This is a genomic window from Saccharibacillus sacchari (genome assembly GCF_037722395.1).
GTDB lineage: Bacteria > Bacillota > Bacilli > Paenibacillales > Paenibacillaceae > Saccharibacillus > Saccharibacillus sacchari_A.
The window spans coordinates 57,672-105,420 of sequence record NZ_JBBKAR010000018.1; the positions used below are offsets into that span (position 1 = coordinate 57,672).

The window sequence follows — 47,749 nt, forward strand, 5'->3', positions numbered from 1 at the left end:
GCCGCGGGTCGATTGAGCGGTTACTGGGAAGCGGGCCTGAATGCGTGGGATATCGCGGCGGGCGCTTTGCTGGTTGCCGAATCCGGCGGCCGCGTCAGCGATACGGTCGGAGAGACTTACCATCTTGGCGTACGCAATATCGTGGCGACGAACGGCACCCTGCATGCCGAATTGTTGACCGTGCTGAAGGAAGCCGACGCTACAGGAGTCTAAAAGGAGGAATCGCCATGAGCGATACGCAAGACCGTAGACCCGGAATGGAAAAGTTGGAAGAAGAGCTGAGCGAGTTGTTGACGGAAGGCGAACTGAAAGACGAAGATCGCGAGCGCAAGCAGCGTGAGCAGATTTCGCCGAGGTACGAGATCCGGATTCAGACGTCGCTTGATCCGATCGTGGAAGAAACTCGTCTTTACCGTCAGATGGCCGAAGAGATCGATGACCGTTATGACGATTATTTGAAAAAAACACGTCTGGACTCGCAGGAAATCGAGCCGGACGAAGCGAAGTAAACGACGAAGATAGACAAGCTGGCCGCCGTATTCGGAAGTGCGTTCCGATGCGACGGCAGTTTTTTGATTATACGGCTGCACGCTCGCAGACCGGATGTCGCCCCTATTCGAAGCGGTCCGGGAGGACCAGAAGGAGACAACAATGACAACGACGACATGGAAAAAAAGCTGGAAGGTGCTCGCTTCCGCGGCACTGATTCTTCCGGCATTCGGGCTGGCGGACATTCGCGACACGTTCGCGGCGGGAGAGACTTACAAGATCGTCACGTTCGGCGATTCGTTGACAGCGGGTTACGAGCCGGAAAAAGCGGCAGCCGATTATTACGGTTTCGTGCCGCGCCTGGCGGAACAAGGACGTTTTCACGGACGTACCGAAGTGGATAACTACGGAATTTCCGGCTTGAACTCTTTCGGGCTGGAACATTATATCGAGGCGGTCCGCGCCGGAGCCAATACGACGGCCGACGGCATTCAAGCCGGACTGCGCGATCCGAACGCCGCCGTATTCGCTTCCAGCGTCGCAGCCGTGCGCGCCGACGTGGCGGAAGCCGACGTCATCACGATCACGATCGGCGGCAACGATCTGCTGCCGTTGATTACCGGCAGTCTGCCTACGGCAGAAGAACTGACGCCGCAGGTCGAAGCGCTGCTTCAAACGTACGCGGCCAATCTGGGCGAAGTACTGACCGATTTGCGCGAAATCAATCCGAACGCGCGGATCGTGGTCGCTGACCAATACCAGCCCGTACCGGCGATCGCAGCCAAAACGCTATACGCGACGCTTAACCAGGCGGCAACGGCGTACACGACGACTTTGAACGGCGTGGTAACGGCACAAAACGCCGCAGGTGGCCATGTCGAAGCGGTCAATGTCGCTCCGCTGTTCGTCGGGCGCGAGATGCAAATGACCCATATCGCCCGTCAGGATATCCACCCGAACCAGGTCGGTTACGAAGCACTGGCCAAAGTCTTTTCCGAAAAGATTTGGGGAGAATACCGTACGTTGAGCAAAACCCCGGCCTCGACCACGGTAGCCGTCGTCGTCTCGGGCAAAGAACTGAACACCAATTTCAAGCCGATCCTGAAAAACGGAACGACCTTCGTCGTGCTGCGGGATATTACCGACGCTTTGGGCGCCAACCTCAAATGGGATAACAAAACGTCTACGGCCAGCATCGACTTCGGCGGCCGCAATGTCGCGATTCCGGTCGGCAAAAAATCGATTACCGTAAACGGAACCGGCACGGCGATCAAAATCCCGGCGTTCACCGAGAAAGTGAACGGCGTCTCGAAAACTTACGTTCCGCTGGCCGTTTTGGCGGACGGACTCGGCTTCGATGTGCAATACACGTCCCGCCTGCGTACGGTTTTCGTGAATCCTTGATTTGAAGTGAGACTTTCTTTTCGCAAACCAACCCGAACAGAAACGGATTTTTCCGTTTCTGTTTTTTTATGCTTTCCCAAAACGGATAAGCCGAAGCAGAATCACAACCCGGCAAAAATTCGTCAACCTTCCTTGTTGTCGAATCGTTTTTTTCCTTTGTCGAAAGGGTAATGAACAGGTAGTTATGAATGTGTTGCAAGACAGTGTTCATCATCTTTCGATTAATTTCGATTAAGGGGAAATTTAGCGTGGAACAAAAGCGGAGAAAAAAACTCAACGATTTGGTGTCGCAAACCGGCATCTACCATTCTCTGCTTGCCAACCATCCGGACGGAATCGTTGTACTGGATGAAGTTGGGGCAATCGTCGATTCAAATCCGGCTGTTCAGGCCATTACCGGATATACGCCGTATGAGCTGGCCGATATGGCTCGCGTCGCGAACGGTGTTCCGGACGGAGCGTTCGGGGAGCTTCGGGCTTTGTTTATCGAGGCGTCCGAAGGACGGACGACCACGATCGAGTTCGGAATGCGGCACAAACAGGGAGCGGAACTGCAACTTCATTTGGAGTTCGTTCCGTTGATCCACGAAGCGGAGCAGTTGGGCCTTTACGTGGTATGTCGCGACAAAACGGAACGCAAGCTGGCCGAACGTCGTCTCCAGGAAAGCGAAGAGCGCTATAAATCTTTGTTCGATTACAATCCTTCCGGCGTATACTCGCTCAGTTTGGAAGGCGTCTATATGTCCTGCAACGATAGTATGGCTACGCTGCTGGGCTGCCGCAGAGAAGACTTGATCGGCATCTCTTACCGCAGCGCGATCGAAGACGAGAATCTGGAGCGCACCAATCGGCATTTCGCAGAGGCTTGCCGGGGGATTCCCCAAAATTACGAAGCTTCGATTATCCGCAAAGACGGACAGCCGGCGGATTTGAATATTATCAACGTACCGATCGTCGTAGAGAACCAGGTGGTCGGTGTTTACGGCATTGCCAGCGATATTACCGAGCTTAAGCGGTACGTTCGCCGAATCGAGCAGCTCGGGTACGAGTATACGTTGATTCTGAACGCCGTTTCGGAAGGTATTTTCGGCATCGGCAAAGACGGTCGTACCATGTTCGCCAACCCGCCTGCTTTGCGTCTGCTCGGTTATGAGCAAAACGAATTTATCGGCAGCGATAACCACGGATTGTTGTCCCATTCGCGCAGCGCAGGAATCCCGTATTCGGTAGACGAGTGCCCGATCTGCGCGACCGTTCGAGACGGCGTATCCCGATCGGTGAGCGAAGGCGTGTTATGGAGAAAAGACGGATCGAGCTTTTTGGTCGAGTATACGGTCAATCCGATCATCGACAAAGGCGAGGTGCAGGGAACCGTCGTCGTTTTCCGCGATATCACGAACGAACGGGAAATCTTGCGTCAAAAAGAGCTGGCGGAACAAGCGGCTTCGGCAAAATCCGAGTTTCTCGCGATGATGAGCCACGAAATCCGCACCCCGATGAACGGCGTGCTCGGCATGACCGATCTGTTGCTTGATACCGATCTGAACGAACAGCAGCGCGAATTCGTCGAGATCGTCAGCAATAGCGGCCATTCGTTGATGCGCATTCTGAACGACGTGCTCGACTTCAGCAAGATCGATGCCGGAAGCCTCGTGCTGGAGCCGGAAAGTTTCCTGCTTGCTCCGCTGGTCAGCGGTACGACCGATTTATTTTCGTCCCATGCGGCGGAACAGGGAATCGACCTGCGTTGGAATATCGAATCCGATGTGCCGGAGCAGATCGTAACCGATCCGGTACGATTGCGGCAGGTGCTTACGAATCTGATCGGAAATGCGATCAAATTCACGGAAAAAGGAACAGTTACCGTCTCGGTAAAAGTCATTCCGGAGTCCGGCGAATACGATCCGGTACTGGAATTCCGCGTCGAAGATACGGGTGTCGGCATCGCGGCGGAAAAGCTGGACCGGTTATTTTTGTCTTTCTCTCAGCTTCATCCGGAATTGAACCGCAAATACGGCGGAACCGGTCTGGGACTGTCCATTTGCAAAAGGCTGGTCGAGCTGATGGGCGGCACTATACGGGTAGACAGCCGCGAAAACGAAGGTTCCATTTTCCGATTCACGCTGCCGTGCACCGATTTCTCCAAGTCTTTGCAAACTTACGAGATTCGCTCGGATGCCGATCTGATCGCGAGCGATTCCAAACTTCCTGTCACCGAACAATTGGGCTCGCTTCGTATCCTGATCGCCGAAGACCATCCCGTTAATCGCCGTCTGCTGCAAGAACTGTTACTGAAGCTCGGATATACCGCCGACACGGCGGAGAACGGAATCGAAGCTTACGAACTGATCTCCAAAAACCGATACGATCTCGTCTTTATGGACGTGCAAATGCCCGAGATGGACGGCTTGACCGCGGCCCGCTTGATCCGTCAGATGCTGCCCGCAGAACAGGTTCCGTACCTGGTCGCGGTCACCGCGTTCGTCAAGCCGGGCTTCGAACAGGAATGCCGCAGCAGCGGCATGCAGGAATATATCGCCAAACCGATCTCTGAAGCCGATATCCGCCGCGTTCTGCTCGACCCCGACAGTCGGTTGCGCGATTTTTTGGAAGGTCGAAAAACAGCGATCTGAACAGGTTCGTATGTACCGCGACTGCGTATAAACGAACGTAATCTCGCAGTCTTAGAAGAGAAGCACGACCCTTGTCATTATCCCCGAAAGGCAGCACGCAGAAAAAGGCGGAAGATTATTTCTTCCGCCTTTTCGGCGCGCGCCGCCAGCCGTACACTTGCACGTGCACGAACGCTTTGCTGATCATAAAGCTGAACATATACAAAAAGACCAGCAGTATCACCAGCGGCCGCAGCACGATCGAAGCGACCACCCAAAACGTGATCAACTGCCAGCGCTTGAACCGACGCAAAAACACCGGGAGCGTAAAAATGCGGTAAAACCAGTAGTTTTTTTGCAGCGCCTCCATGTATTCGGTCCGCGTCTGCTCGTCGTCCGGATCGAGCCGGATCGCCTGTTCCATCATCGTTTTCGCTTGCTTCGCGTCGCCACGCCGATCCGCCGCCCAACCGAGGTACAGAAACGTTTGCGGATTTTCGACGTCTTTGCGCAGCGCGATTTCCCCGTTTTCGATCGATGCTTCAAACTGACGCAGATTCGCCAAAACATAGCTGTACAACGCATAATAAAGACCGTTTTCCGGATCGATGTTCAGCGCCTGCTCGATGCTTTGCCGGGCCCGATCGAATTTGCCGTTTTTGTTGTGCATATTGGCGAGCAGGTAATGGATATGCGCGCGATAAGGATTCAGACGCAGTCCCGCGTTGGCGGCTTCTTCCATCTGCGCCCATTTTCCGGTGCCGTAGTACACGACCGCGCGCAAAAACCAAGCGTCTCCGTCGTTCGGATCGAGCCGCAGCGCTTGCGCCGTGCATTCCAACGCTTTCTCGCTGTCGTTCAGATTGATATAGGCCAACGCCAACGCCCGGTAAGGCTGCGGCGTCTCCGGTTCTTCGCGCAGCCATTCGCCGGCTTCGGCCAGAGCTTCTTTGTTGCGGTCCCAATCCAACAAGCGTTGGAAGCGTTCGGCCCGAAGGCCGGGAGGAACCGGGCCGTTGCTTTGTTCGTCCATCCCTTGACCTCCCCGACTTTTTGCGTTTACCGGATTTTATGCTTTTTGATATAATCGAGCACTTGCGCGTATTCGCCGTTCGTGTCGCTGAACGTGGCGTAATTGCGCGCGGTCGCGAACCAGTCGAGCGTGGACGCTTGCCGGTTTTTGAGTGCGCGCCGGAAATCGGTATCCGCCAACGGTTGGATCTCGCCCGTTTCCATTGCCCGTTCGAGCGCCATCTCGGTCGCGTCGCGCACGATCTGGTCGAGATCGGCACCGGAAAACAGCGGCGTGCTTTCGGCCAGCTTGCGCACGTTGACGCCGTCGATCGGTTTGTCGGCCAGCTTCATGTCGAGGATCGTCTGGCGTTCTTCTTCTTCCGGCGGCGTCACGAACAGCAGATTGTTAAAACGTCCCGGACGTCGCAGCGCGGAATCGAGATACCACGGCGTGTTCGTCGCTCCGATAATAAACACGTTCTCGTTAAAACTCGCCAATCCATCCAGCTCGATCAGCAGTTGGTTGACCAACATGCGGTCATGGTGCTGACGCATGCCGTGGCGGCTGCCACCCAGCGCGTCCAACTCGTCGATAAACAGCACGCAAGGCGCTTCGGCTCGGGCCGTCTCGAAAATGCTATGCAAATTGTTTTCGCTGCCCCCGATGTACATCGACAAAATCGCCTGAAGCTCCAGATGCAAAAACGTCGCGTCAATCTCCCCGGCCACGGCGCGCGCGAGAAACGTTTTGCCGCATCCCGGCGGACCGTAGAGCAGCAGCGAACCGCCCGCCTGACGGCCGTAAGCCGCGAACAGCTCGGGTTGTTTGAGCGGCAAAATAAAGTTCATGCGGATTTTCTTTTTGATCTCTTCCAGACCGCCCACGTCCGCGAAAGTAATCGTCGGTTTTTCGCTTTCGATCAGATCCTCGGCGTTTTTATCGAATTGAATGACTTTGAGATTTTTCCGGCGAAGCTCTTTGTCGTCGTCCATAGGATCTCCTTTCCGCGTGCCGTTTTCTTTTATCATAACCGATCCGGAGGGACTTCCACCAGAATCGCGCGGTTCCGTAACTTTTGCCCCGCCGACGCGTTTAAGGAGAAACGAATCTGCTACCCCTTTGGGCAAGCAGATTCGTGACCCCGCGCCAAGCGAATTTTAAGGAGAAACGAATCTGCTACCCTTTTGGGCAAGCAGATTCGTGAAACCGCGTTAAGCGATATTTTCACACAGATCGGAGAGATTGAGAACTTATGCGAAAAAAGAAAACCGCGTTACTGTTGAGTTTGGGGTTTGTTTTGGCATTCGAAGAAACGGTGTTCGGATTCGGATCGTTTGTCCTGTTCCCGCCCCGCGTACAGGCGAGCGCTGCAACCGGCATACCGGAATTTCAAAACGAATCGGGTGATTTCACAGTGATGAAGGTGCTGCAATCCTCGGAATCATCCACGCGACCGAAGCAGCCGACGGAACAAACGGGCACGGAAGATACGCTTGTCACGCTTCCGCTGGAACTGGACATCGACAACCGTAACCCGTTGAAGGCCATGCGAGACGTCGAAGCCAGTGTGCTGCCGGGCGGTATGCCGAACGGCATTTCCTTCGTCGGCGAAGCGGTCTTGGTCGACGTGCCGAGCAGGGAAACCGGCCGATACGGGCTTCAATTCACCATAGAGCGGGAATGTTACGAACAGATTTTGACCGGAGAAACGGAAGCGATCGTGCGCATGAGTTGGGGACATGGCTTGCATCGGGATCTTGATCTGGCGGAGTTGTTGCGGGAAAACGGGTTGGAATAGACGCAGGGAAGTTGATTGCTTGCGCATATAGCGAAGCGCTATAACCATTACCTGCATAAATCCAGTTATTTCGAGCAAGAAGATCGACTCCGAACAAAATAACAACAAATATCCAGTTATTTCGTCCCTATCCGCTATTTTGAGCCTTGTTTGCCTGAAATACCTGTATATTTGCAGGTATTTCAGCAGTTCGCTCAATGGGGCCGAAAATAAGTGGATATTTGCAGGTATAGGCAGACAGGCTGCTTTCCGATCCGCTTTTCATCGCGTTCAAATCGATCCATACGAAAAAGCGACGGACTTTACGCAAAGTCCATCGCTTTTTTCGTTTGCTTTTTCGTTTGTTTATTCGATTCCGCCGATTCGTACTCAGAGAGCACGCGCTCCAGGCGGAGGCCAACCTCTAAGCAAGATACAATCCATTGCGAGTCGTTACGAGCGCATGTCTTTCAAAGCTTCGTCCGCCGCTGTCAGCGTCCGGTCGATATCCGCGTCTGTATGTGCCGTCGTCAGGAACCAAGCCTCGTATTTCGAAGGCGCCAGGCAGACGCCGCGATTCAGCATGCCGCGGAAAAACGCGGCGAATGCTTCGCCGTCGGTATCCTGAGCCTGATCGTAGTTGGTCACCGGATGATCGCAGAAATGCGTCGAGAACGAACCGCGAATGCGATTGATTGTCAGGGGAACGCCGTGACGCTTCGCCGATTCGGCAATGCCGTCGGTGAGAGTGATCGCGAGGCGGTTCATCTCGTCGTAGACGCCTTCGCCCTGAAGCACTTCGAGACAAGCGATGCCCGCGGAGACGGAGATCGGGTTGCCCGCCATCGTGCCCGCTTGATAAGCGGGACCGAGCGGAGCGACCTGCTCCATGATATGTTTGCGGCCGCCGTAAGCGCCGATTGGCAGGCCGCCGCCGAGGATTTTGCCCAGCGCGGTCAAGTCGGGCGTAATGGCGTCGTGATTGTCCAACTCGGCAAAAGTCTGCGCCGAACCGTAATGGAAGCGGAACGCCGTGATGACTTCGTCGTAGATGACGAGCGCGCCGTGTTCGTGCGTCAGCTTGCATAGTCCTTCAAGGAAGCCTTTTTCCGGCATGACCATCCCGAAGTTGCCGACGATCGGCTCGACCATAACCGCCGCGATCTGGCCTTCCCAGTGGTTCAAAGCTTGTTCCAACGCTTCCAGATCGTTAAACGGCACGGTAATGACTTCCTGCGCGATGCTGGCCGGTACGCCTGCGCTATCCGGCGTGCCGAGCGTGGAAGGACCGGAGCCTGCGGCAACCAGTACCAAGTCGGAGTGTCCGTGGTAGCAACCTGCGAACTTGATGATCTTCGAGCGATCCGTATAGGCGCGTGCGACGCGGATCGTCGACATGACCGCCTCGGTGCCGGAGTTAACGAAGCGAACCTTGTCCATCGACGGAATCGCGGTTTTCAGCATTTTGGCAAGCTGGATTTCCAGCTCGGTCGGCGTTCCGTACAGCGTGCCGTTTTGTGCGGCGCGCACGATCGCTTCGGTAATATGCGGATGCGCATGGCCGGTAATGATCGGGCCGTACGCTGCCAGATAATCGATGTATTCATGGCCGTCGACGTCCCAGAAGTGGGAGCCTTGTCCTTTTTTCATGAAGACGGGAGCGCCGCCGCCGACCGCTTTGAACGAGCGGGAAGGGCTGTTGACGCCGCCGACGATATGTTCAAGCGCTTCGGCGTAGAGTTTTTCGGAATTTGGACGATTCATGGTTCACGTTCCTTTCAGGGTGTGTATGGATGCGGCGGGGTGCCGATTCACGTTAAAGAGCGCCCTTTTCGAAAGGCGCTCAGATGTCGAGAAAGTTGCGTAGGCGGGGGAAGCGAGAAGACTGCGAGAGAAATTGCCAGCATACGCTTCCGAAGTGCATTTCTTCGAAATGCTTCAAAAGACGCTGTCTCACTCGGAAAATGGATGGGATTTGAATAAGGAGTTTTCCGAGTTCAAAGGCGTCTTGACCTGAATTTCTCTCTCCGTCTTCTCGCTTCCAGCTACGTTGGACTTTTCGACACCTAAGTGCTTTTTCGAAAGGCGTTCTTTAAGCGTAACGAATTTTGCATCCCGCGTATAGGGAGGATTTGGTTAAGTTTTAGTGACAGCTTGCACAGTCGGATTACTGCGGGTCGCCGGTATCGGTTCCCGAGGCTTCGGTTTTGGTGCCGGAAGGAGCCGGGATGGAAGAGATCGGCGCTTTTTCCAGATCCGAAGGCGCCGTGCCGTCTTCTTGGTCCGTTGCGGGAGTCGTGCCGTCCGCCGGAACTTCGGATTCGTCGTTGGCGCCGCTCAGCGTATCTTGAATAAATTCTTTGAGTTTGTCTTCGCTGCTGACGGTCAATACCGCCGCGCCGCCGATCGTTTCTTCGCGCAGCAGGTTGTTCGGAGGGATTTGCTCGCTGCCGCCCATTTTGCTGTCATACGCTACCGTGGCGAGCTTCCACATATCGCTGACGCTCATGTTGGTGTCGATATAAGGGCTGACCTGCTCCAGAATGTTCGGCAGGTTCATGATCGAGGTGCTTGATTTCAATTTGTCCGCGATCGCTTGCAGGAACTCCCGCTGGCGTCCGGTGCGGCTGAAGTCGGACAATTTATCGTGACGGAAACGGACGTATTGCAGCGCCGTCGTACCGTCCAGATGCTGCTGGCCTTCTTTGAGATCGATATCGTACAGATGCTGATCAGCCGCGCTCAAGTATTTCATATCTTTTTCCACATAAAAATCGACGCCGCCGACGGCATCAACCAGCTTGATAAAGCCTTGGAAGTCCGTATAGACATAATACTGAATCGGAATGCCGAGCAGATCGGAGACGGCCTGCATGGCGGTGTTCGGCCCGTGGGTGATCGCCGTGTTGATACGCTGTCTGCCGTGGTCCGGAATATCCGTGTAGGTGTCGCGCATGATGGAGAAGAGGTGAATCGTTTTTGCAGTCGGGTCGATTGAAGCTACGATCATAGAGTCGGAGCGGGGAATCTCGCCTTCTTCGACGCCGCGCGCATCCACGCCCATCAGCAGGATGTTAACGGCTTCGCTGCCTTCCCATTTCGGAGGTTCCGGAACGGTCGTCGTCTCCGTAACCGGAATATTGCGGAACGGAGAGCTTTCGCCGACCTTTTGCAGACCGGAGACTTGATTGTAAAGGCTGGTAAAATAGAAAACCGCATAGCCGATCGCCGCCGCCAAAATAAGGCACAGCGTCCAGATCAGGGTCTTTTTTTGACTTTTCGTCATTGCTTTTCTTCCTTTCGTTCTGGAGGGAATACGCATCAAACACATTGCCTTCGCGATATCCCTACATTATAATTTTTTTCGGAGCGGCAGGCAATTCACCATTTTTCGTTTGCTTTTCTGGTGTATGGTTAAAGGTGTCGTGGAATGCGTCATGCGCGGTCTGAAGGGGAAAAGATATCTTACACGCAGAATACCCTCTTATTTTCGCTCTGAACCGCAGAACGGCGTCCTCGAAACGAAATATAAGCATCCACCTCAAGTGGACTTAACAGAAAGGAACACACATGAAAGCCATCGAAGTCGAGCGTCTCAGCAAGATTTTTAAAGTACAGAAAAGTCGAGGCGGCCTCAAAGGCGCGTTGCAGGATTTATTTTCCCGTCAGTATAACGAGGTTGCGGCTGTCAACGATATCTCGTTCTCTATCCCCGCAGGCGAAATCTGTGGTTACATCGGCGAGAACGGCGCAGGCAAGTCGACCACGATCAAAATGCTCACCGGCATCCTCGTTCCGACCGCAGGCAAGCTGAACGTCGGAGGTTATGTGCCGCACGAGGAACGCGAAAAGTTCGTCCGCAACATCGGCGTCGTATTCGGTCAGCGGAGCCAGCTCTGGTGGGATATCGGCGTGATCGAGTCGTTCGGCCTGCTGCGCAAAGTGTACGGCGTCTCCGAGCAGGATTATAAAAAGCGGCTCGACGAGCTGGTGCAGCGCCTGGATCTGGGCGATCTGCTCAGCCGTCCCGTACGCAAGCTCAGCCTCGGTCAGCGCATGCGCTGCGAACTGGTCGCCGCGCTGCTGCACAATCCGTCGATCGTGTTTCTGGACGAACCGACGATCGGGCTGGATATTATCGTCAAGACGGAAATTCGCGAGTTTTTAAAAGACATGAACCGGCAGCACGGCACGACCATTCTGCTCACGACGCATGATTTGCAGGATATCGAAGCGCTCTGTTCCCGGGTTATCATGCTGGACGAGGGGCGCATTATTTACGACGGCGGCCTCGATACGCTCAAAACGCGCTGGGGCCAGGGCACGCGCGTGACGTTCCAGTTCGGCGCCGCTTGTCCGCTACCCAGATTGCAGTTGCTAACTTCGGAACTGCATGTGACCTGGACCGCTGACAACGATCTGCATGCCGAGGTGCTGGTTCCGGCAGAGCTGAATGTCTCGGACGTGCTGGCAAAGATCGTCGGGCAGCCGGACATCGCAATCACGGACATCAAAATCACCGAGACGACGACCGACGAGATCGTGCGCCAGATTTACCAGACCGGATCGGCCTCGACGGGGTCTGCGGAGGGTACAGTCAGCCATGCTTAGCGCTTATACCGATTTTATCCGTATCCGTTTCCTGACCATGCTGGCCTACCGGGTCAACTACTACTCGGGCATTCTGATCTATATGTTGAATATCGGCGTCTACTACTTCACGTGGCAAGCGATCTACGGCGACCGGGGCGAGATCGGCGGCTTTACCGCTTCGCAAATGACCACTTACATCGCGGTTTCGTGGATGGCGCGCGCGTTTTATTTCAACAATCTGGACCGCGAGATCGCGACGGATATCCGGGACGGTTCGATCGCGATTCAGTTCATCCGTCCTTACAATTATTTGTTCGTCAAAATGATGCAGGGGTTCGGCGAAGGATTGTTCCGGTTCACGTTATTCATGATTCCCGGCATGATCCTGGCGCTGCTGCTGTTCCCGGTGCGACTGCCGAGCGATCCGATCGCTTGGATTGGCTTCCTGGTCATGCTGTTCTTCAGTTTCCTGATCAACTCGCAACTGAACATTTTGACCGGACTCATGGCCTTTTTCGTGGAAAACAACGAAGGCATCATGCGCATGAAGCGCGTTATCGTGGATCTGTTTTCCGGCCTGGTCATTCCGATCAGCTTGTTCCCCGGTTGGCTGAGCGCGATCATGCAATGGCTTCCGTTCCAGGCGATTACGTATCTGCCGGGCTCCGTATTCACGGGACGCACGCAAGGCACAGGCATTCTCGACGTTTTCGGTATTCAAGTGGCTTGGTTTGTCGCTCTGCTGATTCCGATCTTCTTCATGTGGCGGGCGGCGCGCAAGCGGCTGTTCGTGCAAGGGGGTTAAGCGGATGTATTATATCGGACTCGTCATTGAATATTTGAAAAATTATATGAAAACAAGGCTGACCTACCGCGCGGACTTCTGGGTCGAAGTGATCTCCGATCTGTTGATGCAGGCGAGCAACCTGATCTTTATCTTCGTTGTGTTCGGCCATACCAATTCCCTCGGCGGGTGGAGCGAAGCGGAAGTGGTATTCGTGTACGGATTCTTCATGGTTCCGTTCGGCCTGTTCAGCTGCTTCGTCAATCTATGGAATTTCAGCGACCGTTATATCGTCAAAGGCGAGATGGACCGCATCCTGACCCGTCCCGCGTATAATCTGTTCCAGATCTTTTTGGAAAACATCGATCCGCCGGGGCTTATCGGTTCGCTGATCGGGATTGTCATCATGATCATCAGCGGCGGCCAGCTTGGCCTGGATCTGGTCTGGTGGCATCTGCCCGTCATGATCCTGTTCGCGATTAGCGCGACCTTGATCTATACCGGCATCTATATCGCGCTGACATCGCTGTCGTTCTACTCGGATTCGCCGACCGGCATCATCCCGCTGATGTACAATATCCAGAACTACGGACGCTACCCGGTCACGATCTACAACCGGGCGATCCAGTTCCTGTTGACTTGGATACTGCCCTTCGCGTTTGTCGGCATTTATCCGGCTTCGCTGTTCTTGGGCAGGGAAGAAATGACGCATATGGCGTGGCTGACTCCGGTCATGGCGGCGGTGTTCTTGACGATTGGCTTGACCAGCTGGAATGTGGGCGTGAAAAAGTACCGGGGTGCTGGGTCGTAGGAGACGCTCCGGGAGAAGGGAGAGCCTTCCGCTCGCTGTCTCGGCTAGCCTCAAAGGCGATCTTCAGGCTCTCCCTTCACCCTCCGCTACTCCCTGCTCGGCGTTACTTTTTCTTAGGGGAGTAAAGAAGCGAGTCTTATCTTTTAGACTCGCGGGTAAGGATGAAGGGCAAGGGCGCGCGTTGCGATTCAAACCTTGCTCAACGTTATGAGCAAGATAGGGACGCCGGCGGTTCGATAAATACGAACCTCGGCGTGTAGGGCGTAAGAGCGCAAAAAGCTTGAGAAGCCTGAAAAGAGTGAAAAGACTGGGAAGTCTAGAGCCTAAAGTGGACAAGCGTATCAAAGTTCAAAATGAGAAAACGCTATGTATAATTAAGAACACAGGGCAGCATATGGTAGACGAAAGCAACAAAAAGGGTAATAGAGCACAGCATTTCGCAAACAATGCAACGAGAAATAATACTACACATATCAACAAGCAGTAAACCATGTATAAGCGCGTACTACGCTCAGGAGTCGGCTGGTCCAAGCCGACTCCCCTATACCTAAAACAACTTGTACGCCGAGGTGAGCGGAGGGGGAAGGGAGCTGTAGGAAACTAAAGGCTTTCCGAAGGAAAGGCACATCGGAAGCATACGCTAGCTCGCCTTTGAGGGAACCGAGACAGCGATCCGCAAGCCCCTTCCCCCGCAGCGCCTCCCACCCTACCGAGAAGGAGCAACTAAACAATGGTACAACTCAACGAACAAGTCCAAGATTTCACTCTCCCAGCAGTCGGAGGCGAACAAATCAAGCTCAGCGACTACAAAGGCAAAAAGCTCGTCATCTACTTTTATCCGAAAGACATGACGCCGGGCTGCACGCAGCAGGCTTGTGACTTCCGGGACTCGGAAAGTTACTTCACGACGAAAAATGCGGCCGTGATCGGGATCAGTGCGGATGACGTGAAATCGCATGAGAAGTTCGGAGCCAAATATGAATTGTCGTTCCCGTTGCTGTCGGATACGGAGCATCAGGTCAGCGAGCAATTCGGTGTATGGCAACTGAAGAAAAACTTCGGAAAAGAGTATGAAGGCATCGTGCGTTCGACATTTTTGCTGGATGAAGAAGGCGTGCTGATCCGCGAATGGCGCAAAGTCAAAGTGGAAGGGCATGTGGACGAAGTCTTGCAAGCTATCGACGAGACCGGGAAGTAAATGCTTCGCTTCAAGCGGCCCGAACCATTCGGTGTCGCTTTTTCTTTTTTTATACGTCTTTGAAACTAGTTTTGATTTGAATTTTTATAAAAGAACAGGGTTTTTGTCGCATTTTAAGGCTTTATTACAAAGAATAAGCAAAAACCGTTTGAGAAAAATCGGAAAAACGTTTAAATTTATGTTAGGAAATGAAAATTGCATCAAGTTTTCAAAGTTGAACCGCAGAATAGGGGGGAATTGATACATTCAGGCACGTTTTGCAAACAAACAGTCCGGAGATTGGCGGGGGCCGATTGTCCGGGACTTTAACGATTTTTTGGGGAGAGGGGAATTTGTTATGCAAATCATTCCAGCATGGGTGAAAGTGGATCACAATTCTTACAACGCGAAACTTCGGGGAATCTACAAAAACGTACGAGAGAACGACATCACGGCAGCCTGCGAACAAGCCAAGCGTTTGTACATGGACCTGCTTGAAGACATGGAGATTCGAGGAATCGAAACGCCTGCCGCTCAAGAAGCGGTTGCGGGTGAACAGTCGGAACGCGAACGTCAAACTGCCGGAATCGGCGTTTAAAGTCACGGATTCACTGAACGTATTGTTGCGGAAATGACACAACCACGAAAACAACAAGCTCCCTGGTCATCGCGGCCAGGGAGTTTTTTGCATGCCTAATCTTTTACTGCGCGTGCGTGCCAAACCACATCCCGCGATAAGGCGCAGGCTCCTCCAGCGTCTCGCCAAGCTGCTGCGCCGCGGTTCGTACCCAAAAAGGATCACGTAAAAGGGCACGTCCTACCGCGATTAGATCGGCATTGCCGTTTTGCAAAATATCCTCTGCCTGTTGTCCGTCGGTAATCAGCCCGACTGCGGCGGTCGGAAGCTTCGTTTCCCGCCGAAGAGCCTCGGCATAAGGAACCTGATAGCCGGGGAAAACGGCAGGCGGACGTTCCGCATGCACGCCGCCGCTGCTAACGTCGATAAGATCTATACCCTGCTGCTTCATCCATTGCGCATAACGAATCGTATCCTCGATCCGATTGCCAAGTTCTCCGTACTCATCGGCCGAGACGCGCACGAACAAAGGCCCCGACCAATGGTTGCGTACCGCATGGATCGTTTCGCCCAGCAGCCGATAACGGTTCTGCGGCGAAGCGCCGTACCGATCTGTTCGTCGATTGGCGTATACCGACAGAAAATCGTTCAATAAATAGCCATGCGCTGCATGGAGTTCGATTACGTCGACTCCGGCTTTCTCCGCCCGGGCTGCCGCTGCTCCGAAAGCATGCACGACTTCTTCGATTTCTTCAATATTCAGAGTCCTGCTGCTTTGGCCTGCATGAGGCAAGCCGGAAGCGGAGACTGCGCGCTCAGCATAATCGGTTTTGCGTCCGGCATGCCAGAGCTGAATGCCGACTTTGGAACCTTGTTCGTGCAGCGAGGCGACCAATTTGCGCAAAGCGGGAATCTGATCGTCGTCCCACAAGCCCAAAGAACCACGGTCCGAGCCTGATTCCATAACCGCCGTAACCTCCAGCATAATTAGACCCACCTGGCCCAACGCCCTTGCTCCGTAATGCAGCAGATGCCATTCGTTAACTTTTCCATCCTCAGCGGCAGATACCGTCCCCATGGGAGACATCATAATCCGATTTTTCAACGACAGTTTTCCGATTTGGATCGGACTCAATAATAAGCTCATGGTAGTTGCTCCTTTTATAGTGGTCTGTATGGATTCACTTTATTTTAGAAGGGAACCGTATGGTTTTGAATGGTATTAAGCAGATGTTTGGTGATATTATCTTTACTACATAATGATTTTTCAACAAATAACCTTACTAAATAAAGGAGTGAGCGGATTGGACGGTACAGACAAGGAAATTCTCCGGATTTTGCAGAAACAGGGACGGATTTCGATGAAGGAATTGGGCGGACAGGTCAGCTTGTCGCAGCCTGCGGTCGCCGATCGGGTTCGCAAGCTGGAAGACCGGGGCATCGTGCAGCAGTACGGAGCTATTATTTCCCCAAAAGCAGTCGGCAAGCCTATCGCAGCGTATCTGATGTTTTTGACCAAAGATTGCGAGAAATTCGTGGAGTTCTGCCGGGAATCGCCTGAACTGATGGAGTGTCATCGGATCAGCGGCCAATATAATTTTCTGTTAAAAGTCGTGACAGAGTCCTTGCAGACGCTGGAGACGTTCACTAACGCTTGCGGAAAGTTCGGAGATTCCGTTACGCTTGTCGTCATGTCGTCGCCTGTCGAACATAAGCCGCTGCTGCCTCCTTTTGACTGACCGATAGGCCTGAACGAAAAAAGCCCAACCCCATCAAGGAGTCGAGCTTTCGTAAATACGCGTCTACGAATTTTCAGGATATGTCGTGTATGCTGGGAAATTCGCTGGAGTTCATGCAGGGTCGCTGTACCGCCCTAATGAGATTTTGACCGTGACTTCAGTACAATCCTTGCAGGGAAACGTCCAGGCTGGATGCGTACGATATGACCGTGCTTCAAGCGGCTGCGCATTTGTGCCGTTTGAGCGAGGACTGAACGTTTGATAGGCTGCTCGGTTTTGGAAGGTAGATTCGTTTTCATCGGTTTACGACTTTTGAAAATGTTCGGAAGCGAAGCCAGCACCGAAGCAGCCATCGCCCGATAGCGGAAAATGGTAAAGCCGAGCACGAGCAGCACTAGCACGGACACGATCCAGACGGCATAGTGCTCAGCCAATTTGAACGCGACCGACCACTGCGGCCCAAAGATTTTGCCGAGGCCGAGAAATAACAACGTCCAGAACAGGGCACCCGTGTAGGCGTAAACGGCAAACTTTTTAAAAGAAATATTCATGATCCCTGCCAGATACCCGGTGAAGTGGCGCACGCCCGGAATAAAGTAGCCGAAAAAGATCAGGCTGGAGCCGTATTTATCGAAAAAGGTTTGCGTTTTGAGCAGCTTGCTTTCTTTGAAGAACCAGCCGCCGAAGCGCCGAAGAAAAGGCAGCCCGGCTTTTTTGCCTATAAAGTAGGTGGCGGTCATGCCGATCGTGGTACCGAGAAAAGCAACGATCAGCAATATATCGAACCTCAGCGATCCCATGTAGGAGAGATAGCCGGCGTAGGCCATCGTGGTTTCTCCAGGGAACGGCAGAGCAATGAATTCCAGAAACAATCCGAGGAACATGACCAGATAACCGTACTGCTCGAATAACTGTTGAACCATTTTGAATATTTCCATAGGTCGTCAAACTCCTTTGAACGATGAATGCGGCGAACAATTTTCTCAATTTTACGATATTTGGGACGGGAAAATCCAACTTGCCTTGTTAAAGCCTTTACACTTGCGAAGTTGGCCTGAAACCTTGCCTTTTTGTCTTGCGGTATGTCAGGTCCATCGGTATAATTAGCGACAGTAATTAAGGGAGGCGTGACATGAATAAACCGAACGAACTGATTGTCGTACTCGACTTCGGGGGACAATATAACCAACTGATTGCCAGACGCATTCGCGATCTGGGCGTATTCAGCGAGCTAATGCCGTACAATACTCCGGTCGAGCGTATCCGGGAACTGAATCCGGCGGGTATCGTTTTCTCGGGCGGGCCGCTTAGCGTATACGAAGAAGGCGCTCCGCACGTCGATCCTGCGATCTACGAACTGGGCTTGCCGATCTTCGGCATCTGCTATGGCATGCAACTGATGGCGCAGCAGCTCGGCGGCAAGGTAGAGCGCGCGGGCAAACGCGAATACGGCAAAGCCGACGTCGACTTCCTGCACAACAGCATCCTGACCAAAGGTCTCGATAGCAAGCAAACCGTATGGATGAGCCACGGCGACCATGTCGTGACCTTGCCGGAAGGCTTTGTGCTGGAAGCGGGCACGGAATCGGCGCCGATCGCGGCGATGAGCCACCCGGAACGCAATCTGCATGCGGTGCAGTTCCACCCGGAAGTGCGCCACTCCGTGTACGGTAACGAAATGATCAAAAACTTCCTGTACGAAGTGTGCAAATGCAGCGGCGACTGGACGATGGAATCGTTCGTCGAGCAGTCCGTTCAGGAAATTCGCGAACAAGTCGGGGACAAAAAGGTACTGTGCGCGCTGAGCGGCGGCGTCGATTCGTCCGTCGTGGCGATGCTGATCCACAAAGCGATCGGCGATCAACTCACTTGTATGTTTATCGACCACGGACTGCTGCGCAAAGGCGAAGCCGAGAGCGTTATGGAAACTTTCGTAGGCAAGTTCGATATCAATGTCATCAAGATCGACGCGCAAGAGCGCTTCCTGGGCAAACTTGCAGGCGTAGACGATCCGGAGCAAAAACGTAAAATCATCGGCAACGAGTTTATCTACTGCTTCGACGAAGAATCGGCCAAGCTCGGCGATTTCGCGTTCCTGGCACAAGGTACGCTGTACACGGATATCGTGGAAAGCGGCACGGCAACGGCGCAGACGATCAAGTCTCACCATAACGTCGGCGGACTGCCGGAAGACATGAAGTTCAAACTGATCGAGCCTTTGAACACGTTGTTCAAAGACGAAGTGCGTAAAGTCGGCGAAGAGCTGGGTCTGCCGCACGCGATCGTTTGGCGTCAGCCTTTCCCTGGTCCGGGTCTTGCGATCCGCGTGCTTGGCGAAGTGACAGAAGAGAAGCTGACCATCGTCCGCGACTCCGACCTGATCCTGCGCGAAGAAATCGCCAAAGCCGGTCTGGAAAGCGAAATCTGGCAGTACTTCACAGCGCTTCCGAACATGAAAAGCGTCGGCGTCATGGGTGACGCGCGCACGTATTCGTACACCGTCGGTATCCGCGCCGTTACGTCGATCGACGGCATGACCGCCGACTGGGCACGTATCCCGTGGGACGTCCTGGAAAAAATCTCGGTCCGCATCGTCAACGAAGTGGACAACGTCAACCGCATCGTGTACGACGTGACTTCGAAACCGCCTGCGACGATCGAGTGGGAATAGGGTTTTATAACTAACAAAAACGACCTCGAACGTTACACGTTTCGAGGTCGTTTTTTTACTTTTTTGAAAATTAAACCATGAGTGTACAAAGCAACGGCAACGCGACAAGAAGGCGCCACGCGGTTATTTGTTTTCGCCGGCATATCCGGCAAGGCAGAAATACGACGTAGCGGTAACATGCAAAAAATCAGAGTTATTCTTTTGAAAAAGTAGAATCTTGCGAGGCTTAAGCCTTGATGTACGCCATCAAATCCGTAATAAACTCATACACGAAATAACCGGCAAAGCCGATCAACAGCAGACCTGCCGCGACGGATACCCACTTAATCGCGGTACGGTTCAGCACTCTCCGGCTTACCGCCACGATCGACAACAAGCCGACGTCGTGCAGCAGGATACCGCTCAATACGCCCGCCGCAGCTAGCGCAAAGGCGATCGGGTTCGAATCGTTGTAGGAATCGGAAAGAACGGTGCCAAAGACGGATACCCAGAAGATGAGATTGCCGGGGGAGACCGCGACGAGCAGGCCGTTTCGATAGGTGCGTGCCAACGATTTTTGCGTCTTTTCGTCGGCAGGCGTGATGTCGTGATCCGCATTTCGAATAGAGTCGTACCCGAGGTACGCGAGGAAAGCGGCTCCGACAAGCCAGAGCGGCATTTGTACGTATGGCAGGGAGAGGAAGGTGGCGAACCCTGCGTACATGGCGAGGATCAGCAAGCCGTCGATGGTCATTCCGCCCAACCCGACAGCCCAACCGTGCATAAAGCCGTTTTTCAAGCCTTGTTTCGTCATTTCAACCGTTATTGCGCCGACAGGCAACGCGATCGCGAGCCCGAGCAGGAAGTATTTAAGATAAAGCTCCATGGATGTTCCTTTCTGAAGCGGCGCCTTCTTTTAGCCTACATGTACCTCTCATATCTTCATTTTAAACGATTCGACGAAATAAGGGTTAATCAAAAAATAGAAATTGAAAACAGACGAGGAGGCATTAGCTTGAAAATGGAAGAGATCGAGGAGTTGTTGACGAAGACGTACGAGGCATGGAAAGAAGACGGCGTGCAGCCAGAATCGGAAAAAGAGCTATCGGCATTTGAACAGCGTCATCGCATTCGTTTGCCTGTTGAATACCGTTCACTGTTAGCGAAGTTCGGTGACGGAGATTTGCTGGTGCTACAAACGGACGGCGGCGTCTACCGGTTGTATCATGACGGCTATGACGAGTCACCGCTGGAGCCGATCGCGGAAGACTTGGCGAGTTTATTGGCAAAGTTAGCGGAATTCTCTATGGATACTCACCGCGCCATACATGGAAAATAATAAAGCATAAAATTAAAAATAAATAATGTTCACTTAGTAACCGAGGTCATGTATAATCTGGAATCAGGTTACTACGTGATCCGTGACCTGAACCAAATAGATAGGATCAAGAGGGGCTGGAGAGTTAAGTTATTATGAACAAAAGTACAAGTAGTCGGTGGAGTGTTATCGGTCTCGCTTTATTGTTGGGTGTATTTTCGACGTTAGGACCGTTTACGATTGATATGTATTTGCCTGCGTTCCCCGAGATCGCCAAAGATTTCGGGACGAACGCGTCTTTGGTTCAATTCAGTTTGACGGCTTGTTTGTTGGGACTCGGTATCGGACAGTTGATCGTGGGTCCGCTCAGCGATGCTTACGGCAGACGCAGACCGCTGCTGATCGCGATGATCGGCTACGTGGTTTTCTCGTTGGCCTGCGCGTATTCGCCGAATATCGGCATGTTGATCGCGTTCCGCTTTGCTCAAGGTTTCGCGGCTTCGGCGGGTATCGTCATTTCGCGGGCGATGGCTCGCGACTTGTATAGCGGCCATGAGCTGACCAAGTTTTTCTCCATGTTATTGCTGGTAGGCAACTTGGGCCCGCTAGTGGCTCCGATTGCGGGCAGCGGCGTGCTGACCTTTTCGACTTGGCCGGGCGTGTTCGTTTCGCTCGCGATTCTGGGCGTGTTCCTCTACGTGATGACGCAGTTCCGGTTAAAAGAAACCAATCCTCCCGAACGACGCGTATCGCCGAACTTCAAAGAACAGCTTCGGAACTACGGCATGCTGCTGCGCGACCGGAAATTCGTGGGCTACATGTTGGCGCAAGGCATCATGACGGCAGGCGTATTTGCGTACGTGGCGGGCACGCCGTTCATTTACCAAAATATTTACGGCGTAACGCCCGCGGTGTTCTCGATTCTGTTTGCCTCCAACGGCGTCAGCTTGATCATCGGTTCCCAGATCGTGGGCCGGATGTCGCATCGGATCTCGGAGCAAAAGCTGCTATTGGTCGGGTTATGGCTGGCTCTGATCTCAAGTATCGTGGTTGTGGGCGTGACGATCGTCGAAGGACCGCTGTTCGCTCTGGTCGCTCCGCTATTCGTCTTCGTGTGCTCGATCGGCATCACCTCCACCGCGTCGTTCCCGCTCGCGATGGAAAGCCAAGCCAAAAACGCCGGCAGCGCCGCGGCATTGCTCGGCCTGATTCCGTTCGTTCTCGGCGCACTGGTCGCCCCGGTAGTCGGGATCGCAGGCGAAGACACCGCCGTCCCGCTGGGCATCACTTTGATGGCAACCAGTCTTGTCGCGCTGGGGACTTACTTCTTGCTTGTCAAAAAAGCCGAATAAAGGCGGGGAAAGATCCTGTTCGATTGAGACGCTTGGGGGGCGCTGCGGGAGAAATTCGTTCAATCCGCTGTCTCACCCGGGAATCGAGATTATATTTTTCATAGGAAGATTCCCGGGTTCAAAGGCGTCTTGACCTGAATTTCTCCCTCCGCTTGGTGCTTTATAAATAGAAGCAGATCTTTTTAGGAGCAAAAAAAGTACAGCCGCCTAATGTAGCGACTGTCTTGATGTGTCGATAAAGTCCAACGGAGCTGGAAGCGAGAAGACGGAGAGAGAAATTCAGTGAAAGACGCCTTTGAACTTGGAAAACTTCCACTTAAAATTTTAATCCAGTTTTCCAAGTGAGACAGCGGATTGTGAAGCATTTCGAAGAAATGCACTTCGGAAGCTTATGCTGGCAATTTCTCTCGCAGTCTTCTCGCTTCCCGCCCTCACGTAACTTTACTCGACAACCTAAAGACAGTCGCTATATCGCGCGACTGTCTTTTTTGCATACAAAAAGAGATGGAATTCTATCAAATAAACACTGTATTTTCATTTTTTAAACGCACATTCTCCGCCAAATGAACTTTATCTTCATTATACAGATACAGCCGGTAGATCAGCACGCTGACCTTCTCGCCGGGCAGCAAAGGTTCTTCTTCCGGGGAACGGTGGCCGATCAGGCGCATGCCTTTGACGTTGACGTGCACTTCGATCAGGCTGCCGCGGAAAAAGACGTCTTCCACGATGCCGTCTTCGCTGGCGTGCAGGATCGGCTGTTTGCCGTGCTTGGTGATTTGGATCAGCTCGGGGCGGATCACCGCTTTGTCGTAACCGCTGTACGTCTCGAATCCGTGCAGCGTCTCATGACGGTCCAGCACCAGCGACTCGCCGATAAATCTAGCGGCGAAAGGAGTGGCGGGCGATTTGTAAATATCGGCCGGGTTGCCTTTTTGCTCGATACGGCCGCTGTTTACGATCACGATCTCGTCGGCAACTTCGACCGCTTCATCCTGATCGTGCGTCACGAAGATGCTGGTGATGCCGAGCGAGTTGATCGTTTCGCGCAGCCAGAGCCGCAATTCTTTGCGGATTTTGGCGTCGATCGCGGCGAACGGCTCGTCGAGCAGCAGCAGATGCGGATTCGGCGCAAGCGCCCGGGCGAACGCTACGCGCTGTCTTTGCCCGCCGGACAATTGATGCGGATACCGGTCCTGCAAGCCTTCCAGTCCGACCAGTCCGATCAGTTCGTTAACGCGCTGCTTGATGAACTTCTTGTCCTTTTTTTCTACCGTCAATCCGAATGCCACGTTATCGAATACCGTCATGTAGCGGAACAGCGCATAGTTTTGGAAAACGAAGCCGATCCCGCGTTTGCTGGCCGGCACGTCGTTGACCCTTTTTCCGTCGATAAAAATGTCGCCCGAATCCGGATGCGCAAGTCCCGCCAGCGTGCGCAGGATCGTCGTTTTTCCGCTGCCGGAAGGGCCGAGCAGGCCGACCAGCTTGCCTTTTTCTATTGAAAAGGATACGTCGTTCAGCGCCCGGAATCCTTTGAACTCTTTGTTTACGTCCTTCAGCTCAACGTACATGTTCGCTTTCCTCCTTGCGGCCTTTGAATTCGACGATATTGCGCAAAATCAGGATGATGATCGCGGTCACGACCAGGATGGACGACACGGCGAACGCCGCGGTCAGTTGGAATTCGTTGAACAAGATCTCGATATGCAGCGGAAGGGTGTTCGTTTTGCCGCGCAGATGTCCCGATACGACGGACACGGCTCCGAACTCGCCCAGCGCCCGCGCCGTACATAGGATGACTCCGTACAGCAGTCCCCATTTGATATGCGGCAGCGTCACTTTGCGGTAGATGGTCCACCATTTGGCCCCCATCAGCGCCGCCGCTTCTTCTTCGTCGTTGCCTTGCGCCTGCATGAGCGGAATCAGTTCGCGCGCCACGAACGGGAAGGTGACGAAGATGGTCGCGAGGATGATGCCCGGTACCGCGAACACCACTTTGATATCGTAGGCTTGCAGGAAGTCGTACGCCCAACCGATCCGTCCGAACACGAGAATGAACACCAGACCCGCGATGATCGGAGAGATAGCGAACGGAATATCGATCAGCGTCGTGAGAAACTGTTTGCCGCGAAAATGGAATTTGCTGATCGCCCAGGAAGCGAACAGGCCGAAGACAGTGTTACACACCACGGCGACGGCGGTCGCGAGCAGAGTGAGCTGAAGCGCTTTGATCGCGTACGGATCGGTAATCGCGCCGGAAAAGACTTCCCAACCCTGCTTGAGCGCGTATACGCAAACGGTAATCAGCGGCAGCACCAGCATAATGAGAATAAAAGCGACGCCCAGCCCGATCAGGATATACTTGGCGGCTTTACCCGGACCGCGCGGTTTTTCTTGGACACGGTCGACGGTTTCGGATGCGTTTGCGAAATTCATCGGTCATTCCGCCCCCTTTGCCGCATGATTAAGTCTGGATTGGATAAAGTTGATCGCGAACAGGGTCAGGAACGAGAACACGATCATGATCAGCGCGATCGACGTCGCCGCGCCGTAATTGAACTGTTCGAGTTTGCTCATAATGATCAGCGGCACGATTTGCGTCTCGTACGGAATATTGCCCGCGATAAAAATAACGCTGCCGTATTCGCCCAAGCCCCGCGCAAACGCCAAGCCAAAACCGGTGAGCAGGGCGGGACGGATCTCGGGAAAAACGACCCGGCGGAACGTTTGCCAGCCGCTTGCTCCCAGCATTGTGGCCGCTTCTTCGTATTGGCCGTCGAGCTTTTCCAATACCGGCTGAATCGCACGCACCACGAACGGGATACCGATAAAAATCAATGCGATCGTAATCCCGATCGGCGTGTATGCGACTTTGATGCCGATGCCCGCCAGCAGTTTGCCGATCCAACCGTTGTCCGAATAAAGCGTCGTCAGCGCAATGCCCGCAACGGCGGTCGGCAGCGCGAAAGGCAGTTCGATCAGTCCGTCGAGGATGCGTCTGCCCGGAAACCGGTAACGTACCAGAATCCAGGCCAGGATCGTGCCGAACAATGCGTTGACGAGCGCGGCCGCCAGGGCGCAGATCAAGCTGACCCGGTAAGCGGCGACCGCTTGCGGATCGGAGATCGCTTTCCAGAAATCCGCAGGCCCGACGCCGGACAGCACGACGAAGATGGACAGCAGCGGGATCAGGACGATCAGGCTCAGCATGGAAATGGTGATGCCCATCGATAAACCGAAACCAGGGATAACCCGATTTTTTTTACGCAAACGCTTGCTGCTTACCAGCTTGGCTTGTCCCATACGTCGACCTCCTTTTCCCGCGACTGTGCTTTCTTACTCACGCAAGACGCAGTCCTCATTTTTGATAAATCTGATCGAAGATCGCGCCGTCCGCGAAGAACTTCTCCGTAGCCGCTTCCCAGCCGCCGAAATCGTCGTCGATCGTGACCAGCTTCAGATCCAGATTGAACGTGTCCGAGAACTGCGCCAGGATATCGGGATTGGACGGACGGTAGTAGTTTTCGCCCGCGAGCTTTTGCGCTTCGTCGGAGTAGAGGTATTGCAGATACTCGGTAGAAACTTCTTCGGTGCCGCGCTTTTTGGCGATTTCATCCACGACTGCGACCGAAGGCTGCGCCAGGATACTGATGCTCGGCGTTACGATCTCGAAGTCGTCCGGATGCTCCTTGATCGACAGGAACGCTTCGTTTTCCCAAGCCAGCAGCACGTCGCCTTGATTGTTTTCCACGAAGGTCGTGGTCGCGCCGCGGGCTCCGGTATCGAGTACGGTTACGTTGTTATAAAGACTTTTGATGAATTCGGTCGATTTGGCTTCGTCGGCGCCGTCATGCTCCTGCGCGTAAGCCCAGGCCGCCAGGAAGTTCCAACGCGCGCCGCCGGACGTTTTCGGATTCGGGGTGATGACTTCGACGCCGCTTTTCACTACGTCGCCCCAGTCTTTGATGCCTTTCGGATTGCCTTTGCGTACCAGGAACACGATGGTGGAGGTGTAAGGCGAGCTTTGCTTGTCGAACTCGTCGACCCAGCCCGGATCGATCAGGCCGCCTTTTTCCAATTCCGCCACGTCTTGTTCCAGCGCCAGCGTCACCACGTCGGCTTCGTTGCCTTCGAGCACCGAACGCGCTTGTTTGCCGGAGCCGCCGTGCGATTGGATGATGCTGACGTCCTGCCCGGTTTTTTCTTTCCAATGCGTTTGGAACAGTTTATTGTACGCTTCGTACAATTCGCGCGTCGGGTCGTAGGAGACGTTGGTGATTTCCACGGCGGCCGGAGCCGACGTTTCGCCGGATGCGCCTTGCGCTTCCGCTGTGCTTCCAGTATTCGCCGCGTTCGAACCGCAAGCTGCCAGAGGCGCCACCGCCACCAGAAGAGTCAAACCGAGCACCGTCTTTTTCCGCCAAGCATTCATTTGAGCCAATCGAAATCCCATCATCGTTTCCTCCTTAACAATCTGTGATCGTACTTTGTCAGACTTGGATCTGTGGATTTACTTTTTCTTTTCCGGCTTTGCGGTGCTTTCGCGAACGAGAAGTTTGTGCGGCAAAAAGATTTTCATCGGCAAACGGTGTTCTTTATGGATGCGATCCAGCAGCGTGCGCACGGCCACCTTGCCCATTTCCACTTTCGGAATGCTGACGGTCGTGAGCACGGGAGTGAGGTATTGCGCGATCTCGATATCGTCCATGCCGATAATCGAGAGCTGCTCAGGCACTTTGATGCCGGCTTCGACGAAGCGTTTGATCGCCGCGATCGCCGTGACATCGGTTGCGCAAAAGATCGCGGTCGGCAGCGGTTTCGCGCTTTTGAGCAGCAGCTCCGCGCCTTCGTAACCGCCGGGGCCGTCCTGCGCCACCGAAACAATCAGCGACGGATCGGTATCGAGTCCGTGTTCGCGCACATTATCGGCGAAAGCGCGGTAGCGGATTTCGCTTTGCGTGTCGCCGATATAAGCAATGCGCCGATGTCCCAATTCGATTAGATGCCGTAATGCCGTCCTCGCCGCCTCGTAGCCGTCGCACACGATCTGATCCCATTCGGCGTCGATCACGTTGCGTCCGACATACACGATGTTTTTGTAATGCTTGTCGAGGAGCGCGCGGGTTTTGTCGTTCAGGCGTCCCAATACGATCGCGCCATCCGCCCGCGGAATTTCGGTATGTCTGCCGAACGGGTCTTTTTGCAGATCGAAAATGGAATAATAGGCGGATACGGTACAGCCTTTTTCCAATGCCTGCTGTTCGATCGCTCTGGCGGTCTGGGCAAAAAACGGATTGTCCTCCAGATCCCGGGTGCGTCCCAGAATGCAGGAGATGGTGGTACATCGATGTACCTCCTCTTCCTTTTTCCCCTGCTTCAGCTCGCGCGCGGATTGGTTCGGCACATAGCCGGTCTCGTGGATGATTTTCCATACCCGGTCGCGCACCGTTTTGCGGGCGAAGCTGTCGTCGGGCGAGTTGATGATCCGCGAAACGGTAGACGTCGACACTCCGGCCAGCTCGGCAATCTTTTTCAAAGTCATATTCGCGCCCCTCTCAGCAGCGAGTTATAAATCATACTAATTTCATTGGTTTAATATGCGTTATTATAATCCGGCCTATAGAGAAACTTCAACGGGAAATAAGTATAACGTTTGCGGAAATTTGAAAAAGAGATTGCTTGCTCGCTTTGCTCAGGTATAAGAAAGCAGGTACAATAAGGAAATGAAAAAAAGGAAAAGAGAGTAAGCGAGAGGGGAAGGTGTACGAGGTGTCGGGAACCCATGGCGAAGAAAGCATCATGAAGCAGATCTGTCTTGAAATCGAGCAAAGGCCGTTATTCAAAAAATACGATCGTTTATCCGAACAACCAATTTTACATATCCTGAAGTTGAAAGAAAACATGAACCGCTTCAGCTGGGGAAAATTTTATATTCAAATTCATAAGCTTGGTAACGCTTCAAAACAGCCGCCTTCCATACAAATCGCCGCGGACCTGGAACTGATCGGTTTCGCTTCGCGGATGCTGGATAATCTGGTGGACGAGGATGACCCCCATGTCGAGCGTCATATTGGCCGAGCCAACACGCTGATTTTGTTCACCGAGATTTTGATCGAGTCGTTTGGGCAGTTGCAGCGTCTTTTGCCGGACGAGAGCGAACAGATTCAACATTATTTGATGAGCGCTTTAAGCGGGGAATGGACGGATATCAACCGAACGGCGGCGGACGGTATTTCGGAACGTGAGTATATGCAGCATATTTTGCCGAAGACTTCAAGCGTGTTCAAACTCGTGGCGGTTTGCGGCGATGCAGGCAATATGACGTTCTGGGACGAATTTCTGGATTATGCCGGATTGGCCTTCCAATTGTCCAACGACATGGCCGGGCTTTACGCCGAAACCAAAAGCGATTTGCTTATGCTTCGGCCTACGCTTCCGATTTTGAAAGCGGTCGATGTGCAAGATGAACGCCTTGCTGCGGAAAGAAGCCGGATTATGTGCTCTTACGCATCAGGCGAAGGGACGCTGGAATCGGTTCGTTCCGTTATCGAAGATTCGGGCGCGCTGGAATATTGTTATCTCATTCGGGAATTGCACAAAGAGAAATGCCGGGAAATGTTGAGCCAGCAGTTTCCGGATCGTTTGGCACAAACCGAGATATTGTTCCGGCTTCTTTATCTGGAGGCTTCGTGATCGCCGCCAAGCGTATGGGGTTTATCCCGATCAATGCGCTCCTTATGCTCGTGGTCATCCTGTACTTTTATCCGTCGCAAATCAGATTGGAGTCTTTCTTTACGGATATTTGCTTTGCCGTTTTGCTTACGCTGCTCGGTACGTTCATCTATTTGTGTACGACAAAAGCCACATCCAGTTTATTATTTTTGCTGCTTATGTACCTTTCGGCGTGGATCATGATTTTAATCAATGCCCCTTCGTACTTTTACGTCGGAATCGGACTGGTCCTTATGAGCATTGCGCCTAATCTTTTATTTGTGTTTTTTGTGTACTTCACTGAACTTCCTCGAAAAAAAGAATATTACCGCTGGAATTTTTGGCTATTGAATGTTGCTGCCGCAACGTTGATTGCTTTATTGAGTTTTCAAACGCTACTTAAATACGTATTTTTCTTTCATGTCATATTCGGCATTGTCGCCTGCATCCGTATCTCTATGCATTACCGAACCAGGCAAAGACGAACTTTGAATCGGGAGCGAATGCTTCTGAACGCAGCTATTTTTGTGTCTTTTGTACCGTTCCTTTTAAGTTATTTGTTATTAAGGTTCTGGTTTTTGCCGGAATTCCGATATTATTCCATCTATATGATGATCGCTCTTCCGATCGTGGTCGGTTATATCCTGATTAAGCGAAGCGGGCTTCAGACCCGGCATAATTACATGCTTATTTTGCGACTAGCGTCTATTGCTCTGGCAGGGACGATGTTGTTTGTCGGTTTTTCTTATTATGTCATCGAATTGACTTTGTTCGATTCTTTGCTCCTTCTGCTTGTAGGTTCCGTAACCATGTATGCTTATCTGGCTGCACAAAAAGCGATATCAAAGCGTCAACTGCAAACGATAAGCCGGGCCAAAGAGAATATGGAAAAAGAACGTCTCGATATTTTGCAAAAAGTTACGTACGACCATTATCTGACGGCGCTCAGTGGGTTGATCAAGCAGTTGATCGACAAAACGCTGCCGCTGGACGGAACGCTCATTATTTGGAAGGAAGAAGACCGCAGTTACATTCTGGAACAAAGCGGCATTTTCGAAGACTTTTCGCTTGATCAACTGAATCAGGGACAATTGCACGAACACATCGAAAACGTGACGATCGACGGAGAACTGTATTTTGCTTTTCCGCTACTCTACAGGAAAGCACTTAACGGATGGATGATCGTCGGGCACAAATCGTCCGGCGGCAAGTTTACGGTGCAGGAAGTCGAGACGCTATCGCTACTGGCGGATACGGTTTGCGAGATTTTCAAAACGACCGAAATCTTGCAGGAAAACCAGCGACGTTACGTTTACCTGCCAAGCTTGCGCTATGAGGATTACCAGAACGTTTACGTGACTCGCAGTACGGAGAAAATTCGCAAAGAGATCGCCCTGTACCTGCATGACGATATCCTGCAATCGATTTTGGCCGTGCGCCATATGTGCGAAGCGATCAGCGGCGTCGATCCGGAAATCCGAGCGCTCATCATCGATACGCTTGACGAGTTGAACGGCTCGATTCGCGACAAGATGTTCGACGTGTATCCGACGACGCTCCAAGATCTGGGCTTGTACCAGAGCTTAAGCATTTTATGCCGAAAACTTCAAGAAGAAGCTGTCGGGCAGCCTGATCTTAAAATCAGACTGGATGCCGAGATTGATCTTGAGGTGGAAGAAGAACTGGAGTATACCGTTTTCCGTACCGTCAAAGAATTGCTCCAAAATGCCGTCAAGCACGCCGAAGCCAACCAAATTGTCGTCTCGCTGGAAATATCGGAAGAAGGCGTACTGTTGGGCGACATTATCGATGACGGAAAAGGCTTCGATATCGAACGTCAGTTAAGCGCGCCCGTCGAAGGCAACCATGTGGGGCTTCTTTCCGTAAAGCAGGAAATGAACGCACTGGGCGGAGAGTTGACGATTAGGCACAATGCCGATGCCGGCATGCATATTCATTTCAAAATTCCGCTTGAGAGGATGGGGGAATAACATGCATTTGATTATGGTTGACGATCATAAACTGTTTGCCAAAAGTCTGGAGATTTCTTTAAAAGAACGCGTGGATAAATTCGAGGTATTGACTTCGCCGGAAGGATTGTCGAAGCTATTATCGCAAAAAATGCCGGACGTGTTGATGCTGGATATTCACATGGGTGACCATAACGGACTCGAAGTGGCACAGGAGGTGCTTCAGGAGTACCCGGACCTCAAGATTGTGTTCCTGTCGGGATACGACTTGCTCGAATATCATAACCGGGCGATCGAGATCGGAGCAAAAGGCTTCATTAACAAAAATATCTCGATTCACGATCTGATCGATCAGGTGGAACGCGTCATTCGCGGAGGCATGATCTTCCCTCGCAGCGCTTCCGATTCCGAAGTCGTACCGCTGACATCAAGAGAAAAAGAAGTGCTGCAACTCATGGCCGAAGGACTGCGACAGCAGGACGTAGCCGATAAGCTGTTCATCAGCAGGCGTACGGTCAATAACCATATCCAGATGATCAACGAAAAGTTTCAGGTAAACTCCACCGTATCCGCAATCGTCAAAGGCATCGAGCTAGGCATAATCAGCGTCAATTACCGTACATAGTAGCTTGACCAACCTTAGTCATAGGTTTACGTTCGACTGAAAAGCACACGCTTTAGGTGCTTCTCCGTCGGAGACTTCGTGCACGGTTAAGGTACGAAATCTCAGCCGGGCGTAAACTCACATTTAACTTAGTCCAGCTAATAGTAGCTTGCCTTTAGTGTCGACCAAACTAATATTTTCTTTTTAGATCGAAAGCCGTTCCCCATCCTCCACCTTCGATCATAATCAAGCCCTTCGCCCGAACAGGCTTGAAGCGCCAAGAAACCCCAACGTAGCTGGAAGCGAGAAGACGGAGAGAGAAATTCAGTGAAATACAGGATTTCGAAGAAAACCTGCGGTAACACCCATCAAGTGTTGGACTTTGAACTTGGAAAACCACATCTTAAATTCCAATCCCGTTTTCCAAGTGAGACAGCGAATTGAACTGAATTTCTCTCGCAGTCTTCTCGCTTCCCCCGCCCGCGTAACTTTCCCGGCAATTCAAAGCCCGTTCCCGCAACGGGCTTTTTTATTATTCGATTTTATTCAAATTTGCACAAAATACTCGTTTTCGAATCCGAACCCTGTCGTACACTAGGTTCAACAAAGCACAGGAGGTCATCACACATGAACAACGAAATTTGGAAATACATACAAGAACTGAAGAACGGAAATCTGCAACTGGCCGACTTGAATGGTTGCTTATCAGGGAATACCAACTATTTACTTAAAGAAGTTTTTAACGACAAAAATAAAAAAACAAATATCTGGAACAGCATGGATCAACGCTTAGTAGATTGGTAAAGGATCTTCTGCATATCACAAGGCAAATAAAACACGGCTGATGTCTTATTCCAAACAAGGAGTCCCCTCATGAAAATAAACGAAAATTTCGTCGTAGAGACGATGGGCGATAACCGTTACTTCTTCTCGAATCGGGAAAACGGAAAAGGGTATTACATCACCGGTCGGCTGGAGTTGGACGAAGCGATGCTTCTCAAAAAACAGCCGCCTTCGCTGGTCAAGATCGGTTATCTGGTTCCCGCGGATCACCAGGTCCGCGACAGGAACCGCATCAACGACATCCTGAATTTCAAACAAGAAACCAACGCCGGGAAGCTGCTCGGATGGATGGTTGCCGGCATTATATTATCTTTTTTCAGTATCATATTTCTATCATTAAATCATAAAGAGATATTCGCGACCGAGCTGAATACGATGTCCGGCATTCAAGGCGCAATCCTTTTCTTCATCGGAATCCTGTTCGTCCATGAAGTATTCCATATCATCGCGGCGAGGATGCAGCAGATCGAGGTTATCAAAGTAGGCTTCCGCTTAAAATACTACTTCTTCCCGATTGCTTATGTGCGTATCCTGGCGACGGGACACAACCTGAAACGAGCAAATGTAGCGCTAGCGGGCAATCTGGCGGACGTGCTGCTGGCAAATGCGTACATGCTGCTGTTCCTGAACTTCCAGGAGCCGATCTACGCAATCGCGTTCAGCTTGCAGCTGACGATGCTGTTCTTCAACTACAATCTGCTGCTGCCGACCGATTTCACGATCTTCCTGCTCTCGCTCATCAAAAAGCCGGACTTCCGGGCCAACGCGATCGCTTACACCAAGTTCAAGCTGAAAGTCAGCAAGAAGATCAAGGAAAGCCTTCTGCAAGCAGGCCGGGGCGTTCGCTTCGCTTATCTGGCTTACGGCCTCGTCTTTTACGGATTTCTCGCAACTTTGATGGTCACGTTCGCAATCAATATTTATCACATACTACGTGGATGAGGAGGAACACCCATGCAGGCGGAAATTTTATTCAAAAGAGAGTCGTTGTTTCCGTTCGATAAGATCGAGCTGCTGAAAAGCGAAAAGCTGGGCAGTCTCCGATCGATCATCCATACGGAAAACGAATTGTCGGAGCTGCGAAGGACGATCGAGGAGCAGATCAAATTCGCCAAACAGCGATTGTACGCGGAAGGTCGGCAAGCGGAGCTTAAGCTGCTAATGCGATTGAAAGGCGGCAAGCTGCTGGTCAACGAAAAGAAACGCTCCGATCTCAGGCAGTATCCCGCTTTGCAAGACACGGTTGCGCTATTGGACGAATACGCCTTGAAAGCCGAAGCGCTGGTAAGCCTGCGACGCGAGATCGAAGAAGAATTCAGGCGCCCCGACCCGATGGACACCTTTTTCGAGAACGAGTTTTTCCGGGAAGCGCTCAAGTATACCAATGCCGACTTTTACGAACAGGGATTAGGCAAAAAAAGCAAAAACGGAGGCAGCGAACGCACCAAACGCTCGCGTCTGGAAACCCGGTACAACTACGTGCAACGGGCCACGGTCAAAACGAGTCCGCTTAGCCACTTCGGCGTGACGACTTACCGGGATGCGAAGTCCGCGGAAGTCGCGAAATACGGATTGAACACGCTGATCAAAACGCTGCTGCTGCAAGCCGTGTCCATGGACGAAAACCGGCGTCATCGTTTGACCTATACGTTCTCGCCGATCGTGCGGGATGCCGACGACCGCGTCATAGGCCTGTATTTCGAAAAACAGATGCTGCATCGCGATTTCGGCTGGCTGTTGAAACAAGAAGACATTTTGCATCAAAAAGTGTATGTGGCGCTCAACGAAAACATGCAGGAGGGTTCGGCGCAGTTGAGCTATGCGGAATTGGAGCGGTTGGTCGGCGAGGAAAAGCGGATCGATATCGACAGCTTGATCGCCAACAATATCGCGGTTCCGGCTTACGGCCTGTACCTGAACGACGATGCCTTGTTCTTGGGTCTGGTCGAAGAATTGTTCGGAACGTCCTGGCGCGATCGATTTCAATCGGCCGCATCAGGTACGCTGAAGCGCAATGATCCGGGAAGCGAGCTGATCGGCTATATCGCGGACAAGCTCGCAAGCAAGTATCCGGTCGATCTGCCTGCCATGCTGAACAAGATGCCGCTTTTCTACCATAACGTGATCCGGCGCGAAGATTTCGATTTCCCCGTGATCCCGGCGGATCGACAGAAAAAATTGTTGTCGGAATTCCTTTCGGTCAACGAACAAGGAAGAAGCATCCGCAATTATATTCAAACTCATCATGCGCGGTTCGCGGGCAGCAATCTGCTGGAGATCATTTGCATGGTGAAGCAGGATTTGCTTGACCGATCGTTCGATCATACCGCTTACCAATACCCGTCCGTACCGGATCAGAAAAAAAACATGCTGCTCTTTTTCCAACTCGACCAAGCTTCCAATCTGGTGCTGAACAATATCGCTTCCGGCTCGGGACATCTGATCGCCCGGGATGCCGACGCTTTCTCCCCGGAGCTCGCGGAGCAGTATCGCAACCACTGCCGGCGTATCTTCACCCGACCGTACCCGGTGTACGAAGTGGTGATCGACGAAGAAATCTCGAACAAGATCGACGTCGGCAAAAGCAATCTGCCCCAGGTCAAATGGCCGGCCGATTTCGCCCGAATCCGGACCGCGCTGACCGAAGACGGCGAACTGTGCTTCGAATATCGGGGAGAGCGCGTCAACCTGACGTATCAAGGAACCGTTCCTTTCCACTTGTTCCAAGGAGCCAAGCGCATCCTGATGGACCTGATTCATCCGTGGAAGGTCGAATACGCGAAGATCAAAAGCTACAACGTCCCGTTCCGGCCGGAATACGAACTGAAGCTGGACCAGCTTGAGATCGGCGAAGAACGTCCGAGCGACGCCGCTTTTGCGGAAAAACTGACGCGATTGTTCGAGCAAGGCGGTTATCCGTTCGACTTTTTTATCAAAGAAAAAAAAGAAGGATTCGCGCTGCCGGGCAAACCGGTGTGGATGTCGCTGCATTCGCCGGTATCGATCAAGTTGCTGCGCAAGATGTTGGAAGAAGGCAAGACATTCGGCGTGACGGGCGTTTTCCCCAATGCGCAAGCTTACGGCGAAAACGGCCGCTGCGTCGAATACGGGCAATTTATCGTTGAAGGTGATGAACATGTGGTATAGCTTTCATATTTACGGGATCAGCCCCGAGCAATTTTTGGATACATTGAACCGCAACCGTCTCGACCGCAAATCCTTTTTTATCAACTATATCGACTATAACGGCTTTCATGTCCGGCTTCGCTTGTTCTTGAGCGACGCGGAAGAGAAACGGGAGTACCTGAATCTGCTCAGGGACTTGTTCGCAGGCTGCAAAGTCGTCGAAAAGATCTACGATCCGGAGTACAACGTGTACGGCGATTCGCTGGAATTGTACGAAGAATATTCGGTGGCGCTGTCCGCTTATCTGGTGGAGCACGGCCGCGTGGACCGGATGACGATGCTGCTGACCGCTCGCAAACTGCTGCATGCGTTCGACCGTATGGACGTGCGCTATCTGAAATTCCATGTGGCTTGGTGGGAAAACGGAACCGGAGGACGCCTGATCAGCCGGATTCAAGCCTCGCCGCAAACGGACATCCGGGATCAAACGCTCGACGCCAAGCTCGAACGTTTGATCGAGAAGTTCGTCGCCCCGGGGATTCCCGCCATGCCCGATACGGTAAAAGACCGGCTATGCTTCCAATTCATTCATATGACGCTCAATAAAATGAACTGCACGATCGCGGAAGAAGCGGCGATTATCAAATGGTTTTTGAAAATGAAGGAGGAGAGTCCCCATGAAGTCCCTGGATCATTATTTCTTTAAAACCTACGAATGTTTCCCGGCCAAAGGCATTCAAAATACCCGGATCTACATTTCGCGCATCGGACGCACTTCCTCTGTCGTTTCCGAACGGGAACTGTACGGCGCAGGCACCGGAGATACGGTCGAACAAGCAAGTTTCCTGTCCAAAATGGAAGCGATCGAACGGCTGTGCAACAGCCGGACCGTAGCGCCGAGCCTGATCGGCAGCCTGGAAGACTTGAAAGACCAAGCGATCGATCTCGCGCTATTCCCGCAGTTGAGCGATTCGGAAAACAGCTTCAATAAAAATTACCGTCAAAAAGGCGTGATGCGTTGGGTGAAATCGATCAACCTGACGCAGCGCAAGCCGGTCTATATCCCGGAAGAGCACGTCACGTTGTTCACCAAAAAGAAATACGACGGCGAAGGCACGACCAACCCGATCTCCACCGGCTGCGCGATCCATACGAACTTTTCGGACGCGATCCTCAACGGTATTTACGAAGTGGTGGAACGGGACGCGATCGCGCTCACCTGGCTGCTGAAGCTTCCGCTCAAAGAGATCGACGCGAAAGCAAACGGACTCGATGTCGACGTCTTCGACAGCGACTTTCTTGGAACCGTCCGGTTGTACGATGCCAGCACCGTGGAAGGCGTGAAGACATTCTGCCTGCGAGCGACGACCCGGCATAACCGCGAGATCAAAAACGTGCTGATGTTCTCGACGCATATCGATTCGGGAAAAGCGATCAGCAAGTTGAAAAAAGAGCTGCTGTCGGTCATCTTCAGCCTTTCCGAAAGCGTCGGACGCAACCGCAATATTATCGAAGAAGACGTGCAGGAGTTTTACCGGGTCGATCAGGGCGCTTTGTACATGGCCCATGAGGACCACGCCGACCACTTCGACTTCCTCGACGATAACGGCGAAGCGCCGCTCGATCCCGGAACCGTCGGTTTGGGCAAGCAGGAAGAACTGGATTTCCTCGTCGAGGCGCTGCGAGCGGTCGGCCATGAGATTTACGTGACGGACATGACCAACCGCGAATGCCATGAAAACGATCTGCGCGCGGTCAAAGTGACCATTCCGACGCTGCAACCGATCTCGTTCGTGCACCGTTCCCGCTATCTGGACAGCCGACGCATCCAGGGCTACGCCGAACGTCAATACGGAAGCTTCGATTTCTCCATGATTAACGACAAGCCTTTGGCCTTTTCTTAATAAACTTATACCGAAAGGAGAATCTTTATGAAAAAAATCGCCGTGACCGGCATCGGGAACGCACGAAGAAAAATCGCCGAGTCCTTAAGCGCGAAAGGGGCTTTCCCGGTCGACTATCCGCTGCATGAACGCCCCGACGCCGATCTGCTGCTGGTCGTCTACGACGGTCTGTATATCGATCATTTTCTGGAGCAGAGCTTCGACTTCGAAGGCGAGATCGTCCCGGTCTTTTTCGATACCGACAAAGTGCTCGTGTTCGGCTCCCTCAAACCCTCCTACGGGCCTGGGGAAGTCTGCACCTCCTGCATGATCCAGCGTCACAAAGAGATGCAGGGCTACAACGAAATGTATGATGCCGTGTACGGCTACTGCGGCTTCGAGAAGATCGATTCCGTCCTCGACGAGGAGATTGAAATCTTCGCGGTCAAGCTGCTGGACAATCTCCGCTCGGGCAAGTTCCGCAATCAGGAGACGGTCTATCTGCTTAGCGATTCGTTCTTCGTGCCCAAGCAGCGCGCCGGCTATACCGGTTGCCCGAAATGCGATTTCAGACTGTACGAGTCCAACGAACTTGAGCTGCTGCTTAGCGCGAAAGGAGGGGCATAAGCCATGATGTTCAACGATCCGATGGTGAAATTCCCCAAATACCCGTTCCTGCTGCCGGGGCTGAAATTTATCCGCGGCAACGGCTTTACGATATACGGTTCGCCGGGCGGCGTGTTCAAGCTCAACGGAAGCGCGGTCGGCGATCTGCTGCAAAGACTGTATCCGCTGCTGTCTAGCCGAAAAAACACGTTTGAGCAACTGGTTGCCGCAAGCGGGCTGGAAGCCGAACGCGTTATGCGGGTACTGGAAATCCTGTTCGCGAAAGGGTGCCTGATCGATTACGTCGATTATGAACCGCTCAGCCACTTGGAAAAATATTTCGTCAAAAACATGTCCAAAAACAAAAACTACAACAGCGTAGAAGACCTGCATCAGTTGCTAAGCGAAAAGCGCGTCTGCGTGTTGGCCTCCGGCGAATCGCCTTTGGCCGAAGAAGTTCGCCGCCGCCTGACGCACAGCGGAATCACGCCGATCGCAAAAAGCGAGCTGAGCGGCAAAGACCTGGTCGTCTACGTGACGTCCGACGATTGGGAACCGCAGCTCGACGAAGTCCTGCCGACGAACGACGTTTTGTTGTTCTCGCATTCGCGGCAAGCGCTCCAGATCGGCCCGCTGCTCGGACGAAAAGCCGTCCATAAAGAACGCTACTTGGCGGAAAAGCTGAAGAATCCGCCGCTCGAAGCGCGCGAAGCCGGATATGACGAAGCGTTCGGCCGGATCATATTCCTGCACACGCTCAAAGAATATTTCAAGTTCGGCGAACGACTGCTGCTCAAAAACTACATCGAAGTCAGCGCGGACTTGTCCGAATCGAATGTGGTCTCGATCTCTTACGGCCATTATCTCGGCGAAGACTCGCTGATCGGCGCTTACGAAGACCGCGTCGGATTCCCGGCGACCAAATACTTGAACAAAACGTCGCATCTGGCGCATTACAAAGCGTCTAACGCCAAGCTGACGATCGGTGACGGACGTTCCTTCCTTTGGAAAAAGACCGACGGCGCCAACCTCGATCCCAAAATCACGGAGTTGGCGAACTATCTGGTCGGCTATAAGCAAAAAGAAGGCCCGATGCCCAAAAAGATGTGTCCGACAGGCGGCAATATCAATTCCAATCTGCTGTATATCGTCAATATGAATCCCGCGTATTTGGAAGGCGAAGGCTTATACTTTTACTCCAATCTGGACGGCAGCTTCTATATGATCGACCGGCTGGACCGGGAGCGGCTACAAGCGGCATTCGGTGGAGAGATCGAAAACAAAGGATCGGGCGTTCTGGTCGTACCGGCCAGCGACGTGGACATGATCGGCAGCAAATACAACGACTTTTCGTTCAAAGTGGCGAACCTGAATCTCGGCGTGCTGCTGTCGCAGTTCGCGACCGCCGCCCAAGTGACCGGCGTCCGTTATAACGTCGTGACCCGTTTCGACGAGAAAAAGCTGCTGGAACTGTTCGGCATCAAAACGACGCACGAACTCATCAATTACGTAATCGAGGTGGTGTAACCATGCTGGGCAGAATGATCGACGAGACAAGCAATATCATCGGGGCGGACGGCTACCTGCCGGGACTGCGCCTGAACGAGCTTCCGGACGTGCTGTTCCCGTTTCGCGAAGAAGACATCGCAGCCCGTGAGTCGTTCCGTTACTTCGACCGCAACAAAGCGCATCTGACACTAGCGGATTTGCAACAATTCGCGTCCTACTTCGACAAACTGAGAACCGGCATGGACATCTCGGAAGAAGCTTTGTCCTTGCATGTGATCGACAACGTCGGCGTGGTAAATCCTGCGTCCGAAGCGCCGGTCGCTTACCGCTACGGCGGAGGGAATTTCCAAGCGAGAGCGCTGAACGAACCGATCGGCCGCGAATCGCTGTACATCCAGGAAGAAATGCACGATGCCGGAGCCGTCCTGTTCTTCGTCTGGAAGCTGAACTTTTTCAAAGAACAAGAAATGCGCGACCGGTACTACCGGGACCTGATGATCCTTAGCGGATTTTTCGGCCATCAATGTTCGCTTCTGGCGTCCAATCGCGGCATCAAAGGAACGGTGTTCGCAGGATTGTCGCCGATCGAATTTTATTCCGTGTTCCAGGGCAGCGAAGACGAGATTCCGATTTTCGCATTTGCGATCGAATAAAGGAGGCGAAAGACATGGAACTGAACGTCACGAAAATAAGCAAACGGTACGGCGAGAAAAACGTTCTCCAAGATGTGTCCCTGAATTTCAAAAGCGGCAACACGTATCTGATCCTCGGTAAAAACGGTGCGGGCAAAAGTACCTTCATCAACATTTTGGCCGGCAACATCAAAAGCGACGAAGGCGTGGTCGTGCTGCTGGACGGCGGCGAGAAGCGTGAGTTGCAACCGAACGCGATCTTCCAATACCAGAGCTTCAACAGCTTCCGTTTTTTAAAAGTCAAAGAGGTGCTGTCCTTCTTCGCCATGACGACGTCCAACGCGCAGGAAGATCCCAAGCTGTACGAACTGCTGTCGCTGGACCGTATCAAAAACCAACTGATCGAGAACCTGTCGGGCGGGGAACGCAAAGCCGTATCGCTGTACCTGACCTTCCTGCTCAATAAGTCGGTCGTGGTGCTGGACGAACCGTTCGCCGAGCTGGATATCGAAAAGAAATTCCTGCTCGAACGCCATCTCAAAGAAAAGATTGCCGCGCAAAACCTGCTCGCGATCATCATCAGCCACGAGATTTCCGGCTATCAGGAATTGTTCACCGACGTGGTCATTCTCGACGAAGGCAAAGTGCTTGAAACCGGCGAAACTGCTTATCTGCTGGACAAATACAAAAATTCCCCGTTCCAAGGCTTGGAAGGCGTTTTCTACAGCCTGACGGGAAAATACATCGAGGTGAGCTAAATGGTAATGAACATCGCGAGATTCTATCTGCTGGAGCAGTGGCGCAACAAGTGGACGGTAATCGGCAATATCATGGCTCCAATGATCTTTCTGGTCTTCGCGCTCGTGCTGCGCAACACCATCGAAAACAAAGAAACGGCCGACCTGATCATCAAATCGCAGTTCATGCCGTTCTCGATCCTGATTCTGATCTTCAGCCTGGCGCTGTCGCTGAACGTGCTGCTGCTCTCGGAAAAGAAAGAAGACGGCACGTTCCTGCTGCTCAAGCGGACGGACCTCAAGCTGAACAATTACTTTATGGGCGTCGCCGTAGGCATCTTCATCATCTTCAACATTTTCTTGGTATTCTTCATGGCCTGCTACGACCTGCTCGTCGGCATCGACCTGAACTCGCTGATCATGATCTGGGCATTCTCCAACGTCACGCTGCTCTGCTTGTATCCGGCAAGTTACGTCCTGGCTTCGTTTTTCAAAAAAAGCAAAAAGGTCGTCGCGTTCCTGACGCCGATCACGCTGCTGCTCATGTTCAGTATCACGATGCCGTCGATGCTCGCCATGACGCAGGGGCAAAATCCGCAAATGTATTACAAGTTCCTGTTCTGGAATCCCATGATGATCATGAACGACATCACGCTGTTCGAGCTCGATATGATCGGAAGCACCTGGCTGCCGACTTACCAGTACCTGCTGATCCTGGTTGGCCTGTGCGCGGTGCTGTGGTTCGCCGCCCTCAAAACGTTCAAGATCGCCGATGCGAACGAACGCGCTTGATCGCCGCTCGCACGGCGGAAGCGTTCGGGCCGTATCCGCCAAGCATCGAAGGTCGGCGAGGCCGCCTTAGCGGGGAGAGATCCACGAGTAGACCTTTTCTCCGCAAGGCAGGCAATAACCGGAATTTGACCTAAATCAACTCCCAAACCCTATTCAAGAAAGAAGGTATCCGTCATGGAAAAGAATATGTTGGAGCAAGTCGAGTTTTTGGAAGCCATGGACGAAGTGTTCGTGGAAGAGCAGTTGGAAATGAACGAAGTAGCCGGTTCGCTGGGCACGCTATCGTCTACGTCGTCGGGTTCCTGCCCGGGATCATCGGTAGGCACGCTGACCACAGCTTCGAGTTTCGGCTAAGCCGAACGCGGCAATCAACGAAATGAACTCGGCAACATCCAAATCAATTAACTATTCATTAGGAGGAATTACACATGGAAAAGCAAGAACTGAACTTGATCGCGGACGGGGACGACATTTTCGTCGAGGAGCAAATCGAAATGAACGAAGTAGCGGGCACATGGGCATCGGCAGGTTGCTTCGGCAGCGCATCGACGATCGGCTCCTGCGCGTCCTCCAGTTCGTCGGCAAGCTCTGCTTCATCGTTCGGTTAAGCTCGAATGGCGGAAGTTTGCAAGTCAAATGATAGTACATTAAACTATATAAAGGGAGCGAATTAAATATGAACAAACATTTCGAAGAGGAACTCAAACATAATGATTTGGACTTTTACATCGAAGAACAAGTAGATTTGAACGAAATGGCGGGCTTTACGACAGCTTCCAGCGCGTCGACCAGTGCTTCGTTCGCTACTGCGGGCTCCTGCGCTTCTTCCGTATCGTCGGCGGCTTCTTTCTCTTCCGCAGGGGGCTAACCGAAAATAGCTTTTCCAATCATTTAGAAGGAGTGGTACTTATGCAAACCTGTTCAAACTGTGGCGGCACCGAGTTCAAGGAAGCGATTCAACACATGCAGGTCAAAGACGCCGAAAAAAGCAAAATGGCGCTCACCGGCTCGGAAGTGCTGCTGACTTTCTGCGTAAGTTGCGGAACGGTCTCGAATATTCGTTTGACGAATCCGAGCCTGAAGTAGACGTATACGAGTTATGATCCGAACGGCCTTCCCGGCATCGATGCCGGGGAGGCCGTTTTATTTTTTCGCCGACCGCAAATCGGATATACTGAAGCTATTCGCATGATCCCAATCCTAACGACCGAAAGGGGAAACCATATGCAATACATACCGAACGCCGTCGATAAACTTCGAATCATGACGCAGCCGCAAATGTTGGAGACGAGCGGGGAAAGCTTGAAGCTGCATACGTTGCCGGACACCGACTTTTGGCTGAAAACGCACTACGGCTTCGAACGCTACAACGGGCATGTGCTGTACGACGAGATCGCCGGAGACTTCGAAGCCGTGACCGAACTGGAGATGGACCCTCGCTATACGTTCGATCAAGCCGGACTGTTCGTTGAAGTGAATGGCGACAACTGGTTGAAGACGTCCGTGGAATACATTCCGAACGCGCCGTCGCATCTGGGAGCCGTAGTCACGCGGGACGGCTATTCGGACTGGTCGACGCGCAACGCCGCAGCCGATCTGTTCAAGCAGCGCCTGCAATTCAAGATCGTGCGCGAAGGAAACGATTTTCTGATTTACGCGCGGGCGGTAGGCGAAGAATGGGAGCAGCTTCGGATCGCCCATTTGCGCTGCCCGGACGGTCAAGCGCTCAAGGTTGGTCTTTATGCGGCAAGTCCGGGGACGGAAGGCGGTTTCGAGGCGACGTTCCATAGTTTCGAGGTCAAAGAGCATACGCGAAAGACGGGTGACCTGGCTTGATCGAAGAGATCGGTATGGGCGGTCGTATTCAATTGAAGAAAACATGGACGGCGGACGACCTGCGCAACCTTGCCGCGGAGCCGGAGCTGCGTATCGTGCAGTATAGCGAAGCCGAGGTTCCGGGGACCCGGATGCTGCATCTGCTTAATGAAGAGTTGTTTGCCGCACGTCCGGATGTGACGCTGCGGATTTACGGGTTTCACCTGCAAAGCGCCGATCTGTCCGTTTTGACCCAATTGCCTCAGGTGGAACGGTTATCGGTCGATTGTTCCACGCGCGCGCAGGGATGGGAACATCTCGGCAGTCTTTCGAAGTTGCGGGAGCTGGAACTGGATGTTTTTGACATAGGCTCTTTCGATGCGCTTTACGGAGTGACGAGTGATTTGATGCAAATCCGACTAGGCAAAACCCGTTCCAAAAAGCCTGATTTGTCGGTGCTCCGGCGGTTTGGCAGACTGGAGAAGCTTGCGATTGACGGCCATAAAAAGGGGATTGAGAGTATTCGGGAGCTTCATTTTCTTCAAGAACTGCATGTGCACGGCATTCCGTTGGAAGAGTTAGGGTTTTTGGGCGAGCTGCCGAAGCTGACGTCTTTGTCGATCGGTCAGGGGAAAGTGGAGAGTCTGGATTGGTTAAGCGGATTGCCGGGATTGAAAAAGCTCAGAATCAGGTCAGCCAAAAAGCTTGCGGAATTGAACGTGCTTGCGGATCTGACAAAGCTTGAGCGGTTTGAGCTTGTCGACCAGCCGCTATTGAAAACACTGCCCGATCTGCAAAATCTTCTGGCGCTCCAATCGGTCGTTTGCAACAATGTGGGACTGGAAGATCTGGATTGGATAGTGACGGCTCCGCAGTTGAAACGCTTGGCTTTCCGGGATGTGAAGACATTGGAGCCGAAAGCGTTCGAACGATTGATTGCAGCACGTCGCCCCGATAAATTGTCTGTTGCGATGGCGAAAGGCGGTAAACATAAAGCGGTACAGGCCATTTTGGAGCGTGAAGGTTTGTATGAGCGATCGGCTTGGTGGATTAGCTCCGGATTTTGAAGGGAAACGGTTAAAGCCGCAGAATATGTGATTGGAAGAAAGGTTACGAAGGAGGAAGGATCAATGCTTACGGATGAGTGGATTCGGGAGACGAGCCTGGCGCTGCCGGGAACCGAAGCTTTTTTTAAAGAAGAATGGGGCAGTCTGCTCTATCGGGTTGGCGGTAAATACTTCGGGATGCGGGGGCAGAACAGCGAAGGGCGGGAGATTTTGACGCTGAAGTGCGACCCTCGGTTGGCGGAAGAGTATCGGGAGCGCTATACGCAGATCGTTCCGGGCTACTATTCGAACAAATCCCACTGGAACAGTATCTTGCTTGAAGAAGAAGGATTGGACGCCGAGTTCGTCGCAGGCATGATTCGTCACTCTTATGAGTTGGTGCGGCGCGGATTACCCAAGAAAGTCCGGGACGAATTGCCGCCGTTAACATAATGGAATCAACATTTTGTTTCGAATTTTGCATGAATGTTGTTAAGAAAAAAAGACGACAAGCAGGTCAATCTCGGATAAAACGTTTTTTTATTGGCGGATTTTTGGATAATTAACGAACGTTTAAATAAAACCCTCTTTTAATCATTCGTTTTTTTGTTGACAAGATTTTGTTGCTGTCCTAGAATGTAACCTGTGAAGCCGACCGGTACTTTATTAATGTTCAAGGTACTCGCAAGGCGGATAAGGTAATCGACAATTGAAATAGTGTTCGTATAATTCCGGGGATAGGCTCGGAAGTCTCTACGTGATCACCGAAATGATCTCTCTACGAAACGGGAAAAAGCGACCTTGCGGCCATGACGTTCCATCGTCCGGCGCAACGTTCCGCGTTTTCTCAGTTCTAAGGAGTACCGGGGGCGATCGAACCCGGTCTCTTTTGTCGTTCCACAAGGTCTGACGTATTCATATTCAGAGGGGGCAAACGGGCAACATGGGTAACATGGAAAAGTTCTTTAAACTTAAAGAACACGGCACGACATTCAGAACGGAAATCATTGCCGGTCTGACTACTTTTATCACAATGGCCTATATCCTGATCGTGAACATTTCGTTCCTCGGTCCGGACGGCGCGGGCATCCCGGCTTCCGGCGTGTTCTTCGCAACAGCGGTAGGCGCGGGCCTCGTAACGATCCTGATGGGTCTGTTCGCCAACATTCCGGTCGCACTGGCTCCGGGTATGGGTCTTAACGCGTATTTCATGACCGTTGTTTTGGGTTCGAACGGCGCGATCACATGGCAGGCCGCACTCGGCGCGGTCTTCATTTCCGGTATCATTTTCATCATTTTGACCGTAACCAAGGTTAGACAAATGTTAATTGTGGCGGTGCCGTCCTCAATCAAGGCGGCAATCACCGTAGGTATCGGCTTATTCGTTACCATCATCGGGATGAAGCTTGGAAATATCATTTCCGCTTCTGCAACGGTTACGGGGATCACCGACGTTGCGCAGCTACAAGCTCCGGTAACGGTGTTGGGTTCCAACTTCCAGCTTGCGCTCGGCGACTTCATGCATCAGAAAGATACGTTGCTTTCCCTGATCGGGATCTTCATTATCGGCATTCTGATGGTGATGCGCGTTCGTGGAGCACTGCTGATTGGGATCGTATTGATTACGCTGATCGGTATTCCTATGGGCGTAACCAATCTGAGCGGCCTGTCCACGGGAAACTGGTTGCCTTCGTTCGGCGATCTGGCTGTAGGCCAATTGGACATTATGGGCGCATTGCAACTCGGCCTGTTCGAGATCGTGTTCGTTTTCACCTTCGTTGAATTGTTCGATACTTTCGGTACGCTGGTCGGTACAGCTGAACGCGCCGGACTGATGAAGAACAAAGAAGACGGCGAGAAAAAGATCGGAAAAGCAATGCTGGTCGACGCAGTCGGCGTCAGCACAGGCGCGGTTCTGGGTACAAGCACAATCACTTCTTATGTAGAAAGCACGGCAGGCATCGCAGAAGGTGGACGTACGGGTCTGACTTCCGTGACGACAGGGGTACTGTTCTTGCTCGCCATGTTCATTGCGCCGCTGGCACTGGTCGTACCTTCGGCAGCGACCGCTCCGGCACTGATCATGGTCGGCGTTCTGATGATCTCGCAAGTTCGCAGCATCGAATGGGACGATATGATGCACGCCATTCCTGCTTTCCTGACGATCATCTTCATGCCTTTCACAAACGGTATCGCAAACGGTATCTCGATCGGCATTCTGTCTTACGTGGTATTGGGCGGAGTGAGCAGCTTGTTCACAAGCCGCAAAGTGAAGATCCACTGGCTGATGTGGGTACTGGCCGTTCTGGTACTCGCACGCTACGTATTCCTCGGCGGAGAATAATCGTACCTTGGGATCACCCAGCAACTTATAAAAAGAGAGCCTTATTATAGAGAGAAAACATCAAAAGGGAAAACGATCGGATTAAACAGCTTGTCTCAAACTTGAGACAAGCTGTTTTTACGTTTCCCCGTTCCTTGTCTTCATATAGTAGATATGCGTTGAAATAGGTGGGGAGTTCGCCTATAAGACAGCTTTAGGCTTTTGCGCTTACTTATGAAGTGAACGATTATATAAGGTCATCAAAAGACGCTTAGATCCCGTATATAAAGAAACTTAATCAATGTTATAAAACGTTTGAATAAAAAGCTTGCTTTGCTTTAAAGCGCGTGCTATAGTCTAGGAACGGCCTTGAGAGAGCGCCGGTGCGGTTCGAACAAGTGAGCGGGTCGAAATGAAGTCGGAAATTAAGCTTCGCAAGAAGCTGAAAAAAAAGATTTCAAAAAAGACTTGCAAAACGGAAACGAACATGCTAATATATAAGAGTTGCTGCTGCGAGCGAAACACTGAGCGGCAGAAGCGAGAAACACAGTTTGCTCCTTGAAAACTGAACAGTAAGTGAGTCGCGATGATGAAGATCATCGTGAGAATAAAGGTTCTTGAGTAATCAAGAATCGCCACGTTTTAAACGAGCACATGGTGCTTTCTTTTAAAGCGAAGACCGAAGTGATCGCTTCGTCGATTGCTCTTGCCTGAAGGGGTTAGGCAATCGAGTCGCGGTTGCGAAAGTATTCGCAACTTTAATGGAGAGTTTGATCCTGGCTCAGGACGAACGCTGGCGGCATGCCTAATACATGCAAGTCGAGCGGAGTTGATGAGAAGCTTGCTTCTCT

General features: G+C 52.4%; 46 protein-coding genes, 1 rRNA gene, 1 pseudogene and 1 riboswitch (1 of these 49 running past the window's edge). Of the genes and pseudogenes, 36 read left to right on the forward strand and 12 right to left on the reverse strand.

Features of this window, described 5'->3' with window-relative positions; genetic code table 11:
• The 4 genes from WKI47_RS06025 to WKI47_RS06040 form a co-directional block, all read left to right on the forward strand.
• On the forward strand, window positions 1-213 hold the 3' portion of the coding sequence (locus tag WKI47_RS06025; protein WP_340226269.1) for an inositol monophosphatase family protein. 648 nt of this gene lie to the left of the window's left edge; only the last 213 of its 861 coding nucleotides appear in the window; the start codon falls outside the window, past its left edge; it ends in the stop codon at window positions 211-213.
• Window positions 214-227: 14 nt separating this feature from the next.
• A complete protein-coding gene (locus WKI47_RS06030; protein WP_340226270.1) occupies window positions 228-509 on the forward strand; it encodes a hypothetical protein in 282 nt (93 codons plus the stop codon).
• A 142-nt stretch (window positions 510-651) separates the two neighbouring features.
• Window positions 652-1,893 carry a stalk domain-containing protein gene (locus WKI47_RS06035; protein WP_340226271.1) on the forward strand — a complete coding sequence of 414 codons (1,242 nt, stop codon included), beginning with the start codon at window positions 652-654 and terminating at the stop codon, window positions 1,891-1,893.
• Window positions 1,894-2,141: 248 nt separating this feature from the next.
• Window positions 2,142-4,526 (forward strand): PAS domain S-box protein, encoded by a 2,385-nt coding sequence (locus WKI47_RS06040; protein ID WP_340226272.1) that lies wholly within the window; start codon window positions 2,142-2,144, stop codon window positions 4,524-4,526.
• 115 nt (window positions 4,527-4,641) lie between these two features.
• On the opposite strand, the gene WKI47_RS06045 is transcribed toward WKI47_RS06040, so the two are convergent.
• On the reverse strand, window positions 4,642-5,538 hold the full coding sequence (locus WKI47_RS06045) for a tetratricopeptide repeat protein (protein ID WP_340226273.1): 897 nt from the start codon (window positions 5,536-5,538) through the stop codon (window positions 4,642-4,644).
• A gap of 26 nt (window positions 5,539-5,564) precedes the next feature.
• Window positions 5,565-6,512, reverse strand: coding sequence for an ATP-binding protein (locus tag WKI47_RS06050; protein ID WP_340226274.1), 948 nt, complete (start codon window positions 6,510-6,512; stop codon window positions 5,565-5,567).
• 260 nt (window positions 6,513-6,772) lie between these two features.
• Between WKI47_RS06050 and WKI47_RS06055 the strand changes: the two genes are divergently transcribed.
• On the forward strand, window positions 6,773-7,318 hold the full coding sequence (locus tag WKI47_RS06055) for a hypothetical protein (protein ID WP_340226275.1): 546 nt from the start codon (window positions 6,773-6,775) through the stop codon (window positions 7,316-7,318).
• A gap of 432 nt (window positions 7,319-7,750) precedes the next feature.
• Here the strand turns inward: WKI47_RS06055 and WKI47_RS06060 are convergent, their stop codons facing one another.
• Window positions 7,751-9,061, reverse strand: a complete 1,311-nt coding sequence (locus tag WKI47_RS06060; RefSeq protein WP_340226276.1) for a glutamate-1-semialdehyde 2,1-aminomutase — start codon at window positions 9,059-9,061, stop codon at window positions 7,751-7,753.
• Between the two features lie 403 nt (window positions 9,062-9,464).
• Window positions 9,465-10,583 carry an LCP family protein gene (locus tag WKI47_RS06065; RefSeq protein ID WP_340226277.1) on the reverse strand — a complete coding sequence of 373 codons (1,119 nt, stop codon included), beginning with the start codon at window positions 10,581-10,583 and terminating at the stop codon, window positions 9,465-9,467.
• 284 nt (window positions 10,584-10,867) lie between these two features.
• Between WKI47_RS06065 and WKI47_RS06070 the strand changes: the two genes are divergently transcribed.
• From WKI47_RS06070 to WKI47_RS06090, 5 genes are all read left to right on the forward strand, one after another.
• On the forward strand, window positions 10,868-11,908 hold the full coding sequence (locus tag WKI47_RS06070) for an ABC transporter ATP-binding protein (protein ID WP_340226278.1): 1,041 nt from the start codon (window positions 10,868-10,870) through the stop codon (window positions 11,906-11,908).
• Window positions 11,901-12,695 carry an ABC transporter permease gene (locus WKI47_RS06075; RefSeq protein ID WP_340226279.1) on the forward strand — a complete coding sequence of 265 codons (795 nt, stop codon included), beginning with the start codon at window positions 11,901-11,903 and terminating at the stop codon, window positions 12,693-12,695. Before WKI47_RS06070 ends, WKI47_RS06075 begins: the two co-directional genes overlap by 8 nt.
• A gap of 4 nt (window positions 12,696-12,699) precedes the next feature.
• Entirely contained in the window at window positions 12,700-13,485 is a 786-nt protein-coding gene (locus WKI47_RS06080; RefSeq protein WP_340226280.1) for an ABC transporter permease, read from the forward strand.
• A gap of 730 nt (window positions 13,486-14,215) precedes the next feature.
• On the forward strand, window positions 14,216-14,683 hold the full coding sequence (gene bcp, locus WKI47_RS06085) for a thioredoxin-dependent thiol peroxidase (RefSeq protein WP_340226281.1): 468 nt from the start codon (window positions 14,216-14,218) through the stop codon (window positions 14,681-14,683).
• A gap of 337 nt (window positions 14,684-15,020) precedes the next feature.
• Complete coding sequence (locus tag WKI47_RS06090; protein ID WP_340226282.1) at window positions 15,021-15,260, forward strand: hypothetical protein; 240 nt, start codon at window positions 15,021-15,023, stop codon at window positions 15,258-15,260.
• A gap of 103 nt (window positions 15,261-15,363) precedes the next feature.
• On the opposite strand, the gene WKI47_RS06095 is transcribed toward WKI47_RS06090, so the two are convergent.
• A complete protein-coding gene (locus tag WKI47_RS06095; protein ID WP_340226283.1) occupies window positions 15,364-16,386 on the reverse strand; it encodes an NADPH dehydrogenase in 1,023 nt (340 codons plus the stop codon).
• 148 nt (window positions 16,387-16,534) lie between these two features.
• Between WKI47_RS06095 and WKI47_RS06100 the strand changes: the two genes are divergently transcribed.
• Window positions 16,535-16,978 carry an Lrp/AsnC family transcriptional regulator gene (locus WKI47_RS06100; protein WP_340226284.1) on the forward strand — a complete coding sequence of 148 codons (444 nt, stop codon included), beginning with the start codon at window positions 16,535-16,537 and terminating at the stop codon, window positions 16,976-16,978.
• Between the two features lie 269 nt (window positions 16,979-17,247).
• On the opposite strand, the pseudogene WKI47_RS06105 reads toward WKI47_RS06100, so the two are convergent.
• Window positions 17,248-17,916: pseudogene (locus WKI47_RS06105) on the reverse strand (DedA family protein); the annotation flags it as partial.
• 194 nt (window positions 17,917-18,110) lie between these two features.
• Here WKI47_RS06105 and guaA point away from each other — a divergent pair.
• Complete coding sequence (gene guaA / locus WKI47_RS06110) at window positions 18,111-19,649, forward strand: glutamine-hydrolyzing GMP synthase (protein ID WP_340226285.1); 1,539 nt, start codon at window positions 18,111-18,113, stop codon at window positions 19,647-19,649.
• Window positions 19,650-19,875: 226 nt separating this feature from the next.
• On the opposite strand, the gene WKI47_RS06115 is transcribed toward guaA, so the two are convergent.
• Window positions 19,876-20,514, reverse strand: coding sequence for a LysE family translocator (locus WKI47_RS06115; protein ID WP_340226286.1), 639 nt, complete (start codon window positions 20,512-20,514; stop codon window positions 19,876-19,878).
• Window positions 20,515-20,643: 129 nt separating this feature from the next.
• Here WKI47_RS06115 and WKI47_RS06120 point away from each other — a divergent pair, with 129 nt between their 5' ends.
• Window positions 20,644-20,967 carry an SMI1/KNR4 family protein gene (locus WKI47_RS06120; protein ID WP_340226287.1) on the forward strand — a complete coding sequence of 108 codons (324 nt, stop codon included), beginning with the start codon at window positions 20,644-20,646 and terminating at the stop codon, window positions 20,965-20,967.
• Between the two features lie 134 nt (window positions 20,968-21,101).
• On the forward strand, window positions 21,102-22,298 hold the full coding sequence (locus WKI47_RS06125; protein WP_340226288.1) for a multidrug effflux MFS transporter: 1,197 nt from the start codon (window positions 21,102-21,104) through the stop codon (window positions 22,296-22,298).
• A gap of 515 nt (window positions 22,299-22,813) precedes the next feature.
• Here the strand turns inward: WKI47_RS06125 and WKI47_RS06130 are convergent.
• From WKI47_RS06130 to WKI47_RS06150, 5 genes are read right to left on the reverse strand one after another with little or no spacing between them, the layout of a single operon-like run.
• Window positions 22,814-23,872: an ABC transporter ATP-binding protein gene (locus WKI47_RS06130; protein WP_340226289.1), complete on the reverse strand. Its 1,059-nt coding sequence runs from the start codon at window positions 23,870-23,872 to the stop codon at window positions 22,814-22,816.
• Complete coding sequence (cysW, locus tag WKI47_RS06135; RefSeq protein ID WP_340226290.1) at window positions 23,862-24,737, reverse strand: sulfate ABC transporter permease subunit CysW; 876 nt, start codon at window positions 24,735-24,737, stop codon at window positions 23,862-23,864. The genes WKI47_RS06130 and cysW overlap by 11 nt, the downstream gene beginning before the upstream one ends.
• Before the next feature lie 3 nt (window positions 24,738-24,740).
• On the reverse strand, window positions 24,741-25,604 hold the full coding sequence (gene cysT / locus WKI47_RS06140) for a sulfate ABC transporter permease subunit CysT (protein ID WP_340226291.1): 864 nt from the start codon (window positions 25,602-25,604) through the stop codon (window positions 24,741-24,743).
• A gap of 55 nt (window positions 25,605-25,659) precedes the next feature.
• Window positions 25,660-26,754, reverse strand: coding sequence for a sulfate ABC transporter substrate-binding protein (locus WKI47_RS06145; RefSeq protein WP_340226315.1), 1,095 nt, complete (start codon window positions 26,752-26,754; stop codon window positions 25,660-25,662).
• Window positions 26,755-26,811: 57 nt separating this feature from the next.
• Entirely contained in the window at window positions 26,812-27,843 is a 1,032-nt protein-coding gene (locus WKI47_RS06150) for a LacI family DNA-binding transcriptional regulator (RefSeq protein WP_340226292.1), read from the reverse strand.
• Between the two features lie 227 nt (window positions 27,844-28,070).
• Between WKI47_RS06150 and WKI47_RS06155 the strand changes: the two genes are divergently transcribed.
• The 22 genes from WKI47_RS06155 to WKI47_RS06260 form a co-directional block, all read left to right on the forward strand.
• Window positions 28,071-28,994 (forward strand): polyprenyl synthetase family protein, encoded by a 924-nt coding sequence (locus WKI47_RS06155; protein WP_340226293.1) that lies wholly within the window; start codon window positions 28,071-28,073, stop codon window positions 28,992-28,994.
• Window positions 28,995-29,590: 596 nt separating this feature from the next.
• On the forward strand, window positions 29,591-31,003 hold the full coding sequence (locus WKI47_RS06160; RefSeq protein ID WP_340226294.1) for a sensor histidine kinase: 1,413 nt from the start codon (window positions 29,591-29,593) through the stop codon (window positions 31,001-31,003).
• 1 nt (window position 31,004) lies between these two features.
• Window positions 31,005-31,607, forward strand: a complete 603-nt coding sequence (locus tag WKI47_RS06165; RefSeq protein ID WP_340226295.1) for a response regulator transcription factor — start codon at window positions 31,005-31,007, stop codon at window positions 31,605-31,607.
• A 606-nt stretch (window positions 31,608-32,213) separates the two neighbouring features.
• Window positions 32,214-32,390 carry a hypothetical protein gene (locus WKI47_RS06170; RefSeq protein ID WP_340226296.1) on the forward strand — a complete coding sequence of 59 codons (177 nt, stop codon included), beginning with the start codon at window positions 32,214-32,216 and terminating at the stop codon, window positions 32,388-32,390.
• 69 nt (window positions 32,391-32,459) lie between these two features.
• Window positions 32,460-33,371: a site-2 protease family protein gene (locus tag WKI47_RS06175; RefSeq protein ID WP_340226297.1), complete on the forward strand. Its 912-nt coding sequence runs from the start codon at window positions 32,460-32,462 to the stop codon at window positions 33,369-33,371.
• 12 nt (window positions 33,372-33,383) lie between these two features.
• Entirely contained in the window at window positions 33,384-35,576 is a 2,193-nt protein-coding gene (locus tag WKI47_RS06180; RefSeq protein WP_340226298.1) for a hypothetical protein, read from the forward strand.
• Complete coding sequence (locus WKI47_RS06185) at window positions 35,566-36,261, forward strand: lantibiotic dehydratase C-terminal domain-containing protein (RefSeq protein ID WP_340226299.1); 696 nt, start codon at window positions 35,566-35,568, stop codon at window positions 36,259-36,261. The genes WKI47_RS06180 and WKI47_RS06185 overlap by 11 nt, the downstream gene beginning before the upstream one ends.
• Window positions 36,233-37,459 (forward strand): YcaO-like family protein, encoded by a 1,227-nt coding sequence (locus tag WKI47_RS06190; protein WP_340226300.1) that lies wholly within the window; start codon window positions 36,233-36,235, stop codon window positions 37,457-37,459. The genes WKI47_RS06185 and WKI47_RS06190 overlap by 29 nt, the downstream gene beginning before the upstream one ends.
• 27 nt (window positions 37,460-37,486) lie before the next feature.
• On the forward strand, window positions 37,487-38,065 hold the full coding sequence (locus WKI47_RS06195) for a hypothetical protein (protein ID WP_340226301.1): 579 nt from the start codon (window positions 37,487-37,489) through the stop codon (window positions 38,063-38,065).
• 3 nt (window positions 38,066-38,068) lie between these two features.
• The gene (locus WKI47_RS06200; protein ID WP_340226302.1) at window positions 38,069-39,571 is read left to right on the forward strand and encodes a hypothetical protein; all 1,503 of its coding nucleotides are present in this window, start codon (window positions 38,069-38,071) and stop codon (window positions 39,569-39,571) included.
• 2 nt (window positions 39,572-39,573) lie between these two features.
• Window positions 39,574-40,206, forward strand: coding sequence for a hypothetical protein (locus WKI47_RS06205; RefSeq protein ID WP_340226303.1), 633 nt, complete (start codon window positions 39,574-39,576; stop codon window positions 40,204-40,206).
• Window positions 40,207-40,220: 14 nt separating this feature from the next.
• Window positions 40,221-40,943, forward strand: coding sequence for an ABC transporter ATP-binding protein (locus WKI47_RS06210; RefSeq protein ID WP_340226304.1), 723 nt, complete (start codon window positions 40,221-40,223; stop codon window positions 40,941-40,943).
• Window positions 40,944-40,949: 6 nt separating this feature from the next.
• The gene (locus WKI47_RS06215) at window positions 40,950-41,714 is read left to right on the forward strand and encodes an ABC transporter permease (protein ID WP_340226305.1); all 765 of its coding nucleotides are present in this window, start codon (window positions 40,950-40,952) and stop codon (window positions 41,712-41,714) included.
• Between the two features lie 174 nt (window positions 41,715-41,888).
• Window positions 41,889-42,068 carry a thiocillin family RiPP gene (locus WKI47_RS06220; RefSeq protein WP_340226306.1) on the forward strand — a complete coding sequence of 60 codons (180 nt, stop codon included), beginning with the start codon at window positions 41,889-41,891 and terminating at the stop codon, window positions 42,066-42,068.
• A 74-nt stretch (window positions 42,069-42,142) separates the two neighbouring features.
• Entirely contained in the window at window positions 42,143-42,322 is a 180-nt protein-coding gene (locus WKI47_RS06225; RefSeq protein ID WP_340226307.1) for a thiocillin family RiPP, read from the forward strand.
• Between the two features lie 68 nt (window positions 42,323-42,390).
• Window positions 42,391-42,582: a thiocillin family RiPP gene (locus WKI47_RS06230; protein ID WP_340226308.1), complete on the forward strand. Its 192-nt coding sequence runs from the start codon at window positions 42,391-42,393 to the stop codon at window positions 42,580-42,582.
• A gap of 41 nt (window positions 42,583-42,623) precedes the next feature.
• Window positions 42,624-42,800 (forward strand): hypothetical protein, encoded by a 177-nt coding sequence (locus tag WKI47_RS06235; protein WP_340226309.1) that lies wholly within the window; start codon window positions 42,624-42,626, stop codon window positions 42,798-42,800.
• Between the two features lie 138 nt (window positions 42,801-42,938).
• On the forward strand, window positions 42,939-43,550 hold the full coding sequence (locus tag WKI47_RS06240) for a DUF1349 domain-containing protein (RefSeq protein ID WP_340226310.1): 612 nt from the start codon (window positions 42,939-42,941) through the stop codon (window positions 43,548-43,550).
• A complete protein-coding gene (locus tag WKI47_RS06245; protein ID WP_340226311.1) occupies window positions 43,547-44,596 on the forward strand; it encodes a hypothetical protein in 1,050 nt (349 codons plus the stop codon). The genes WKI47_RS06240 and WKI47_RS06245 overlap by 4 nt, the downstream gene beginning before the upstream one ends.
• Window positions 44,597-44,659: 63 nt before the next feature.
• Window positions 44,660-45,028 (forward strand): MmcQ/YjbR family DNA-binding protein, encoded by a 369-nt coding sequence (locus WKI47_RS06250; RefSeq protein WP_340226312.1) that lies wholly within the window; start codon window positions 44,660-44,662, stop codon window positions 45,026-45,028.
• 248 nt (window positions 45,029-45,276) lie between these two features.
• A riboswitch (purine riboswitch) is annotated at window positions 45,277-45,376 on the forward strand.
• Window positions 45,377-45,527: 151 nt separating this feature from the next.
• Window positions 45,528-46,919 (forward strand): NCS2 family permease, encoded by a 1,392-nt coding sequence (locus tag WKI47_RS06255; RefSeq protein ID WP_340226316.1) that lies wholly within the window; start codon window positions 45,528-45,530, stop codon window positions 46,917-46,919.
• Between the two features lie 737 nt (window positions 46,920-47,656).
• Window positions 47,657-47,749: ribosomal RNA gene (locus tag WKI47_RS06260) — 16S ribosomal RNA — on the forward strand; the annotation flags it as partial.

Excerpts from the sequence above, each read along its gene's own strand:
- WKI47_RS06030 (WP_340226270.1), top strand. The coding sequence starts at position 228 with ATGAGCGATACGCAAGACCGTAGACCCGGAATGGAAAAGTTGGAAGAA.
- WKI47_RS06035 (WP_340226271.1), top strand. The coding sequence starts at position 652 with ATGACAACGACGACATGGAAAAAAAGCTGGAAGGTGCTCGCTTCCGCG.
- WKI47_RS06045 (WP_340226273.1), bottom strand. The coding sequence starts at position 5,538 with ATGGACGAACAAAGCAACGGCCCGGTTCCTCCCGGCCTTCGGGCCGAA.
- WKI47_RS06050 (WP_340226274.1), bottom strand. The coding sequence starts at position 6,512 with ATGGACGACGACAAAGAGCTTCGCCGGAAAAATCTCAAAGTCATTCAA.
- WKI47_RS06055 (WP_340226275.1), top strand. The coding sequence starts at position 6,773 with ATGCGAAAAAAGAAAACCGCGTTACTGTTGAGTTTGGGGTTTGTTTTG.
- WKI47_RS06060 (WP_340226276.1), bottom strand. The coding sequence starts at position 9,061 with ATGAATCGTCCAAATTCCGAAAAACTCTACGCCGAAGCGCTTGAACAT.
- WKI47_RS06065 (WP_340226277.1), bottom strand. The coding sequence starts at position 10,583 with ATGACGAAAAGTCAAAAAAAGACCCTGATCTGGACGCTGTGCCTTATT.
- WKI47_RS06070 (WP_340226278.1), top strand. The coding sequence starts at position 10,868 with ATGAAAGCCATCGAAGTCGAGCGTCTCAGCAAGATTTTTAAAGTACAG.
- WKI47_RS06075 (WP_340226279.1), top strand. The coding sequence starts at position 11,901 with ATGCTTAGCGCTTATACCGATTTTATCCGTATCCGTTTCCTGACCATG.
- WKI47_RS06080 (WP_340226280.1), top strand. The coding sequence starts at position 12,700 with ATGTATTATATCGGACTCGTCATTGAATATTTGAAAAATTATATGAAA.
- bcp (WP_340226281.1), top strand. The coding sequence starts at position 14,216 with ATGGTACAACTCAACGAACAAGTCCAAGATTTCACTCTCCCAGCAGTC.
- WKI47_RS06090 (WP_340226282.1), top strand. The coding sequence starts at position 15,021 with ATGCAAATCATTCCAGCATGGGTGAAAGTGGATCACAATTCTTACAAC.
- WKI47_RS06095 (WP_340226283.1), bottom strand. The coding sequence starts at position 16,386 with ATGAGCTTATTATTGAGTCCGATCCAAATCGGAAAACTGTCGTTGAAA.
- guaA (WP_340226285.1), top strand. The coding sequence starts at position 18,111 with ATGAATAAACCGAACGAACTGATTGTCGTACTCGACTTCGGGGGACAA.
- WKI47_RS06115 (WP_340226286.1), bottom strand. The coding sequence starts at position 20,514 with ATGGAGCTTTATCTTAAATACTTCCTGCTCGGGCTCGCGATCGCGTTG.
- WKI47_RS06125 (WP_340226288.1), top strand. The coding sequence starts at position 21,102 with ATGAACAAAAGTACAAGTAGTCGGTGGAGTGTTATCGGTCTCGCTTTA.
- WKI47_RS06130 (WP_340226289.1), bottom strand. The coding sequence starts at position 23,872 with ATGTACGTTGAGCTGAAGGACGTAAACAAAGAGTTCAAAGGATTCCGG.
- cysW (WP_340226290.1), bottom strand. The coding sequence starts at position 24,737 with ATGAATTTCGCAAACGCATCCGAAACCGTCGACCGTGTCCAAGAAAAA.
- cysT (WP_340226291.1), bottom strand. The coding sequence starts at position 25,604 with ATGGGACAAGCCAAGCTGGTAAGCAGCAAGCGTTTGCGTAAAAAAAAT.
- WKI47_RS06145 (WP_340226315.1), bottom strand. The coding sequence starts at position 26,754 with ATGGGATTTCGATTGGCTCAAATGAATGCTTGGCGGAAAAAGACGGTG.
- WKI47_RS06150 (WP_340226292.1), bottom strand. The coding sequence starts at position 27,843 with ATGACTTTGAAAAAGATTGCCGAGCTGGCCGGAGTGTCGACGTCTACC.
- WKI47_RS06165 (WP_340226295.1), top strand. The coding sequence starts at position 31,005 with ATGCATTTGATTATGGTTGACGATCATAAACTGTTTGCCAAAAGTCTG.
- WKI47_RS06170 (WP_340226296.1), top strand. The coding sequence starts at position 32,214 with ATGAACAACGAAATTTGGAAATACATACAAGAACTGAAGAACGGAAAT.
- WKI47_RS06175 (WP_340226297.1), top strand. The coding sequence starts at position 32,460 with ATGAAAATAAACGAAAATTTCGTCGTAGAGACGATGGGCGATAACCGT.
- WKI47_RS06180 (WP_340226298.1), top strand. The coding sequence starts at position 33,384 with ATGCAGGCGGAAATTTTATTCAAAAGAGAGTCGTTGTTTCCGTTCGAT.
- WKI47_RS06185 (WP_340226299.1), top strand. The coding sequence starts at position 35,566 with ATGTGGTATAGCTTTCATATTTACGGGATCAGCCCCGAGCAATTTTTG.
- WKI47_RS06190 (WP_340226300.1), top strand. The coding sequence starts at position 36,233 with ATGAAGTCCCTGGATCATTATTTCTTTAAAACCTACGAATGTTTCCCG.
- WKI47_RS06195 (WP_340226301.1), top strand. The coding sequence starts at position 37,487 with ATGAAAAAAATCGCCGTGACCGGCATCGGGAACGCACGAAGAAAAATC.
- WKI47_RS06200 (WP_340226302.1), top strand. The coding sequence starts at position 38,069 with ATGATGTTCAACGATCCGATGGTGAAATTCCCCAAATACCCGTTCCTG.
- WKI47_RS06205 (WP_340226303.1), top strand. The coding sequence starts at position 39,574 with ATGCTGGGCAGAATGATCGACGAGACAAGCAATATCATCGGGGCGGAC.
- WKI47_RS06210 (WP_340226304.1), top strand. The coding sequence starts at position 40,221 with ATGGAACTGAACGTCACGAAAATAAGCAAACGGTACGGCGAGAAAAAC.
- WKI47_RS06215 (WP_340226305.1), top strand. The coding sequence starts at position 40,950 with ATGAACATCGCGAGATTCTATCTGCTGGAGCAGTGGCGCAACAAGTGG.
- WKI47_RS06220 (WP_340226306.1), top strand. The coding sequence starts at position 41,889 with ATGGAAAAGAATATGTTGGAGCAAGTCGAGTTTTTGGAAGCCATGGAC.
- WKI47_RS06225 (WP_340226307.1), top strand. The coding sequence starts at position 42,143 with ATGGAAAAGCAAGAACTGAACTTGATCGCGGACGGGGACGACATTTTC.
- WKI47_RS06230 (WP_340226308.1), top strand. The coding sequence starts at position 42,391 with ATGAACAAACATTTCGAAGAGGAACTCAAACATAATGATTTGGACTTT.
- WKI47_RS06235 (WP_340226309.1), top strand. The coding sequence starts at position 42,624 with ATGCAAACCTGTTCAAACTGTGGCGGCACCGAGTTCAAGGAAGCGATT.
- WKI47_RS06240 (WP_340226310.1), top strand. The coding sequence starts at position 42,939 with ATGCAATACATACCGAACGCCGTCGATAAACTTCGAATCATGACGCAG.
- WKI47_RS06250 (WP_340226312.1), top strand. The coding sequence starts at position 44,660 with ATGCTTACGGATGAGTGGATTCGGGAGACGAGCCTGGCGCTGCCGGGA.
- WKI47_RS06255 (WP_340226316.1), top strand. The coding sequence starts at position 45,528 with ATGGAAAAGTTCTTTAAACTTAAAGAACACGGCACGACATTCAGAACG.